Consider the following 56,709-nt stretch of genomic DNA (forward strand, 5'->3'; position numbering starts at 1 on the left):
CGATGACGGTTCCGGCGCCCTCGTGCCCGAGGACGACCGGGACGGGCTGCCGCAGCGTCCCGTTGGACAGCGACAGGTCGGAGTGGCAGACGCCCGCGGCGGCGAGGCGGACCCGGACCTGGCCGGGGCCCGGTGCCGGGATCTCGATCTCGGTGACGATCAGGGGCTGGCTGACGGCGGGAAGGACGGCGGCGCGGACCACGGGGTTCCTCTCGGACTCTCTACTCGGACTACGGACCACCACCTCACGGCCGGACGAACCGCCGACCGGCCGTGAGCGCGGAGCCTCAGAACTGGAGTGACTTCGTCTGCAGATACTCCGCCAGCCCGTGCGCACCCAGCTCGCGCCCGACCCCCGACTGCTTGTAGCCGCCGAACGGCGCCAGCGGGTTGAACCGGCCGCCGTTGATGTCGACCTGCCCGGTGTCCATGCGGCGCGCGAAGGCCACGGCCTCCGACTCCTCCCCGGCCCACACCGCCCCCGCGAGACCGTAGACGGTGCCGTTGGCGATGCGCAGCGCGTCGTCCTCGTCCTGGTACTTCAGGATCGCGACGACGGGGCCGAAGATCTCCTCCTGGGCGATGGCCATGTCCGGGGTGACGTCGGCGAAGACGGTCGGCCGGACGTAGTAGCCGTCGCCGAACCCTTCGGGGGCATCCGGTCCGCCCGCGACGACCCGGGCGCCCTCGTCGATTCCGCGCTGGATGTAGCCGCGGACCCGGTCGCGCTGCTTGGCGTTGACGACGGGGCCGAGCCGGTCCCCGGGGACGTACTTGGCGGCGGCGGCCGTGGCGATCTCCACGGCCTCGTCGTACCGGTCGGCGTCGACGAGCATGCGCGTCCAGGCGCTGCAGGTCTGGCCGGAGTTGGCGAAGACGTTGCCGAGCCCCACGTTGACGGCCTTGGCGAGATCGGCGCTCGGCAGGATGACGTTGGCGGACTTGCCGCCGAGTTCGAGGGCCACGCGCTTGACGGCGGCGCCGGCGGTGGCGCCGATCTGCTTGCCGACCGCGGTCGAGCCGGTGAACGAGACGAGGTCCACGTCCTCGTGGGCGGCCAGCGCCTGTCCGGCGACCGGGCCGAGACCGGTGACGAGGTTGAACACCCCGGCCGGGATGCCCGCCTCGTCGACGGCCTCGGCGAAGAGCTGCGCGGTCAGCGGGGTGTCCTCGGCGGGCTTGAGGACGATCGTGCAGCCGGCGGCCAGCGCGGGCGCGACCTTGGCGACGATCTGGTGCAGCGGGTAGTTCCAGGGCGTGATGGCACCGACGACACCCACCGGCTCCTGCAGCACGGTGGAGTTGCCGACCTTCTCCTCGAAGGCGTACGACGCGGCGAGCTGCGCGTACGAACCGGCGACGGCGATCGGCAGGTCGGTGTGGACGGCGGCCGCGAAGCCGAGCGGGGCGCCGAGTTCGGCGCTGATGGTCGCCGCGACCTCCTCACGGCGGGCGGCCAGCCGGTCGCGCACCGCGCCGATGAGGGCGGCACGGTCGGCGGGCGCGGTCGCGGCCCAGCCGGGGAGCGCCGCCCGGGCGGCGCGCACGGCGGCGTCGACGTCCTGCGCGGTGCCGGCCGGCACGGAGGCGATGACCTGCTCGTCCGCCGGGTTGACCACCTCGATCGACTCGTGCCCGGCGGCGGGGCGCCAGGCCCCGTCGATGTACATGCCGTCGTGAGCCTTCACGTCGTCGTCCTCCCGGTAGGGGGCGGGTCTGCCCGATCCGCCCAAACTAGCGCCGTTAGTTTTCGCACGCCAGAGGCTCTCCCGTGCTCTGGCTCACGTCGCGGCCAAGGTCCGCAACCCGCCCGACCGACGCCCGCGCACCGCGCCGGCAGGCGTCCGCGCACCGTACCGGGCGTCGGGTACCGGGCGTCGTGTACCGGGCGTCGGATCACCTGCTGGACGGCAACGCCGAGACCTGCACCGGGAAGCCGTTGAGCACGGCGGTTCCGGAGAGCGGGTCGAGGCGGCTGCCGTCGAGGAGCTGGTTGACGTTGACTCCCGGGCGCAGCCCGGCGGTGGCGAGCCGCGTGCCGTCGCGGTCGTGCCCCCAGCCGTGCGGCAGGCTGACGACGCCGGGGCGTACGGCGTCGGTGACCTCGACCGGCGCCTCGACCTCGCCGCCGTCGCCCTTGATCAGGGCGGTCGCGCCGTCGGCGAGCCCGAACCTGGCCGCGTCCTCCGGGTGGACCTGCAACGTGCACAGGTTGGTGCCGCCGGAGAGCGCCGGCAGGTTGTGCATCCAGCTGTTGTTGGAGCGCAGGTGCCGGCGGCCGATGAGGACGGGTCCCGCGGCCCGCTCGGTCAGCGAGCGCAGCAGTCGCGGCACGTCGGCGGCGATCGGCGCCGGGGCGAGTTCGATCCGGCCCGACGGGGTGCGCAGCACCTCGGGGACGCGGGGGGCGAGCGGGCCGAGGTCGATGCCGTGCGGCTGGGCGAGGACCTTGTCGAGGGTGAGACCGTACGGGCCGAGCCGGAGCATGAGGTCGATCCGCCGCTCGTATCCGGTCTCGCCGTCGAGCCGGGCCGCCAGTTCCGCCGGGTCGCCGCCGTGCAGCGGCGAGTGCGGGTCGGCGGTGGCGCGGGCGAGCAGCCGGGCGATCGCCTGTTCGTCCACGGCGGCGGGGTCCGCGTCCGGCGCCCCGCCCGACAGGATCTGGACGAGCCGGGCGTAGATCTCGGGCTCGCCGGGGCGGCCGTCCTCCAGTTCGACGGCCGGGCGGCTGTAGCGCACGGTGTTGCGGACGGCGAGCGTGGAGAAGGCGAAGTCGTAGTGCGCGCTCTGCGTCGGCCGCGGCGGCGGCAGGACGACGTGGGCGTGCCGGGAGGTCTCGTTGAGATACGGGTCGACGCTGACCATGAAGTCAAGACCGGCCAGGGCCCGGTCCAGGCGGTGGCCGTCGGGCGCGGAGAGCACCGGGTTGGCGGCCAGCGCGATGACGGCGCGGACACGGCCCTCGCCGGGGGTGTCGATCTCCTCGGCGAGCGCGGCCGTGGGCAGTTCGCTCTTCACCTCGGGGTGACCGGAGACCCTGCTGTGCCAGCGGCCGACGGTGAACCCCTTGCCGGGCGCGGCGGGCCGCGGTGCCCGCGCGGTCGGGGCGAGCGGGAACATGGCACCGCCGGGCCGGTCGAGGTTGCCGGTCAGCACGTTGAGCACGTCCACGAGCCAGCTGCACAGGGTGCCGAACTCGACGGCGGTGCTGCCGAGCCGCCCGTAGACCGCGGCGCTGGACGCGGCCGCCAGTTCGCGGGCGAGGGCGCGGATCTCGGCGGCCGGCACCTCGCACACGCCCTCGACGGCCTCGGGGGTGAAGTCGGCCGCGAGCGCGCGCACCTCCTCCACCCCGGTCACGTGGTCCGCGAGCGCGCCGAGATCGGTGAGGTCCTCGGCGAACAGCACCTGCACGACCGCGAAGAGCAGCGCGGCGTCGGTGCCCGGCCGCAGTGGGACGTGCCGGTCGGCGACCTCGGCGGTGCGGGTGCGCTTGGGGTCGATGACGGTGATCCGTCCGCCGCGCCGCCGCAGCGCCTTGAGCTTGCCGGGGAAGTCCGCGGCGGTGGCCAGGCTTCCGTTGGAGACCAGCGGGTTGGCGCCGATGATGAGCAGGTGGTCGGCGCGGTCCAGGTCGGGGACCGGGATCGCGTTGGGGTCGCCGAAGAGGTAGCCGCAGGCGACGTGCTTGGGCATCTGGTCCAGGGTGCTGGCGGAGAAGATGTTGCGGCTGCCCAGCGCGCCGAGGAGCTGCGCCGGGTAGAGGCCGCCCGCGACGGTGTGGACGTTGGGGTTGCCGAGGACGACTCCGACGGCGTCAGGCCCGTGCGCGGCGGTGACCGCGCCGAGCCCGGCGGCGACGGCGGCGAACGCCTCGGCCCAACCGGTCTCGACCAGCCGGCCATCCTTGCGGACGAGGGGGCGGGTCAGCCGGTCGGGGTCGGCGTCGAGGGCGCCGAAGGTCGCCCCTTTGGGGCAGATGAAGCCGGCGCTGAACACGTCGTCACGGTCGCCGCGGGCGCTCGTGACCGTGTCGCCGTCGAGGGTGAGCGTCAGACCGCAGGTGGCCTCGCACAACGGGCAGATTCGCAGGGCGGTACGGGTCATCGGGCTCTCCTGGGACGACGGCGACACGCGTACAGCCGAGCATACCGACCAGTATGCATGTGTGAACCCCCATGACGGTTGTCATCAGCCGACCGCGTGTCGCGCATCGTCAGCAGCGGCCCGCCCCCGCGCCTCCCGCGCTTACCGCGCAAGATAGGCCCGCAGCAGCCGTTTGGTCTCCGCGATCACGGCCGGATCCCCCGCCGGATCGGTACGGAAGGCCAGCTGGAGCAGCGCGTCGGCGGCTTCCACGCTGATCACGAAGGTGAGCCGGGCGTACGCGTCCGCCGGGTCGAGGCCGAGGCGCCCGGCGAGCAGCTCCAGCAGCCGGTCGGCGACGTGGAGGTTGGGCTCGGATTCCCCGGGGACGCCGAAATCGACGAGCTCGAACCCGGGGGTGGCGCCCTTCATCGCGATGTACTCGTCGACGACCACCTCGACGACCACGTCGAGGGGTAGCGGCCCCACGCCCGATCCCGTCCCGGCACCACCCGCCGGCTCCGCCAGCCGGGCCGTGACGCGCTCCAGGTACCGGTCGAGATTGCGCTGCGCCAAGGCGTCGGCCATCGCCCGCTTGTTGGAGAAGAACCGGTAGACGGAGCCGATCGGGACACCGGCCCGGACGGCGACCGCGCGGGTGCTGAGGCTTTCGTAGCCGGCATCATCCAGCAGCGCGGCGCAGGCATCCAGGATGCGGCCGAGGCGTTCGGTGCTGCGCTGCTGCACCGGCGCCCTGCGGAGCCCTTGGCCGGTCACGGCGCCCCCCTTCGGGGCCAGCCTAGCGGCGGACCGCCCCAAGGTCATTGACGGTTTGCCGCACTCATTCCTATGGTCAACCATAGGAATCGGACAACGGCACCGGGAGCGCGCGATGGGCAGCACACACGGCACGGACCTCACGTACTCCCCCGGTTTCGGGAACGAGCACGTCAGCGAGGCGGTGCCCGGAGCGCTGCCGATCGGCCGGAACTCTCCACAGCGCGCCCCACTGGGCCTGTACGCGGAGCAGCTCAGCGGCACCGCCTTCACCGAGCCCCGGCACCAGAACCGCCGCAGCTGGCTGTACCGGATCCGCCCCTCGGCCGCGCATCCACCGTTCCGCCGGGTCGGCAACGGCGCGCTGCGCAGCGCGCCGTTCCTCGACGTGGAGCCGGACCCCAACCGGCTGCGCTGGAGCGCGCCCGCGCTGCCGGACGTCCCCACGGACTTCGTCCAGGGCCTGGTCTCCGTCGGCGGCAACGGCGACGTGCTGCGCCGCGAGGGCATCGGCATCCACTGGTACGCGGCCGACACCTCGATGACGGACCGGGTCTTCTCGTCCTCCGACGGTGAGTTCCTGATCGTGCCGGAGCACGGCACCCTGCTGCTCCGCACCGAGCTGGGCCTGCTCCAGGCCGGCCCCGGTGAGGTGGCGCTGATCCCGCGCGGGCTCCGGTTCCGCGTCGAGCTGCTGGACCCCACGGCGCGCGGCTACGTCTGCGAGAACTACGGGCAGGCCTTCCGGCTCCCCGACCTCGGCCCGATCGGTGCGAACGGGCTGGCCAACGCGCGGGACTTCCTGGCACCGGTGGCGGCCTTCGAGGACCGCGAGGAACCGGTCGAGGTGATCAACAAGTTCGGCGGCAACCTCTGGGCCGCGACCTACGACCACTCGCCGCTCGACGTCGTCGGCTGGCACGGCAACTTCGTCCCGTACGTGTACGACCTGCGGCGGTTCAACGTCCTGGGCTCGCTGAGCTACGACCACCCGGACCCGTCGATCTTCACCGTGCTGACCTCCCCCTCCGACACCCCCGGGCTGGCCAACGCCGACTTCGTGGTCTTCGCGCCGCGCTGGCTGGTCGGCGAGGACACCTTCCGCCCGCCGTACTTCCACCGCAACGTCATGAGCGAGTTCATGGGCCTGATCGAGGGCGCGTACGACGCGAAGGCCGAGGGGTTCGTCCCCGGCGGTGCCTCGCTGCACAACATGATGTCGGCGCACGGCCCGGACCGCGCCACCTTCGACAAGGCCAGCGCCGCCGAGCTGAAGCCGCAGAAGGTCGACGACGGGCTGGCCTTCATGTTCGAGACCCGCTGGCCCGTCGTGCCGACCGCCGACGCGCTCGCCGCCGACCACCGGCAGGAGGGTTACGACGAGGTGTGGAAGGGCCTCGAGCGGCACTTCGGGACGTCATGACCGCCTTCGCCCCGGACTCGATCGTCCTCAACCGCAAACTGCCGCTGTGGTACCAGGTCTCGCAGTCGCTGCGCGCCTCGATACTCGGCCGCCGCCCGGACGCCCCGCTGCGGCTCCCGACCGAGGACGATCTGGCCGGCCACTACGGCGTGAGTGTGCTGACCATGCGCCAGGCGCTCAAGGAGCTGGAGACCGAGGGGCTGATCAGCCGGCACCGGCGGCGCGGCACGTTCATCGAACCGGCCGCGCTGCGCGGCGCGCCGGTCCGGCTGCTGGGCTCGGTCGACGCGATCGTGGCCCAGCAGTCCGGTGAGCGGACCGAGGTGCTCGGGCACGGGACGGCGCCCGTGCCGCCCTGGGCCGCCGAGCACTTCCCCGGCCTGGCGGAGGCGGCCTTCTTCCGGCGGCTGCGCCGCGAGGAGAGCGGCGAGCCGACCAACTGGGCGGAGAACTTCGTCCGTCCGGACCTCGGCCGCCGCATCGATCTGGCTGATCTCGAACGGTGGCCGATGACGAAGGTCCTGCGGGACGTGCTCGGCGTGCGGATCAGCCGGATCACCGACACGGTGGAGGCGCGGCTGGCGGACCCGGAGACCGCCCGGCTGCTCGACGTCCCGCTGCTCAGCCCGATCCTGCACTACACCGGGGTGACGTACGACGAGTCGGGCCGCGCGGTGGACGTGGTGCGGATCCACTACCGCGGGGACCGGTTCTCGTTCACCGTGACGATGGAGGCGCGCTGACGCCGCCGGAGGCGCGCCCCCCGGCAGACCGGCGGTGCGGCCGTCACCTCGGCTCAGTACGATGCCCTCGGTGGGAAGCGCATCCGCGAATCCAGGCGCTGGGGAGGCCCGTGACGTGACACCGCCACGAGCCGCCGGCTCCAACTCCGGGGCGGCCCACGTCGCTCCCGTGCTCGCCGATCTGATGCCGTGGTCCGTGCCGCCGCTGGTCTACGGCCGGTCCTGGGCGGTGGCACCCGACGCGAAGGCGCTGCGGGCCCGCTGGGACGCGCTGCTGGCGGCGGCCGACGACGCGGAACGCGAGCGGCTGCTGCGGCCGAGCCGGGCCCGCGGGCTGCACACCCCCGCGCCGCAGCTGGCGGTTCCGGGACGGGAGGGGCGGCCCGCCGCCACGACCCGGCTGGCCCGCGAGAGCGGCCGGTGCCCCGAACCGGTCCGCGTCCTGCACGGCGCCTTCGACCTGCAGTGGCTGATTCCCGACCACCGGCTCATCGACGCCGCCCGCCCCGAGCTGTGGCGGGTCGCCGACGAGCGCCAGATCTTCGCGGTGGAGCAGGCCAGGCTCCCCAACGTCCCCGGTCCCGCGCTGTCGTTCGGCGCCGTCCTGCCCGACGGCCGCTCGCCCGCCGGCAAACCGGGCAGGATCCGGCCGCTGTACCGGCGGCCCGGCGGGCAGGACCCCAACCTCGCGCCCGGCCTGACCGAGCTGCTCGGCGAGCTCCTCGGGCTGCCGGTGGGCGCCGAGGACGTGCTGGCCTGGATCACCGTCGCGGGCCTGCCGGCCCGGGACCCGCGGGAGGGTGTCGCGGTGCCGCTCACCCGCGACCCGGAACTGTGGCTCGCCGCCGTCGAACTGGGCCGGACGTCGATCTGGCTGCACACCCGCGGCGAGCGCTGCGCGGATCCCGCCGCCGGCCGGCCCGCCGGCCAGCCCCGGCTGCCCGGCGGCCGACGCCCGTACGTCCGCGCCCCGCTGCCCGCGGTGCCGCGGCCCGGGGAGCTGGCGTACGACCCGGAGGAGGAGGCGCTGCGGATCGGCGAGGGGCTGATCTCACCGGTACCGGCCGCCGCGTGGGAGTTCCACGCGGGCGGGGTGCGGGTGCTGGAGGCCTGGTATGAGCGGCGGGCGGCCGTCGCGGCTCCGGCGACGCTGGAGGCGCTGCGGCCCGCTCGCTGGACCCGGGAGACGACCACGGAGCTGCTCGAACTCGTTTCCGTACTCACCCTGCTGGCCGCGCTCCGACCGGAGCGGCGGAAGCTCGCGGAGCGGCTGGCGGCGGAGCCGGGGTCGCGGCGGGCGCGCGCGGCGGGAATCTCCGCCGAAGCACTGCGCCTGGCGGGGGTCCTGCCCGCGCCCGTGGGGGCGCGGCGGCCCGCATCGGTGCTGGACCATCACGAGGAAGGTCCGGACGGGCAGTTCGCGCTGCTGTGAGGCGTCGACAGGACGCCACGGGTGTTACGGGTGGTGGAAAGCGTCCGAACGCAGGTGGACGCGCGTAGAGCCCTTGCCGTTCACGGCGAGCACACCGCAACGCCGCTGGCCGCAGCGTTGTGCCGGGACGGTGTGACCGCCGGAAGGTGGGATCAGCCGCGGCTGCCGAACAGGGAGCGCCGCAGGCGCCGCAGCGGCGCGAACAGGGACACCCGTGCACTGCGGCTCGCTTTGGTGCGCGCCGAATCCCGCGAGGTCAGCTCGCGCATCAGCAACGTCGCCTCCGCACTCTCACGGTGCGGGACGACAGGGCCGCCCAGTATCGCGAGATGACGATCCAGACGCGTGCTGGTCGTGCTGCTTCCGCAGTTGATGGCAGGCACTCTCGGCCTGCTACGCATAACTATCTGTTCCATGACACTCCCCACCCGTACGAGGGCACCCGGCCCGGGCAGGGTAACCCTATCGCCCCGACGCGTCACCTGCGCATCCCAGGCCCCGGATTGACCCTCCGGCTCTGGGTGTTGACGACTGAACAGCGAATTACCGCCGCGCGCAAGGAAGTTGGCGAACGGCGGACAGTGAGAGCCTACCCCCCTCCCGGCCGTTCCATCATCGCCGCGACCGGCCGCCGTCGGCGTCGACCACGACACCGGCGGCGGCCGGGACGAGCGGTACGGATCAGGCGGCGGAGCTGAACGCGGGCAGGTAGCCGCCGGACTGGCCGGCCGCCTTGGGGTGGTAGGACTCGTCGATCGGGAAGGTCAGGCTGTTCAGCCAGGGCGATCCCGAGCAGAGTTCGTGTCCGGTGAAGGTGCCGCGCACATCGGCGAAGCCGAAGCCGTGGTCGGCGGCGCGCTTGGCCGTCACGGTGTCGAGTTCGTCGGCCGCGCCGTTGATGGCGGCGCGCGAGGTGTCGCTGAGACCGGCCCAGCAACTGCCCCCGATCTTGTAGAAGTGCGGGTAGCCGACCACGACCACATGGGCGTTGGGGGCCTTGGCGTGGATGGCGTTGTACACGTTGTCGAGGAGGCCGGGGAGGGTGTTGTCCGCGTAGGCGCGGGCCGTCGCGATGCGGGCCAGACAGGTGCTCTCGGAGTTGAGCACGCAGGTGGTCATGACGTCGGCGAAGCCCGCGTCGTTGCCGCCGATGCTGATACTCACCAGGCCGGTGGACGCGTTGAGCGGCCCGAGCTGGTTGTTGAGCACATCACCCGTTTTGGCGCCCGAGCAGGCGGTGAAGGCGAACGCTGACGGGGCGTGAGCCGCCGCCCACAGCGCCGGATACGCCTTGGTGCTGCGCTTGCAGGCACCGCTGGAGCTGTCGTAGCTGCCGGCGCCGACGCCCGCGGAGTACGAGTCTCCGAGGGCTGCGTACGAGGGCGCCGCGGCGTGCGCGGGGGCCGCGCCGATGAGCGCGAGGCCAGTGGTGAGGATCAGCGCGGATACGGCTGATGCCAACCGGGACAGTCTCATGGAACCTCCCTGGGCAGGATCTCTGCGAGACCTGTTGTACCGGCCGGTAACCCCCGGGGGAAGTATCCCGACCACGAATTTTTGTCGTGTCCATTGCATTCATATGAAAAGTCCGCGACAGCTCGACTCCGCGCCGACCGAACCGCGTTCAAACCTCGTCCGCGCCTCGTTCCGGCCGCGTCCGCGCCTCGTGTCCGCCTCTTCGGCCGGGGCACGTTTCCGCCCCGGAAAAGCACTGGGCGGAAGCGGCTCCCGTGCCGGATCATGGGCCGCATGTCCGCGAAGCCCCATGACCCGAGGAGGCCAGTGCCACAGAGCCTGCCCGACCCCGCGCCCGCCCGGCACGCGCCACGCCCACCGCACCGCGCGGTCCCCGTCCATGTGCGCCTGGACGACAGCGACTCACCCTCCGACGTGGTCGACGCGCTCTTCCTCGGGCGCTTCACCTCCGGCGAACAGCCGTACTCGCGCGGCGCGTCCCTGGAGAAGGTCAAGTCCGGCCTGACGCTGATCCCGTCGGACGCCACGGTGCTGCGCCAGGCCCGCGACAAGGACCGCAGCGCCACGCTGGCCGAGGGCGAGGGCTGGACGATCCTGATCTCCCGCTGGAACCGCGGCGCGGACGTCACGGTCGCCGCGGTCAGCGACGAGCTGGCCGAGCAGGTGCTCTCGCGCGCCGTCGAGAACGCCGAGGACGAGCCGGAACCCCAGCCCGAGACGGTCACCATGGGGTTCTGGTACGTCTCGACGCGCCGCGGCCCGCACCGCACCACCCGGCAGATCTCCGCCGCCACCTGGGACGAGCTGCGGGGCAACTACACGGCCCCGGTGGCCGAGGCCATGGACGGCCTCATGAAGCTGTCCAAGGACGACATCACCGGCCGGCTGCTGCTCCTGCACGGGCCGCCCGGCACCGGTAAGACCTCGGCGCTGCGCACCCTGGCCCGCTCCTGGCGCGACTGGTGCCAGGTCGACTGCGTGCTGGACCCCGAGCGGCTCTTCAACGACGTCGGCTACCTGATGGACATCGCCATCGGCGAGGACGACGGGACAGCCGGCGGCCGCTGGCGGCTGCTGCTCCTGGAGGACTGCGACGAACTGATCCGCGGTCAGGCCAAGCACCAGACCGGCCAGGCGCTCTCCCGGCTGCTCAACCTGACCGACGGCCTGCTCGGCCAGGGCCGCAATGTGCTCGTCGGCATCACCACCAACGAGGACCTCGAGCGGCTGCACCCCGCCGTCGTCCGGCCGGGCCGCTGCCTGTCCCGTATCGAGGTCGGCCCGCTGACCCGCGACGAGTCCGCCGCCTGGCTCGGCACCACCGAGGGCATCGGGCGCGAGGGCGCCACCCTCGCCGAGCTGTACGCGCTGCGGCGCGGCGCCGGCTCCACCATCCCGGCCCAGGCCCCGACGTCGGACGGCCTGTACCTCTGATCGGTACCGGGTTCGGGTGGGGGTTCGTCCGGGTGTCGCGGACGTCGCAGGTGCGGCGCGCGCTCCGGAGCGAAGGCCTGCCGGTCGTGGACGGGCTACCCGTCGTAGGCGGCGCGCAGCGCTTCCTGGACGGCGGCGAGGGCGGCCGCGCGGTCCAGTCCGAGGCGGTGCGCGCGCTGCGCGAAGTCCGCGGCGGCGGCAGCGGCCTGCCGCTCGGCGGCATCGCCCGCGGCGGCGACGAAGGTGCCGTGCCGGCCCCGCGTCTCGATGACGCCGTCGGCCTCGAGGGCGCGGTAGGCCTTGGCGACCGTGTTGGCCGCGAGTCCCAGCTCCTCGGCGAGCCCCCGTACGGTCGGGAGCTTGTGGCCGACGGGGAGCCGCCCGCTGCGCGCCTGATCGGCGATCTGCTCACGCACTTGCTCGAAGGGGGCGGCGGCCGCGTCGGCGACGACGGTGATCCTCAGGCTCATGACGGCGATCCTGGCACAACGGACGCGGTGGACGAGCCCGCGGGATCGGACCGGGCCACGTCGGGCCGGGTCGTCCGTCAGCTGCGGTCCGGATCGGGATCCAGGTCCGCGCCGGTGCGGGTGCGCTGATAGTGCCGGGCGACCCGGGCCCGGTTGCCGCACGCCGGCTTGCACCATTCCTGCCGGCCGTGCCCCTTGACGAAGTAGCGGACGCAGCGCGGTGCCGTACAGGCCCGCAGCCGGACCCGTTCCGGACCCGCCAGGAAGTCGATGGCCGCACGGGCCAGACCGGCGGTGATCCGCACCCGCGGATCGTCTTCCGTGGACAGCGGCCGGACGGCCGGGGCCTCACCCGGGGGCCACAGCAGCTGCGGGGCGACCGGCTCGTTCGCCGCCGCGGAGTTGAGGCGGTCGAGGGCCAGGTCGGCGGGGATGAGCCGGTCGGCGTCGGCGCGGCTCGGGGGTGCGGGGCTGACGGCCAGCGCGAACAGCGCCCGGACCGCCTGCCGGAGGGCGACGACCAGGTCGCGCAGTTCCTCGTCCGCGCTGAACCCTTCGGCGGCGGGCCCGGGGAGCAGGTCCGCCCGCTCCCGGATCCAGCGGGTCATCCCCTCGACGGTGGCGAGATCGTCCGCGACGCCGCCGTCCCCGTCGTGCCGGACCGTACTCACCAGCTCCAGCGCCAGCTGCCGCTCCATGGATCCCCCTTCACCGTCACTTCACCCCAGCCTACGGTCCCTAATGAGAAGAGAGGACTCTCTCATTAGCCCGCTGCCTACAGTCCGAGGTTGCGGTACCGGGCCCGCCGGGCGGCCAGCCGTTCGCCGCGGTCGCGGGCCCGCAGGGCGGCCAGTTCGGCACCGAGCAGATCGCCGAGCCGGCCGAGGAACGCGTCGGGCGCGTCCGCCGCGTCGGGGCTCTCCTCGACGATGGTGTCGACGATCCGGTTGATGAGCAGATCGGCGGAGCTCACGCCCTGCCGCTCCGCGACCTCGAACGCCCGGTCCGTCGTCCGGTAGAGGATCGCGGACGCGCCCTCCGGCGGCAGCGGCGAGAGCCAGGCGTGCCGGGCGGCGATGACGCGGTCGGCGGGCAGCAGGGCCAGCGCGCCACCGCCCGCGCCCTGGCCGAGCAACAGGCAGAGGGTCGGGGCCCGGAGGGTGACGAGGTCGGCGAGGCAGCGGGCGATCTCGCCCGCGAGGCCGCCCTCCTCCGCCTCCCGGCTGAGCGCCGCCCCCGCCGTGTCGATGACGGTGAGCAGCGGCAGATCGAGTTCGGCCGCGATCCGCATGCCGCGCCGCGCCTCCCGCAGCCCGGCCGGCCCGAGCGGTGCGGGACCGGCCTCGTGCGGGCGCCGGTCGTGGCCGAGCACGACGCACGGCGTCGGCCCGAACCTGGCCAGCGCGAGCAGCAGTCCGGGGTCGCGCTCCCCCGCGCCGGTGCCGCTCAGCGGCGTGACCTCCCGTCCGGCTCCTGCCAACAGCGCTCGCAGTCCCGGCCGGTCCGGCCGGCGCGAGCGGCGGATCGAGTCGGCGGTGGAGACCGCGACGGCCACCTCCGGCGAGCCGCCCGAACCACCGCCCGCGGAGACGTCGTCACCCGCCTCGCCGCACAGCACGTCCAGCGCCCGCGCCGCGACCTCGGCCAGCTGACCCGCCGGGAACACCGCGTCGACCAGGCCGTTGGCCAGCAGGTTCTCGGCGACCTGAACGCCGGTCGGGAACGGCTCGCCGTACAGCGCCTCATGGACCCGCGGCCCGAGGAACCCGATCAGCGCCCCCGGCTCCGCCGCGGTGACGTGGCCCAGCGAACCCCACGACGCGAGCACCCCGCCGGTGGTCGGGTGCCGCAGGTACACGAGGTAGGGCAGCCCCTCCGCCTTGTGGTCGGCGATGGCGGCCGCGACCTTGACCATCTGCAGGAACGCGATGGTGCCCTCCTGCATCCGGGTACCGCCGGAGGCGGGGGACGCCAGCAGCGGCAGCCGCTCCCGCGTCGCCCGCTCCACCGCGGTCACCAGCCGGGTCCCGGCCGCCACCCCGATCGACCCGCCGAGGAACCCGAACTCCCCCGCGACCAGTGCCACCCGCCGCCCCCGGATCCGTCCCTCCCCCGTGACGACGGACTCGTCGAGCCCGGTGCGCAGCCGCGCCCTCTCCACATCGGCGCGGTACTCCGCCGCCTCGGGCAGCACGGTGACGGGCTCGTCCCACCGCCGCCAAACTCCCCGCGTCGACAGCGGCCTCGATCAGTTGCAGCGCGGCAAGCCGTCGGCTCGTATCGGTCATCCCGCCACCCTGCCACGACTGATCACCCGGCCGCGTTCTTAATCGACTCTCAGGGGTCCCTTAAAGCGCCCATAAAGATCGGGTTTCCGCAGCCGGCGGGGGGATTTCGGCGGTGGGGCGGGGCTAGCGTGCCGGGTGTTGGGCAGGTGTCACCGTCGAAGGAGATCCCCGGGATGACCGTACGTCGCAGGGCCGCCGCAGTCGCCGTCGTGGGCTTGGTGCCGCTGGTGCTGACCGGGCTGGCCTCCGCCCCCGCGAGCGCGCACGGCTCGATGTCGAATCCGGTCAGCCGGGTGTCCGCCTGTTACGCGGAGGGTCCGGAGAGCCCGAAGTCGGCCGCGTGCAAGGCCGCCGTCGCGGCGGGTGGGACGCAGGCGCTCTACGACTGGAACGGGGTGCGCGACGGCGAGGCGGCCGGGCGGAGCCGGTCGAAGGTGCCGGACGGGCAGCTGTGCAGCGCCGGCAACGCGGAGTACAAGGGGCTCGACCTGGCGCGGGCGGACTGGCCGGCGACGGCGATGAGTAGTGGTTCGTTCACCTTCAAGTACCGGGCGACCGCTCCGCACAAGGGCGCGTTCGACCTGTACATCACCAAGGACGGTTACGACCCGTCGAAGCCGCTGAAGTGGTCCGACCTGGAGGCGAAGCCGTTCGCGTCGGTCACCAACCCGACTCTCACGAACGGCAGTTACGTGTTCCCGGGCAAGGTGCCGCAGCGCACCGGCCGCCATCTGATCTACAGCGTCTGGCAGCGTTCGGACAGCCCCGAGGCCTTCTACACCTGCTCGGACGTGGTCTTCGGCAAGGACGGCGGCGGCTCCGCCCCGACCCCGGCCACTCCCTCGCACAGCGCTTCGCACAGTGCGCCGGCTACCACGGGAGCGGCGCCGGCCACGTCCGCGCCGTCCGCGCCGTCCGAGGCCCAGATCGCCGCGGGCGCCTCGAAGTCCACCGTCCACCACGACCACCCGGCGGCGACCACCGCCGCCGCGGCCGGTGACGCGCCGAAGGCCGACGGCTCCGCCGCGCCGGTGGCGCCCGCCGAGGACACGAAGCTCGCCGAGACCGGGGGTTCCACCGGCACGGGCCCGCTCGCCGTCGGCGGTGCCGCGGTGATCGCGGTCGGGACGTCGGTGCTGCTCGCCACCGTCCGCCGCAGGGCCGCCGCGGCGGGACGCCACCGTTCCTGACGGGACGTCCACCCCCTGATCCGGTGCCGCTGTCACCCCACGGGCAGCGGCACCTTCGCGTCCCGGTGTGGGTCCCCGCGTGCGTCCCGGTGTGGGTCCCGGTATGTGTTCCGGCGTGCGTCCCGGTGTGGGTCCCCGCGTGCGTCCCGGCCGGCGTCGGGGGCTACCAGTTGGGCCGGATCGGGCCGTTCGGTGCCAGCCGGGACAGATCGTCCCGCAGGGCCCGCAGCCGGCGCTCGCCGAGGAGGTCGGCCCAGGGGCGTACCGCGTCGGCGGCCGCCTCCTCGGCGGCTCGCGTGCAGGCCCAGCCGCGGTCGGTGAGGACGACGAGCCGGGCCCGGGCGTCGTCCGGGTGCGGGCGGCGCTCCACGTATCCCTTGCGGACGAGTTCCTCGACCATCTGGCTGGCCGCCTGGCGGGTGACCCCCAGGTGTTCCGCCAGGTCGGCGGCGGTCGCGCCGGCCGGGGCGAGGCGGGCGAAGGCGAAGCCGTGCGCGGGCCGGAGGTCGCCGAAGCCGCGCGCGACGACGCCGTCGTGGATCACGGCAGTGAGACCGCCGGCGGCGGCCAGCAGGGTCGCGGTCAGGCTCATGGCGTCAGCGTTGTTCACGGGAGCAGCTTGACACACTGCGCAAGCTACTTGACTATATAGACAAGTAGCTTGCGCAAGCAGCTTGACCATTTGGAGATCCCGTATGCCGTTTGTCCCCGCAGCCGAAGCCGTCGTCCACGAGATGCACGGTGTCCGTTTCGTCTCGTACATCCTGCCCGCGCACGGCAGCAAGGAGCTGTGCGCCTGGCGCGGTGAGATACCCGGCGGCACCGCCGGGCCCGCTCACACCATCACCCGCGAGGAGGTCTTCCTCGTCCTGACCGGCACGGTGCGGTTCAGCATCGACGGCGAGGTGTCCACCCTGCGGCCGGGCGACGCCGCCGTCGCGCCCGCCGGCTCCTCCCTGGGCGTCGGCAATCCCACGGAGGAACCGGCCACGATGTGGGTCACCACCAGCGTCGGCCTGCAGGCCGTACTCGCCGACGGCACCGCCATCTCGCCGCCCTGGGTCAACTGAGCACGGAGAGACAGTTCGTCCGGGTCGCGTGGGCGGGGTCGAGGGCGTTGGCCGCCTCATGGAAGGCGATCCGGTCGAGGAGACCGATCGCGACGTGCTCGGAGAGGTCCACCGAGCACAGGTCCTGCAGCAGGACGTTGCGGACGTCCGGTCCGGAGAGGAACTGCGACGTATACGGCGTGACGACCTCGTCGTACCGGGTCGCGATGACGGTGTAGCGCACGCCGGGGACGGTGTCGCCACCGTCGTTCAGGGCCTGCATGAAGGCGGATCCGGCGACCTGGTCGGCGAGGCCCGGAACGACGGAGTGGATGGCGTCGGCGGCGCCGGGGAAGTACGGGAGCAGGTTGGCGAGGCCGTCGAGGCTGGTCCCGTGGTTGTCGGGGGCCAGGCCGACCAGCGCGTTCACCTTCGACGCGCCGCCGAGAAACTTCAGGTAGTAGCGCGGCATCATGCCGCCCTGGGAGTGCCCGACCAGGTCCGCCTTCGGCGCGTCGGTGGCCGTCAGCACCCGGTCGGTGAAGTCCGCCAGTTGCTGCGCGGAGTCCGCGATCGGGCCGAGCCCGTCGAAGAACGGGACGCCCGGCAGCCCGCCATAGTCGAAGGAGAAGACGCAGTAGCCCCGGTCCACCAGGTAGGGGGCGAACGCGAGCCAGTTGTCGGTGCCGTTGCCGAACGTTCCGTGCACGAGCACGACCGGCCGGGGGTGCGCGGCGGAGGGCCGACAGGAGAAGTCGTTCCATCCGCTGGACGGGGCCGGGTGTGCGGACGCGGCGGTGGCCGCGATCGGCGTGACCGCCACCGCGCAGGCCAGGGCCAGAGCGGTGAGCGTCCGCTTCCAGGGCAGCCTCATGTGATCTCCTCGCAGGTCAGGGGAGTTGCGTCACTCCACCCACGCTGTGATCCGGATCACAAGTTGTTACGTTCACGTCAACTTACGCGCCAGTAGCAAGACCTGCTAGTTACGCGTCGGTAAAGAATTGCCCACCTCGGGACGCCAGGGCCGCCGACCCGTCCGCCCCGACGGCCGGGACCCCCCGCAGGCAGTACGCGGCGGTCAGCACGCCCGCCGCGCCGAAGGCGGCGAGCAGCAGGCGGTGGTCGACGACCGCGACGAGGCCGGCGCCCACCAGTCCGCCCACCGCGGTGGGCGCGAAGACCAGCGTGCTCGCGGTCGCCGCGACCCGGCCGATCAGTTCCGCGGGCGTCTCCCGCTGAACGGCGGTCAGTGCGGTGATCAGCACCCACGGCAGCCCGACCCCGATCGCCGCGCCGCCCACGAGGGCGGCGGAGACCCACGGCGTGGCGCGTGCGGCGATCCCGAGCGCGAACAGCAGCATGCCGGTGGCCGCGAAGACCCGTTCCGGCATCCGCCGCAGCAACGCGCCCGCGACCACTCCCCCGACGACGGAGCCCGCGCCCTGCACCGCGTACAGCACGCCCACGAACGCGGGCGAACGGTGCAGGCCCGCGTCGACCACCGCGTAGATCGCCGAACTGCCGAGTGCGGACAGCAGCATGGCGATCGAGCCGACGGCCACCAGCCGGCGCAGCAGGGGGTGTCGTCGTAGCCAACGGATGCCCTCGGCGGTCTGTTCACGCCAGCCCGACGCGGCCGGCGCGGGCGCTTCCTCCCGCACCCGGACCATCGCGAACACGGCGGCGGCGAGCGCGAAGGTGACGGCGTCGAGCACGGCGACGGAGCCGCCTCCGTAACGGACGTACAGGCCGGCGCCGGCGAGGGGTGCGAGCAGCTTCATCGCCTCGTTGGCGGTCATGCGCAGTCCGTTGAAGTCGCCGCGCAGCTCCTCGGGAACGGCGGCGGTGATGACGGCGGCCTCGGCCGCGTCGCACAGCACCGACGCGGTCCCGTACAGGACGAGTACGGCGAAGAGGATCCAGACCAGGTCCGCCGTACGGACCGCGAGCAGCAGCGGCAGCAGGGCCGCCATCGCGGCGTTGACCAGGATGAGCAGCGGACGACGGCGGACCCGGTCGGCCAGGGTGCCGAGCAGCGGACCGGCCAGTGTCGGGGCCCAGAGGCAGACGCCGACCAGCGCCGCGAGGCTGCTGGAGCCGGTCAGCGACTTCACCCAGATGCCGGCGGCCAGCATCATCGCCGAGCTCCCGAAGCCGGAGACCAGCACCCCGCCCAAGTACGTCCCCGCGTCACGGTCGCGCAGGACCCCCCATGCCGTCATGACTCCCAATCTATTGCTTGGGAGTCGCGCTGGGCTACCGGCAGGACGGAACGGCGCGAGCGCGCGTGCGGGTCGGGGCGGTCGTCACTCGCCGTTCCGGGCCGGCGGGTTGCCCTCGATCGGGACCGGCGTGGACACCGGCGGAGAGACGGGCGCGGGATCAGGGGCGGGCGGTACGGCCGCGGTCTCGGCGGCGGGAGCGGCCGGCGCGGGAGCGGCCGGCGCGGCGGGCGTCGGCGCCGCCCGCTCCAGGAAGCGCAGCAGCTCGACCGGGAAGGGCAGCACCAGCGTCGAGTTCTTCTCGGCCGCGACCGCCACCACCGTCTGCAGCAACCGCAGTTGCAGGGCCGACGGATTGTCCTCCATCTGCAGGGCGGCCTGGGCCAGCACCTTCGACGCCTGCAGTTCGGCGTCCGCGTTGATGATGCGGGCGCGCCGTTCGCGCTCCGCCTCGGCCTGCCGGGACATGGACCGCTTCATCGCCTCCGGCAGCGACACGTCCTTGATCTCGACCCGGTCGATCTGCACGCCCCAGCCCAGCGCCGGGCTGTCGATCATCACTTCCAGGCCCTCGTTCAGCTTCTCCCGGTTCGACAGCAGCTCGTCCAGATCGCTCTTGCCGATGATCGAGCGCAGCGAGGTCTGGGCGACCTGGGACACCGCGAAGCGGTAGTCCTCGACTTGGATGACGGCGTCCACGGCATTGATCACCTTGAAGTACACGACCGCGTCCACCTTGACGGAGACGTTGTCGCGGGTGATGCCGTCCTGCCCCGGCACGGGCATCGTGACGATCTGCAGATTGACCTTCCGCAGCCGGTCGACGAACGGAATGATCATGGTGTAACCGGGGGCCTTGGGCTCCGATTTGAGCCGGCCCAGCCGCAGCACCACACCGCGCTCGTACTGTCGCACCACCCGGGACGCGGCCGCCACGTAGACGGCCCCGGCCGCGAGGCCTGCGAACACCAGCTCCACGATCATTTCGGCCCCCTGCCGTATGCACGTGCAGTGCCTCCAGCGTACTGCCGGAACCCCTGCCGGGCTCCGGTCGTACGGGGGCGGTGGCGCACGGAGGGGGCGCGGGAGCCGCGCGGGGCGACGGCGCCCCGCCGGTCAGGCCGGCGGCGTCCGGTCCACGGCGCGCAGCATCCGCGATGCCACCGCTCTCAGCCGGTCGGCGAGCTCGGGCGGCTCGCGCACCTCGAACTCGGCGCCGAGCATGGCGATGAAGACGGTGAGGGCGTCGAGGGACTCGGCGCCCGTCCGCAACTCGCAGGTGCTGTCGTCGATCGCCTCGATCGTGCCGAAGCCCGTCCAGCCGAAGTCGGCGACCTCCTCGGCCGACATGTGCAGGACGACCCGCGCCTGGTGGCGGTAGCCCCGGGTGGTGACGCCCTTGGCGACGTACGTGGCCGCGTCCTCCGGCGGCTCGCGCGGGGTGAAGCGCGGCCCTCCGGGGGTCTTGGGGGCGATCCGGTCGACGCGGAAGATCCGCCAGTCCTCGCGGTCGGTGTCCCAGGCGAGCAGGTACCAGCGGCGCCCGTGGTTGACCAGGCGGTGCGGCTCGACCGTGCGGCGGCTGGAGGCGCCGCTGTGGTCGCTGTAGTCGAAGCGCAGCCGCTCGCGGTCACGGCAGGCCGCGCCGATGACGGTCAGCACGTCCTGGCCGACGGTCGTCCGGCCGCGCGCCGGCGCGTGGACGGTGATCGCCTGCATGGCCTGGACGCGGTGCCGCAGCCGCGACGGGAGCACCTGTTCCAGCTTGGACAGCGCCCGGACGGAGACCTCCTCGATCCCGGCGACTGTGCCGCCCACGCCGGTGCGCAGGCACAGCGCGACGGCGACGGCCTCCTCGTCGTCCAGGAGCAGCGGCGGCAGCGCGGCACCCGCGCCGAGCCGGTAGCCGCCGGCCGTGCCGGGTGCGGCGTGCACCGGGTAGCCGAGGGTCCGCAGCCGGTCGACGTCACGGCGCACCGTTCGGGCGGTGACGTCCAGGCGTTCCGCGAGGTCGGGTCCTGACCAGTCCCGCCGGGACTGCAGGAGCGAGAGCAGACGCAGCAGACGCGCCGAGGTCTCCAACATGCGGTCAGTCTGCCAGCCGTCGCGGACAGCCACTGACCGCATGCGCCGGCGGTCCGCGCGCACGGCGGAGCCCCCGCCGGCAGGTCGGCGGGGGCTCCGTTCCGTCCGCTGCGGGCCGTCGCAGCTGTCGGTGGTGCCGGCGTCAGTAGACGCTGACCCCGTAGGCGCTGAGCGCTTCGGTGACCGGCTGGAAGTACGTCGTCCCGCCGGAGGAGCAGTTTCCGCTGCCGCCCGAGGTGAGGCCGACGGCGATGGAGCCGTTGTAGAGCGAGCCGCCGCTGTCGCCGGGCTCGGCGCAGACGTTGGTCTTGATCATGCCGTAGACAACGTCGCCGCCGCCGTAGTTGACGGTGGCGTTGAGCCCGGTCACCGAGCCGCTGTGGATGCCGGTGGTGGAGCCGCGGCGCTTGACGGACTCACCGACGTAGGCGTTGCCGGCGCTGGCGATGTCCTGGCTGCCGACCGCCCCCGCGTGCGCGACCGAGCTGTTGTCGTAGCGGACGATCCCGTAGTCGTTGTTCGGGAAGCTGTTGCCGGTGGTCGGGCCGATGGAGGTGCCGCCCGATGTGGTCCAGGCCGGGTAGCCCTCGGTGCAGTGGCCCGCCGTGAGGAAGTAGTACGTGCTGCCGCTGCGGACGTTGAAGCCGATGGAGCAGCGCCACTGGCTGGTGTAGATGGCGTCGCCGCCGGAGAGCAGCTTGCTGAACTTCCCGGCCACTCGGTGGATGGTCACGGCGTCGCCGTAGCCCGCGGTGGCCTTCGTGAGCCGGGCCAGCTGGGCGGCGGTCACCCGGCTGTCGACGCTCACGTCGAGCTTGTCGGTCAGCGGGTCGACGGACCACGCCGTGCCCGCGATGTCGGTGGACCTGGCGGCCTCGCCGGCCTTGTCGAGAACGGCCGAGCTGAACCGGACCGTCCTGGGCGTCGCTCCGGCGGCGCGTACGGCGTCGGCCGCACTGGCCGAGGTGACGTTGACGACGGTGGTCTTCGTCGCCGCGTCGTAGTAGCTGCCCGCGGTGGTGGTGGCGCCGAGCGACGTGGCGACCGCTGCCGCGGCCTCCGGGGATGCCGTCGCCGTGGGGGCGGCGTTGGCGGCGGGCAGCGTGAGCGCGGTGACGGCCACCAGGCCGGACGTCACAGCGAGCAGGCCGGCGCGTCGGGTGATCTTCATTTGTTCCTCCTGTGGGGGGTGGAGGTCAGCTCGGCCTGCCCGTGTCGCACCGATTAACGAACTCGACGTGACCCTGACAAGCACTGGACGGGAGTATTCAGAGCCCGCGCGGAAGGCACAAGGGCGCCTTTCGGCCGCGCCGGACCGACACGAAGGCGCCCCGCGCACCCGACGGGGCACCGGAGCGCACCCGGGCCGGCAACGGCTCGGCCGCCGTGGCTCAGGTGCTGAGAACGCGGCTCTCGCCCGCTTCCAGGGCGAACGGCAGCGTGTTGCCGGGCGGCGGGAAGGGGCACACGAACGCGTCGGCGAAGGCGCACGGCGGGAGCAGCGTCCGGTTGAAGTCCAGCACCACGCGGCCGTCCGCGGCGGGCGCGGGCGTCCGCAGGAAACGGAAGCGGTAGCTGCTCCTTCCGCTGGTCGCGTCGGCGATGACGCCCCAGAGCGTGCCGTCCTCCTCGACCGCCACCGCGAGCGCGTGCTCGGCGCCGTCCACGGTGAACGTCAGTTCGCCACTGACGCCGAGTCCGCGCTCCCGGCCGTCGGCGTGCGGCACCAGCACGGCGCGGCCCTCGGGGTACGGCCGGAAGACCGCGGGCAGCACCCACCGGTCGTCGTGGTCGAACACGTCGATCCCCGCGAAATCACGCCGGGCCTGCGCGGCCGGGTCCCAGATCCGGATGGCCAGCAGCCCCTCGCGGTCAATCGCCACGATCCGCTTCTCGCCGAACAGGACCGGCTCGCCCTCGGGTTCCAGCCGTCCGAGGACCCCGTCGTTGTGGTGTACCACCGAGCCGTCCTGCTCCCGCCACTCCCCCGGCAGCCCGGGGATCCTCCCGTCCTCGGTATCGGCGAGCCAGTACGTGCCGGTCAGGGCCAGTGGCCCGTACGGTGCGGCGACCGACTCGGCGCGCCGCTCGCGCCAGTTCTTCCAGTCCTGCTCAGTCTCATAACTCATGGTCATCAACCTTCCATAGCGGCTGCCGCAGGCCGAGATGCCCGCGCGGCGTCGTGCGCCCCGTCCTCCGGTCGGCGGCTGCCCTCCGGCGACGGGATCGGAAGTGGCCGGAATTGGTCCGTCCGGATCATCGGCGGCGTTATCCGACCGAACGGTCCTCCGCACTGCTGACCGGTCGGTTCACCGGCCGGTTCACCACACGGCGCACCGGCCGGTCGAGACCGAGGTGTTCGCGCAGGGTCGTCCCCGGTTGGAAGCGGCGGAACAGCCCACGCTGCTGGAGCACGGGCACCGTCGCGTTCACCAGTCGGTCCAGATCCCGCCGCGGATCGGCGGGCCGTACGTGGAAACCGTCGGTGATGCCGTCGCGGTGCCAGTCGCCGAACAGGTCGGCGAGGACCACGGCGTCGGCCGGATCGAACAGCTCGACGGCGAGCGACGCCAGGACCGTGAGCCGGTCCGGGTCCCGGCCGTACGCGGCCGCCCGGCGGCGCAGGTCGGTGCGGGGCCTCGTACGCCAGCCGCTCGGAGTGCGGGCCGCCGACCCGTACGTACGCCACGTCCGCGTGCCGCGCGGCCGTCTCGCGCGGTGCCTCCAGCGTCGCGTCGACCGCGACCACCGGCCACCCCTCCGCCGGCTCCGCTCCGGCTGACGCCACGTCATGGAGCCCGGTGACGTCCACCGGACCGTCCCGCGGCGGGGCGGGCGCGTCCGCCGTCCCGGCGTCCGGGACCAGCGGCGTCCAGCCGGCCCGGCCCCGGCTGATCCGGTCGAGGAGCACGATCCCCGCCGGAGCGGGGACCGGCCCGGGGTGCGCGGCGGTGACGGCCGCCACCAGGCCGATCCGGTCGGTGGCGGGCGCTGCCTGCGTGAGGACGGCGAGCGCGTCGAGTCCTCCCGCACTGCCGTCGGCCGGAGCCGGCGCGTCGTCGAGCGTGACGAAGTCCAGTGCGCCGGACTCGGCGAGCCGGGCGAGTTCGACGTAGTGCGCGACCTCGTACCGTTCCCGGTGCTGCTCCCATCCGTCGATCGCGAAGGCCAGGTGCAGCGGGCGGATGGGCCGATGGCTCGGAGGGGTTGGTGACATGCGGAGACTCCGTGGACACACAGAAGGAGCACGGGAGTTGCCTTCACGCACGCCGCGTCCCTCAACGCGGCCGGGCCGTCACGACCTTGCCCGAGGCTAATCCCCCGGCGTCACCCACTGTCAAGCATGTCCACCTGGTGGGCATCGCGTCTCAGCGTGGTTGACGGATGGGGACGGCGGCTGTTCCACTGGCCGCATGCGCAGCTGTCAGTTGGTGACCCGCGACCACATCGACTTCGGTCGGGTGTGGTCGTCCTCTTGTTGTCGCTGACCTCTTAGGGCCTGCCCGGCCGGCCCTGGCTCCGCCCCCGCCCCGCGCGCACCGCGCCGCCGCGGCCGCTCCACCTCGGGCCCTCCCCGGCTCTTCCGCAGCTCTCCCGCCAGCCCGGTCTTCCTTCACGTACGCGCACCGCCTTCTCTCCCTCCCTCGTACGCACCTTTCGAGTTCGAGAAGGACCCCGCTCCGCTCTGCGGAATCGTTCAGGCACTGGCGTTGAGGAACACTCAACAGCCGCAGTCACAACCGCAATCGCAGCAGTCGCACCCATCACAGCAATCGCACGCATCGCAGCAGTCGCAGTCGCAGTTCGAGCACCAGCCCTCGCGGCGCCTGCCGTTCCACGGATCGTCGTAGTGGTCGCGGCAGCACAGCTGGCAGGTGCAGCACAGGGCGCTCCACATCGCGCACCCGACGATCAGCCCCCGCCGGCGCGGCGGCTCGGGCGGCGGGAAGTTGTTCGGCGGGAAGCCCGGCCCGCCGGGCGCGTAAGGGCTCTGGCCCGGACTGTACGGATTCCCGCTCAGCTGCGGAGACCCGGCCGGTCGCGACCCGTCCGGACCCCGGGCGTCGAGCGCGTCGGGGTGGGCGTGCGCGCAGGAGCCGCCGAAGGCGCGGTCCACCGAGCGCCGCAGTTCGTGGGCGAGCAGGACGTGCACGAGGCCGCCGTCGGTGAACTCGGCGTCCTTCAGCGCCAGCCGCACCCCGCGGACCGCGTCGTCGCAGAGCCGCCGCGCCTCGTCGCGACCGGTGCCCGTCGCCGTCAGCGGGTTCCACGCGCCCGAAGCGGCGTCGGCCGGCTGGTCCTCGACCGCGTCCAGCAGGTGCGCCAGCCGTCCGAAGAGCCGGCCGGCCTCCTCCAAGGGCGCGCGGTTCCCGGGCCGTCCGGCGAGGACCGCCGTGTAGCCGAAGGCGGCCGCGGTCGCCGTCTCGGTCGGCTCGGTGACGGTCAGCAGCGGGGTACCCGTCCTGGCCAGCGCCTCGATCCCGCTCTGCCGGTCCACCGCGTCCACCAGCACGGCCGTGTCGAAGCCGAGCCCGCCGCCGGTCCGCGCCCCGGCCCGGTCCCAGCGCCGGGCGACGGTCCGCGCCGCGGCCGCGACCGGCCGCCGCGCCATGGCGCCGTCCCGGTCGTCGATGTGGTCGCGCATCTTCGCCGACGCCAGCACGAGCGAGACGGCGGCGGCCAGTCGCGCGCCCTCACCCGTCGCCACCGGCGCGGTGCGCATCCCGCGCAACGGGCAGGGCCCGGCGGTCCGCCGCCACTTCGCGGACGCCTCCGCGCCCGGGACCTGGGCCTCGACCAGCGCCGAGATGATCAGGCCGTCGTAGTTGGTGGCGATCCGGGCCAGTTGCCCGTGGTCGTCGCGCAACGCGAGGCACAGCCCGCACAGGTGCGCCATCCAGGAAGTGGCGAGTCCCTCCGACATCCGGTGGCGACACGGCCTGATAATTCCGAACAACGCTCCCCCAGCGACTTCATCATACGATCGGCCCGACATGCTACCGATGGAACGATCTCATGACCGGCGTACCGCCGTCCGGCCGCGCCGCGTCACCCGGAAGGGGGGAGCGCTCCCATCACTTCGTCACCTTCCGTACGCCTATGGCTACCTGACTCCCCGACACCTATTTTGTGCACCAGTACCGTCACAAGTCCCCTGGGTGGCGGCTATCCGCTTGGCGCATCATCGGCATCATGGACGACCATAGGGGTACGGGCGATAAGACCGTGTGTGAAAGGAGGCGTCCATGGGTTCGGTTCGACGAGCGAGTGCCTGGCTGGGCCTCGTCGACGACAACGGCGACGAAAGCTACTACGACGAGGAGTACGCCGACTACGGCGAGGGGTCCGAGCGCGGTGACACCTGGGTGACCGACCCCAGGGTCCAGGTGGCGAGCGAGACGGCCGAGGAACAGGGCCGCCAGATCGCCACGGTGACCCCGGACGGATTCCGGGACGCCCGCGGCATCGGCGAACTCTTCCGCAAGGGTGTCCCGGTGATCGTCAATCTCACGGGTATGGAGTCGACCGACGCCAAGCGCGTCGTCGACTTCGCGGCCGGCCTCACCTTCGGGCTTCGCGGCTCGATCGAGCGCATCGCCACCCGTGTCTTCCTGCTGACCCCCGCCGACTACATGGTCCTCAACGCCGAGTCCAAGCGCGGCGCGGACGGCTTCTTCAACCAGAACTGATCAACCACGCTCAGCACCACGGAAGCACGGTATGGACAACGCTGTGAGCAGCCTGGGAGCCGTCGTCAACGGTCGTGGGTAGTCCTTGGTCACCCTCGGACGACCCCCAGGCGGCCCGGCGGTGAAACCGTGTGTCCGACCGGCCGCGGACGCCGCTGACCACACCGGCGCGTCCATCACCGAGCCGGGCCGTCGCCCCGCACAAGATGTTTCCATGCCACAGACTCCCTGTTCGCTGCCCCGCCGCCGCTTCCTGGCCGTGAGCGCCGCGGCACTGCTCGGCCTCGGGGCCGCGGCGCCGGCGGCCGCGCGGGCCCGGCAGGTCCCCGTACCTGAAAGCGTCCTCGACGCCGGTCCCCAGGCCATGGCCCTCACCTTCGACGACGGCCCCAGTCCGCAGTACACGCCGCAGGTGCTGGACGTCCTGCGCGACCACGGCGTCCGTGCGACGTTCTTCGTGTGCGGCGACAACGTCGGTCGGTACCCGGACGTCGTCCGCCGCATCGCCGCGGAGGGGCACGTGCTGGGCAACCACACCTGGTCCCACCCCCATCTCGGCGAGCTGTCCGCCGCGGACGTGCGCGACCAGATCCAGCGCACCCAGGACGCCGTCACGGAAATCGGCGGACGGACGCCGGTGCTGTTCCGTGCCCCCTACGGCGAATTCGCGGACGCCTCCCTGGCCGTCTGCGGCGACCTCGGGCTGCGCCCGATCTCCTGGTCGGTGGACCCGACGGACTGGGCCAACCCCGGCTCCGACACCATCGCCGACCGGGTCCTCGCCGGTGCGACCACCGGCGCCATCGTGCTGAACCACGACGGCACCGAGGGCGGCGACGACGATCCCGCGCCCGGCAGCGGCGGCGACCGCTCGCAGACGGTGGCCGCGCTGAAGAGCTACCTGCCACGGCTGATCGAGGCCGGCTACACGTTCACCACCCCTGACGCCCATCCACCGCGCCGGAACCCGTCCCGGATGTTCCGCCGGTCCGACCGGCTCGGATCGGCCTGAACCGGCCGAGCGGGCTCACCGGAAGGCGTCGAGTCCGGTGAGTGCCTTGCCCAGGACCAGCTGGTGCATCTCCACGGTGCCCTCGTAGGTGAGCACGGACTCGAGGTTGGTCGCGTGCCGCATCACCGGGTACTCCAGCGAGATGCCGTTGGCGCCCAGGATGGTGCGTGACGTGCGGCAGATCTCGATCGCCTCGCGCACATTGTTGAGCTTGCCGAAGCTGACCTGCTCCGGACGCAGCCGCCCGGCGTCCATCCGCGTGCCGAGGTGATGGGCGAGGAGGATGCCCTTGTGCAGTTCGACCGCCATGTCGGCGAGTTTGGCCTGGGTGAGCTGGAAGCCGCCGATGGGCCGGCCGAACTGCTCGCGGGTCTTCGCGTACTCCCGCGCCGACTCGAAGCTGCTGCGGGCCGCGCCCATCGCGCCCCAGACGATGCCGTAGCGCGCGTGGTTCAGACAGCTGAGCGGGCCCTTGAGGCCGGCGCCGTCCGGGAGTACGGCGTCGGCCGGCAACCGCACGTCGTCCAGGACGAGTTCGCTGGTGACGGAGGCGCGCAGGCTCCACTTGTGCTTGATCTCCGGCGCGGAGAAGCCAGGGGTGTCGGTGGGGACGACGAAGCCGCGGATGCCGTCCTCCGTGTGGGCCCAGACCACCGCGACGCCGGCCACCGAGCCGTTGGTGATCCACATCTTGCGGCCGTTGAGCACCCAGTCTCCCCCGGACTCCGTCCGGGAGGTGCCCCCACCGTCGCGCTTGGCGTAGGTGCGCATCCCGGCCGGGTCCGAGCCGTGGTCGGGCTCGGTGAGACCGAAGCAGCCGATGACCTCGCCGGAGGCCATCCGCGGCAGCCACTCCTGACGCTGCTCCTCGGAGCCGAAGCGGTGGATGGCGTACATCGCCAGTGATCCCTGCACGGAGACGAGCGAGCGGATCCCGGAGTCGGCCGCCTCCAACTCCAGGCAGGCCAGGCCGTACTGGACGGCGCTGGCGCCCGCGCAGCCGTAGCCGGTGAGGGACATGCCCAGCGCGCCGATCGAGCCGAGTTCGCGGGCGAGTTCCCGGATGGCGGGCAGCTCGCCGGCCTCGTACCAGTCGGCCACGTACGGCAGGACGCGGTCCGCGGCCCAGTCCCTGACGGTCGCGCGCACCGCGCGGTCCTCGTCACTGAGCAGATCGTCGATCCCGAGCGGGTCGTACGGGTCGAACGGCGGCAGCGCGCTCCCGGACATGGCGGTCTCCTGGGTGAGCTACGAGGGGATCTACGAAGGTCGGGGACGACGCTACGTGCGTGCACCCGCCACGTAAAGACCCGTCTGCTGTTCGCCCGTGGACACCAGTCGTTCGGCGTCGGGCGCGTGGTGCTGTGCGGGCAGCGGGTGGCGTTCGTGGTGCTCCGGATGGTCCGGGTGTTCCGCCGTGAGGGATGGCCCGAGCTCGCCGGCGGGCACCCCGGCTCCCTCCGCTTTCGCCAGGAGGGCGCCGCAGTCCATCACCCGCGGCAGCCGGAGCGCGGCGAGCGCGCCCAGCAGGAGCAGCCCCGCACTGACGACGAGCGTGACGTGCAGCCCGTTCACGAAGGAGTGCCGGGCGGCCTGCCGCAGCGCGGCTCCCGCCGGACCGCCGAGCCGGCCGGAGACGTCGTACGCCTCGCCGAGCGAGTTCCCGGCGGCGGCGCCGTCGGCGGCCGACACCCCGGGGACGTGCGCCACGCCCGGACCGTACGCGGCGTTCATCACGCTGCCGAGCAGCGCGATGCCCATGCCCGCGCCGAGTTGGTAGGAGGTCTCGCCGATGGCCGCGGCGCCGCCCGCCTGGGCGGCGGGGGCTTCGCTCAGCATGGACTCGTACGCCCCGAAGATCGTGGTCTCCAGACCGAAGCCGAGCAGGACGAAAGCGCCGGTGAGCAGCATCGGCCGGTCGGTCTGACCCATGAGGATCAGGGACAGGACGGCGACGGCGGTGAGCACGAAGCCGGTGCCGACCATCGTGCGCGGACCGAACCGGTGCAGCAGGCGCGAGCCGCACAGTCCGGCCGCCATCGCGGCGAACGTCAGCGGCAGCAGCCGGAGCCCGGTCGCGAAGGGGCTGAGGCCGAGTACCAGTTGCAGGTACTGCACGGCTATCAGTTCGAGGCCGACGAGCGCGAGCATGGCCAGGACGATGCAGCCGACGGAGGTGCTGAAGGTCGGGCGCGCGAACATGCCGATGTCTATGAGGGGGTGTTCGCGGCGCTTCTGCCGGCGTACGAACAGCACCAGCAGCACCGCGCCGACCACGACGGGGCCGATCGCCCCGAGTTCAAGCGGGCTCGCGCCGCCGCCGAGGCGCTTGACCCCGAGGACCACGCCGAGGACGCCGAACGCCGCCATGAGGGCGCCGAGCACGTCCCACGGGCCGCAGCCCTCGCCCTTGGACTCGGGCAGCAGCCAGCGTGCGAGGGGCAGGATCACGGCCATCAGCGGGATGTTGATGAGGAAGACCGACCCCCACCAGAAGTGCTCGACGAGGAAGCCGCCGAGCACGGGTCCTATCGCGGCGCCCACCGCGGCGACCGCGCTCCACACCCCGATGGCGACCGCGCGCTCGCGGCGGTCGGGGAAGACCTGGCGCAGGATCGACAGCGTCGCTGGCATGATCATGGCGCCGCCGACCCCGAGCAGCGCCCGGGCCGCGATGAGCAGGTGCGCGCCGGTGGCGAACGCGGCGAGGGCCGAGGCGACGCCGAAGAGCCCGTAGCCGATCAGCAGGATCCGGCGGCGGCCGACGCGGTCGCCGAGGGTGCCGAAGAGGATCAGCAGCGAGGCGGCGACGAGCGGATAGGCGTCCACGATCCACAGCAGCTGTATCGCGCCGGGGTGCAGGTCCTCGGTGAGCGCGGGGACCGCGACGTGCAGCACGGTCGCGTCGAGCGCGACGAGCAGCAGGCTCACGCAGAGCACCACGAGGACGGTCCACCGCCCGGCCGGACGCTGATGCGGTGGGACGGCCGTCGGCCTCACCGAGCCGACCGTTGTCGTCCCAGTCATCTACGTACCTCCCAGCGGGGTGCTCTCACTACCTCGGAACTGGACGTCGCTACACCATTCCGGTTGACCGGCGGTGAAGGCGAGTGAGACGTCAGAGTACGCCAGGTGGAGGACTGGTCATGTGGCCCACCTCACCTTGACGGAATGCCCCGCTCCGGAGGCGGTGGGGAGGGGCCTTGGGATGCCTGGGCCGGGAGCGGGTCGGGCAGGGCTCAGTGCGAAGCTCAGCGCGGTTCCGGTGCGGGTCTCAGCGCAGCGTGATGACGGTGGCGGTGCCCAGCGAACCGGTGGTGCGGATGGTGCGGGTGGTGGTGGAGTGGCCGCCGATGAGTTCGCGCAGCGCGGCGGCGCCGGGCTGCAGCCGGCCGTGCCGGAAGAGGACGAGGCTCACCTCGGTCCCCGCCGGGAAGCCGGCTTCCGCGGCCTGGGCGTAGGTGATCGCGTCGCACCCCGAGTACCAGCCCATCTCCGGTTCGTACCCGGTGACCAGCAGGCACGGACGGTCCGAGGCGAGACGTTCCGCCACCGGGACCGTCGACTCCCGTTCAGCGTTCGGCGCGGGCATCGCCCCGTGCGCCACCGACATGGCGGTCGCCGGGACGGTGACGGCGGCGAGCAGCGCCACGGCGGTCAGGACGTGCGCGGACCAGCGGCCGGCCAGCTCGGCGACGGCCTGCACGCCGAGGATGGTGAGCAGCACCACCGACAGGTAGATGAAGCGCGGCTCCCCGTCGGTCGCCAGCCCGAGCAGGACGATGACGAGCACGGCCGTCGACCCGAGGAAGACCGTCCGCCGGGCCGTCCGGCCCTCGGTCCCGGTGCTCCGGCGCCGCCGCAGGGCGGCGCCCGCCGCGTAGAGCCCGGCCGCCATCACCACCGCGCCGAGGTCGCCGGCCAGCCGGTACGGGAAGATGCCGAGGTAGTAGACGAGGCCGTCGCCCACGTAGGCGCGGTTCGCGTGCGAGGTCGCGGAGAAGACCAGCCCCAGCGGCCAACCGGCGACCTTCGTGGCGTAGACGAAGTGCGGCACCAGGCCGGCGAGGAAGACGGCCGCCGCCACGACCAGCCGGCGGCGCTGCGCCAGCCAGGCGCGCGGCCCGTACGCGGCGACGGCGGCGATCGCGATCGCGACGAGGTTGCCGGCGACGCCGTAGCGCAGGTAGAACGCGGCCAGGGCGAAGGGCGGCACCCACAGCAGGGCGCGCGAGGAGGGTTTCTCCTGCGCCCTCGTCAGCAGGTACACCACGATCAGCAACAGGCCGGTGGAGCCGATGTCGTTGAGGAACTCGGGGAGCCGGCGCAGGAATCCCAGCCCACCCAGGACCAGCAGCGCGGCAACGGCCGCCCGGCGCGGGGTCGTCCAGCGGGCGGCGACGACGTAGGTGGCGGTGAGGGTGAAGAGTGCCAGGACGAGCGCCACCGCCCTGACCGCACCGACCGTGTCACCCAGCGCCAGCGCGATCCGGCCCAGCACGGGCAGTCCGATCGGCCGGTAGGTGCCCCACCCGGCGTCCGGGGTGCCGTCCGCCCAGGACCGCGCCTTGTCGGCGTAGACCGCCTCCTCGTGCCCGAGGTACGGCTCCTGGTCCTGCAGCGCGGCCCAGACCAGGGCGGCCGTTGCGAGCACGGCGGCCGGCGGCGCCCAGGACGGGAGTCGGCGCAGTTGGACCGCCGGCCGGGACAGCACGTAGGGCGGCTTGCGCCCGGCCGTCGCCCAGGGGCGGGCCAGCAACCACGCGGGAGCGGCCACCAGAAGGAACGGCAGGGGCTGCCACCCGGGCAGCGGGCCGCCGACGCCGACGGCCAGCAGGACCTGTTGGACGACCGCCGCCGCGGTGAACACGACGGCGACGACGAGTGCCGGCTGCCTCCCGGGGCGGACCACGGCGTTGCTCCTCTGGTTCGTCGGGCGGTTCGACAAGCGGTCGTCAGCCGGTGCGGGCCGAAGGCCCAGGTCACGCGTCTGCCGCCGGGGCGGCCCAAACGCTATCGCACGTCCCCCACCCCATGATCACCGTGACGCCCCGTCATTCGGCCGGGAAACGCGGTGCGACCCTGAGGGTAATAGCCGATAAAAAGGCGGTTGTGATGTGAGTATCGACACCCGAACATAAAATCCAGAGTTCACTGATTTTCGCGGATTGTGTGAGTGGCAATGGAACGGGTGAGACGCACTCCACATCACATCGTCATTACAAAGCAGTCCGTTCGGCCGAGCACTGCTGTCACACGCTGTAACGTCGATTCGGTGCGAACCGATGAGAAGCTCCACCGACCGGCGGAGTACCCGACCACACGCGACCTTCCGCGTATGAGCCGAACACGCCTCTGGCTGTTCGGCTCGACGCTTGCGGTCTACGTGGCCATCGTCGCGGGCGTCGTCACTTCCTCGAAACTGGTGACGCTGGACTGGCAGGTCATGCTGTGGCGCCCCTACAAGCAGTGGCCCCAGATCCACGCGGCCCTGGACTACTTCGTGGTCCTGGGGCAGCGCGGTCCGACAGCGGTGATGGTCGCGGCCTGGCTGGGCTGGCGCGCCTGGCGGCAGCGCAGCCTGCACCCGATGCTGGCGCTCGGTGCCTCCCTCCTGCTGCTGAACATCACCGTCGGCGCCGTGAAGTACGGGCTCGGCAGGCTCGGCCCGCACTACGCCACCACCGTGGGATCGCCTGAACTCTTCGCCGGCGGCGATATATTTCCTTCGGGACACACCGCCAACGCGGTCGTGACCTGGGGCGTTCTGGCCTATCTGGCCACCACGCCACGGGTGCGCCGGTGGGCCTCCGTCGTCGCCGCACTGCTGGCCCTCGGGGTCGGCATGACGACCATCTACCTCGGCACCCACTGGGTCAGCGACGTCCTGCTGGGCTGGGCCGCCGGCCTGCTGGTGCTGCTCGCGCTGCCCTGGTTCGAGCCCGCGATCGTGTGGGCCGAGGAGTTCCTGGTGGCCGTCTGGAACCGGCTGTGGAGCGGTTCCGGCCTGGCTCCCGCCCCGGTTCCGGCGCTCGGGCAGCGCCCCGGCCTGGTGACGCAGCGCACCTCCAAGGAGGGCGTCCAGCCCGCCCTGGAACCCGTCGGCGCCGCCACGGGCGCCCATCCGGTCACCACGCCGCACGCCCCGGGACGGCCGCCGGCCGCCCGCCACGAGCGCACCCCGGTCACCCCGACCGGCAGCCGCCGGCCGCCCGTCGAACGCCCCGCCCGCCCCGTCCCGCTCGCCCACCAGCAGGCGCGCGGCCGCGGCCCGGCAGGCGGCTAGGCCGGACAACGACGAGGAGGCCTCGCGGACCGTTCCACCGGTCCGCGAGGCCTCCCGTCGATTTCCGGCCGTTCCCGCCCCTTTGGGGCCTGTCCGGCGCCGTGGCTGCGCTCCGGGGCCGGTGTCACCCCTGCCAGCAGCGCGTCACCCGGCCGTCCGCGACGCTGAAGTTCAGCCGCCCCTCGACATACTCCATGGTGATGATCGCCCCTTCGGGGAGCGACCGGACCGCGGTCCAGCCGCGCTCTCGCGCACGCCGCTCGGCCTCGTCCTGGGGCAGTCCCACGTAGGCCTTGCCGGGGTCTTCCGGCGGCCGTGATCCAGGTGTCGGTATCGATGCCATACCCCCACCGTAAGCACGGGACCCACATCGGGGAAGGCGCGATGGGCAGCGCTCATCGTTGATCGTCACGCTTCTGTCACAAATCCGCAGAGGCGTCCGGCCCCTCGCGGAAATGTTCGGAAAACGGTTAATCCACTGTCGGCACATGATGCGCATGGCTCGCACACATCATGTCCGCAATGCCTTCAACTCCTCATCGGTCAACAGTCGGGAGCGGATAAGGAAGCGATTTCCCGTCGGCGCCTCCAGAGAAAAACCGCTCCCCCGCCCCGGCACCACGTCAATCGTCAGATGCGTATGGCTCCAGTACGCGAACTGGTCCCGGGCCATCCACACGGGCACCGGTTCCATGCCCGCCACACCCAGGTCCCCCAGGTGCACGTCCGAGTCGCCGGTCAGGAACTCCCCCGCCGGGTAGCACATCGGTGAGCTGCCGTCGCAGCACCCGCCGGACTGGTGGAACATCAGCGGACCGTGCTCGTCGGCCAGCCGCCGCAACAGTTCCGCCGCCGCCCCGGTCACCTCGACCCGGTTGGTCACATCCATGCTTCACCGTCCCTGTCTCGTACCCGACCCGCGCCCCGGTGGCCCCCGTGACCGGCTAGAAGAAGCCCAGCGCGTTCGGGCTGTAGCTGACCAGCAGGTTCTTGGTCTGCTGGTAGTGGTCGAGCATCACCTTGTGGTTCTCGCGGCCGATGCCGGAGTTCTTGTAGCCGCCGAAGGCCGCGTGGGCCGGGTAGGCGTGGTAGCAGTTGGTCCATACGCGGCCGGCCTGGATGGCGCGGCCGGCGCGGAAAGCGGTGTTCATGTCGCGGGTCCAGACGCCGGCGCCGAGGCCATAGAGCGAGTCGTTGGCGAGGGAGACTGCGTCGTCGAGCTCGTCGAAGCGGGTCACGGAGACGACGGGGCCGAAGATCTCCTCCTGGAAGATCCGCATGCTGTTGTCGCCCTCGAAGATCGTCGGGGCCACGTAGTAGCCGCCGGAGAGGTCGCCGCCGAGGTCCAGGCGTTCGCCGCCGATGAGGAGCTTGGCGCCCTCGGCGGTGCCGATGTCGATGTAGGAGAGGATCTTCTCCAGCTGGTCGTTGCTGGCCTGGGCGCCGATCATCGTGCCGGTGTCGAGGGGGTTGCCCTGCCGGATCGAGCGGGTGCGCTCCAGGGCGTCGCCGAGGAAGCTGTCGTAGATCGGGGCCTGGATGAGGGCGCGGGACGGGCAGGTGCAGACCTCGCCCTGGTTGAGGGCGAACATCGTGAAGCCTTCGAGGGCCTTGTCGTAGAACTCGTCGGGGGCGGCCGCGACGTCGGCGAAGAAGATGTTCGGGCTCTTGCCGCCGAGTTCGAGCGTGACCGGGATGATGTTCTGGCTCGCGTACTGCATGATCAGCCGGCCGGTGGTGGTCTCGCCGGTGAAGGCGACCTTCGCGACGCGGGGGCTGGAGGCGAGGGGCTTGCCGGCCTCGGTGCCGAAGCCGTTGACGATGTTGACGACGCCCGGCGGGATGAGGTCCTGGATCAGATCCATCAGGTACATGATCGAGGCCGGGGTCTGTTCGGCCGGCTTGAGGACCACGCAGTTGCCGGCCGCGAGCGCCGGGGCGAGCTTCCAGATCGCCATCAGGATCGGGAAGTTCCAGGGGATGATCTGCGCGACCACTCCTAACGGCTCCTGGAAGTGGTAGGCGATGGTGTCCTCGTCTATCTGCGAGATCGACCCCTCCTGGGCGCGCAGCACACCCGCGAAGTACCGGAGGTGGTCGATCGCCAGCGGCAGGTCGGCGGCCAGCGCCTCACGGACCGGCTTGCCGTTGTCCCAGACCTCGGCGACGGCCAGTTCCGTGAGGTGCTGCTCCATCCGGTCGGCGACGCGGTTGAGGACCGCCGCCCGCTCGGCGGGTGCGGTGCTCCCCCACGCGGGTGCCGCCGAGTGCGCCGCGTCCAGGGCGAGTTCGACGTCGGCGGCGGTGGAACGGGCTATGTCGACGAACGCCCGGCCGGTGACCGGCGTCGGGTTCTCGAAGTACTTTCCGCCGACCGGAGCGGTCCATTCGCCGCCGATCCAGTTCTCGTAGCGGGAGGGGAAGGAGGCGGGGCTGCCAGAGTTTCCGGGGGGCTGATAAACCGTCATGAGCCTGCTCCTTCGATGATGCCGAGAGCGGATGCCGTTCCGGCCATGGCGTGCCGGCCATGCCGCGACAGCGGTGCCGTAACAGCGCGGAGAGCTGATGCCGCGCACGCTACTGCGGCGGAACCGACTCGGCCAGATCGCCTACGCACTCTCGCGTGTTGGTCATATGGACGAGCATGATGGGCTCCTGCCCGGATGGCTCACAGGTGTCCGACAGAAAGGGAGCGCCCCATGGCGGCACCGGCGAAGGAGGCGGCACCGGAACCGGTGCGGGAACGGCAGCCGGGGCGGTTGGTGGTGGATTGGCTCACCACGACCGATCACAAGAAGATCGGCCATCTCTATCTGATCACGTCATTCGGGTTCTTCCTGGCGGCGGGGGTGATGGCACTCCTGATGCGCGCGGAACTCGCGCGCCCCGGACTGCAATTGATCACCAACGAGGAGTTCAACCAGACGTTCACGATGCACGGCACGATCATGCTGCTGCTCTTCGCGACTCCGACCTTCGCCGGTTTCGCCAACGAGATCATGCCGTTGCAGATCGGTTCGCCGGACGTCGCCTTTCCCCGGCTGAACATGTTCTCCTACTGGCTGTTCCTGTTCGGCGGCCTGATCGTCATGGGGAGCCTGCTGGTCCCCGGCGGTCCCGCGGACTTCGGCTGGTTCGCCTACGCGCCGCTGAACAGCCTGACGCGCTCGCCCGGAATCGGCGCCGACATGTGGATCATGGGGTTGGCGCTCGCCGGTTTCGGCACGATCCTGGGCGCGGTGAACTTCCTGACCACCATCATCGGGATGCGCGCGCCGGGCATGACGATGTTCCGGATGCCGGTCTTCACCTGGAACGTGCTCTTCACGTCGATCCTGGTGCTCATCGCGTTCCCGGTGCTGGCGGCGGCGCTGCTGGTGCTGGAGGCGGACCGGCGGTTCGGCTCGCTGGTGTTCGAACCGGCGAACGGCGGGGCTCTGCTGTGGCAACACCTGTTCTGGTTCTTCGGCCATCCCGAGGTCTACATCATCGCGCTGCCGTTCTTCGGCATCATCTCCGAGATCATCCCGGTCTTCTCCCGGAAGCCGATCTTCGGATACACGGCACTGATCGGCGCGACGATGGCGATCACCGGACTGTCGGTCGTCGTCTGGGCGCACCACATGTTCGTGACCGGCGCCGTGCTGCTGCCGTTCTTCTCGTTCATGTCGTTCCTCATCGCGGTACCGACCGGGGTCAAGTTCTTCAACTGGATCGGCACGATGTGGCGCGGGTCGCTGAGTTTCGAGACGCCGATGCTGTGGGCCGTCGGCTTTCTGGTCAGTTTCCTGTTCGGCGGCCTGACCGGGGTCATCCTCGCCTCGCCGCCACTGGACTTCCACGTCAGCGATACGTACTTCGTCGTGGCGCACTTCCACTACGTCGTCTTCGGGACCGTGGTCTTCGCGATGTTCGCCGGGTTCTACTTCTGGTGGCCGAAGTTCACCGGGAAGATGCTCGACGAGCGGCTGGGGAAGATCCATTTCTGGACGCTCTTCCTCGGATTCCACACGACGTTCCTGGTCCAGCACTGGCTGGGTGTCGAGGGAATGCCGCGCCGGTACGCCGACTACCTGGCGGCGGACGGATTCACGACGCTCAACACGATCTCCTCGATCGGTGCTTTCCTGCTGGGCATGTCGACGCTGCCGTTCCTCTACAACGTCTGGAGGACGGCGAAATACGGCGTGCCGGTGGAGGTGGACGATCCGTGGGGTTTCGGCCGGTCCCTGGAGTGGGCCACCTCCTGCCCGCCGCCGCGGCACAACTTCGTGACGCTGCCGAGGATCCGCTCCGAATCCCCCGCCTTCGATCTGCACCACCCGGAGGTGGCGGCGCGCGAGGAGCAGTGACCGACGGCCGTCACTTCCTGAGCGTGCGCCGCGCCTTGCGTCCCGCCGCCAGCGCCACGTCGCCGAGGGTGTACGCGGCGCCCAGCACCTGACCGCCGGCCGACAGCACGGCGGCGCGCCCGCGGCCGCCGGGCCGGGCCCGGTCGTCGAGCAGCCGCTGGAAGAGCGTCTCGTGCAGTCGGGCGATGCGGTCCGGGTCGTACTGCTCGCCCTTGACCGACGCCGCGCGGCCCATCGCCGCGCGCAGGTCGTCGTCGTTGATCAGCCGCAGCAGCGCGGCGGCCATCGCGTCGGGATCGCGCGGCGGTACCAGCAGGCCGTCCACGCCGTCGGAGATGATCTCCCGCGGGCCCAGCGGGCAGTCGGTGCTGACGGCGGGCAGGCCCGCGCGCATGCCCTCGACGATCGTCATGCCGAACGACTCCATGCTGGAGGAGACGGCCAGGATCGACGCCTTCGCCAGTTCCGGCTCCAACGGCGAGGCGGCCCCCCATCAGGCGGACGGCGTCCTGCGCCTCAAGCTCGATGACGAGGTCGGCCAGCTTCTGCCGTTCGGCGCCCGCGCCGTACAGCCGCAGGGTCCAGTCCGGCCGTTCCGCCGCGACCTTGGCGAAGGCCCGGATCAGGTCGTCGTAGCACTTCGCGGGCGCGAGCCGGCCGGCGGCGACCACGACCGGTTCCGTGCACGGCGAGGGGTCGGCGCCGGCGGCCGGGACGCTGTTGGGCACCGCCGTGACCCGGACGCCCGGGATACGGCGGCGGTAGGCGGCGGCATCGGCCGCGGTGGTGGTGACGACCGCGTCGAGCCGCGGGTAGAGCCGGCGCAGCAGCAGGACGAGTTTGGTGGAGTGGGTGTCGAGGGTGAGGTGCTCCTGGGCGACGCGCACCACGGTGCGCGGGGCCTGCCGCGCGATGTGCACGTTGAGCCCGGGGCGGGTGCCGACGACGACGTCCGCGTCGAGCCGCGCCAGGTGGCGGGCGATGCGTTCGTCGGTGAGGGCGCTGTAGTGGCCGTGGCGGCGGTCGGACGCCGGGAAGACCGTGGCGGGGCTGCCACGCCGGGGGTCGTCGAGGTCGGAGTCCTGGCTGTTCTTGCGCAGGTCGACCAGGTGCCGCAGCCGGACGCGGGGGTCGTAGGCGAACTGCGGCCGGTCCAGGTGCCGGAAGACGGAGACGATCTCCACTTCGTGCCGCTCGGCCAGCTTGCCGGCGAGGTTGCACGTCGTACGGATGGTGCCACCGATTCCGTACGCGTTGTGGATCAGAAATGAGATGCGCATGCGTTCTTGTGTCTCCCCCGGTGCCCGGCGGATTTCCCGCCCGTCGTCGTTCTTGGACGACAGTCGGACGATAGCAAGAACGGACCCCTCTCCCCCGGTGGCGCCCGCCAAGTGGCGGCGGGCCGATACCGGACGGGCGGCCGGCCTTCGGCCCGCTCACGGCCGCCGGGGACGACGATACCGGCGGTGTCACGGGGGCTGCCGGCCCGGGCCCGGCTCTTCCTGCTGGACGAGCCGGGCCCCGGACTGTCGCCGACCACCGTGGTCCACGACGTGCGGCACGGGAGGATGGTGTTTACAGGCGAGCCCGCCGAGCGTCCGGAATGACGAGCGTCGTACCGATGTCGAGCTGGTCCGGGTCGGGGCCCACGGCCTTTCTGTTGACCCGGTACAGCTCCTGCCAGCCGCCGCTCACCGCGTACTTCTCGGCGAGCGCCCCGAGGGTGTCGCCCGCCACGACGACGTGCTCACGCCCGCTGAGGTGCGCCTGCTTGGAGCAGACCGGCCAGGCACCCCAGCCCTGGGCGCGCTGGACCTTCTTCGCGACGGCGATCTGCTGCGCCGGGGTGGCCAGGTCGGCCCGCCGCGCGTACTGCAGGCCGCCGAACTCCTCCCACGTCGGCTGCCAGAACTGCAGGCCGCCGTAGAAGCCGTTGCCGGAGTTGATGTGCCAGTCGCCGCTGCTCTCGCACATCGCGAGACGGTCCCACACCGCGGGGCGGGCCGCCGCCGGGGTGTCCACCGGGGTGCTTGCATGGGCGGCGGGCCGCCGCGGTGGTCGGGTCACCCCCTCGCCCGGGTGGGGCGTCGGCGCGGGCGGCCGTGGCCGAGAGCGGGAGCAGGGCGGCCAGGACGGTGGCGGCGGTCGCCGCGAGAACCATGACCCGGCATCCGGCAGATACGTTCATGCGATGAGATGAGGACAGGTCGTTCATAGCGGGTCACGCTAAGCACGTCCCGCCCGCTCCCGCCCTCCCCCGCCCGCGGCGCGCCGTGCGCCCCACCCGGTCGGAGCAGCCGCCCGGGCTCGGAGTCAGGCCGTACGCCGCCCCTGAGGGGGCGTCACCAGGCGGGCCACCAGGCGGGCGGCCGGATCGCCAGCGGCGCTCCGACGGCCTCGGCCGTGAGCGCGATCGCGGCGCGTTCCCGGCTGCGGCTCGAGCGCTCGTCGGCGCGCTTCGGCTGCGCCTTGGGCCGTTCCGTCTTCGGGGGCTGCGCCTTGGGCCGTTCCGTCTTCGTCTTCGGGGGCGTCGCCTTGGGGGTGCCCGCGGACGGGGCGCTGCCGTAGGCTCCGGCGCGGCGGGCGCAGACCGGCCACGCTCCCCAGCCGCTCGACCGCTGCACCTTCGTCGCGACGGCGATCTGCTGCTCGCGGGAGGCCTTGTCGGCGGTCGCGGCGTACTGCGTGCCGCCGTTGGACCGCCAGGTGCCGGCGGCGAACTGCAGCCCGCCGTAGTAGCCGTTGCCGGTGTTGATGTGCCAGTTGCCGCCGCTCTCGCACTTGGCGATGCGGTCCCACACGCCGCTGTCGGCCGCGGCGGCCTGTCCTCCCGCGGCCAGCACGGCCAGCGGGCTCAGTGCCGCCATGCCGGTGAACACGGCGATTGCTCGGTACTTGGCCAAGACCATGGATTTCCCTCTCCACGGACCCGGGGTTCCCCGTCGTGCCTCAAGAACGTCCACCGGCGCGTCGAACGCCGGTGCCCGTCCGAACCCGGGCGGTGCTCGGTGCACACGAGCCGAGAACCTAGACACCCGCGTGCACCGAATCAACCAAAACCGGTTCGTTGCAGGCCACTTGACGGTTACCCGAAGTAAGGACGTATTTTTGCCGGGCGTTTGACGCGTACTTGTCACCGTAAATCAGTATTACGGCGACGCGGCATGTGACCCACTTCACGCGTGCAGGAACTTCCCTCCGTACGGAAGTTCGACGTGGAGTGAGTACCTCCGGGCACTCGGTCACCCTGCGCACCCGGAGACGGGGACGGATGTGCCGCAAAGCGTGACCCTCACCACAGGTCATCCGTTGTCACTGTGCGCGGGGGAACGCTCTGCGCGCCAACCCGCAGCCGCACAGTCAAGGAGGCCTCCGTGCCGCCCATGCTCGACGTCAGCGCCGAGGTACGCGCCGAGATCGGCGAGGAGGAGGCCACGCGCCTGCTCGCCGGGGACAACGCCCCGGGGACGTACGACTGCACCTCCTGCCGCACCCCCGGCGACACCGGCCACGAGCGCACCAGCACCGTCCTGTTCGTCAGCGACGAGACCGCGGTGCTCGCCTTCGCCCACGCGACCTGTATCCCCTCCCAGGTGGTGCCGGTCTCGGAGGAGCAGCTCCAGGGCGCGGTGCGCAGCTTCGCCGCCGACGAGGCGGCCGGCGGGACGGCGTCCGTCCTGGTGGAGGGCGCGCGCGAGACCGGAACGACGGGCACGCCGCGCCAGGCGGTACTGGGCATCACCTGCGGGCTCGTCCTGGTCGAGGGGGTGCTCCGGCCGGCCCTGGTGGTCGAACCGACCGGCGCCATCAGCCGCCCGGGATCCACCGCCGCCGGGGACGACTTCCTGCCCCTCATGATCGAGCAGGGCTTCATGCCCCAGCTCGACGTGGCGGTGCCGCCGCCCGCCCTGAGCGGCTGGTCGGTGCTGCTGGCCATGGGCCAGCTGCACGCGGTCCTGCAGCCGAGCGCCACCGGCGGCCCCGCCGTCTCCTGGTGGCAGGCGCACCAGCCGCTGCAGGTCAGCGACGGCTGGCGCGGCGCGGTGAGCCGCACCAACGAGGTGTACGTCTACGCCGCCCCGGCCGACTCGATCGGCCGTCAGCCGCGCGAGGACCTCATGCGGGACGCGCTGGAGCGCGCGGCCGCCCGCGGCCTGCTGGTGGGCGCGACGATGCCGCTCTCGGGCACCTGAGGGGCCCGCACGGCCCGAGGCGAGGCCTGTCCTGGCTGAGGCCGGGATGACGAAGGGGCGCGTACGGAAAGCCGTACGCGCCCCTTCGCATGCGTCCAAAGATCCGCATTTGGTCCGCACTGCCCGCATCTTGGGCGCTTAGCAGTCGTTGGCACATACGTGCACACCTTTGACGCCTTCTCCCGAGTCCCGTACCAGAGCCAGATTCCGGCGATGCGCACCGCGCAGGATTCCACCGGGGTCACCTCGGGCACGCCGATCTACGACGCTCTCTACTCGGAGTACCGCAGGCTGTTCCGCGCCCTGCCGGGCGACCGCTCCGGCGAGGAGGGCATGCAGTTCAACGCGTTCTCGGCGTGGCACGAACAGCCGCCGTACGACGCCGCACCCGGCCGGCACCGCGGCAACCGTCCGGCCGCGGCGCTGCCGCCGGGCCGCACCGACAGCAACCGCATGTACGGGCTCTGATGTACGGGCTCTGACCGGTCAGGGGGAGCGGGCCGCTCGGGCCCGCTCCCCCCGCGCCGGGTCTACTTGTTGCGGCCGCGCTTCTCGCGGACGCGCACCGAGACCTGGATCGGCGTGCCGACGAAGCCGAACTCCTCACGCAGCCGGCGCTCGACGAAGCGCCGGTAGCCCGCCTCCAGGAAGCCCGAGGCGAAGAGCACGAAACGCGGCGGCCGGGTGCCGGCCTGCGTCCCGAACAGGATGCGGGGCTGCTTGCCGCCGCGGATCGGGTGCGGGTGGCCGGCGACCAGCTCGCCGAGGAAGGCGTTGAGGCGGCCGGTGGGGATGCGCGTCTCCCAGCCCGCGATGGCGGCCTCGATCGCCGGGACCAGCTTCTCCATGTGGCGGCCGGTGAGCGCCGAGACGTTCACCCGGGGCGCCCACTGGACCTGCACGAGATCCTGCTCGATCTCGCGCTCCAGGTAATAGCGGCGCTCCTCGTCGATCTGGTCCCACTTGTTGTAGGCGATGACGACGGCGCGCCCGGCCTCGACGGCCATGGTGATGATGCGGGTGTCCTGGACGCTGATCGACTCGGTCGTGTCGATCAGGACCACCGCGACCTCCGCCTTGGTCAGCGCGGCGGCGGTACGCAGCGACGCGTAGTAGTCCGCGCCTTCCTGCAGGTGCACGCGGCGGCGGATACCGGCGGTGTCGATGAACTTCCAGGTGATGCCGCCGAGTTCGATCAGCTCGTCGACCGGGTCGCGGGTGGTGCCGGCGACCTTGTCGACGACGACGCGGTTCTCGCCGGCGACCCGGTTGAGCAGGCTCGACTTGCCGACGTTCGGGCGGCCGATCAGCGCGATGCGGCGCGGACCGCCGAGGCCCTCGCCGAAGGTCATCGCGGGCGCGTCGGGCAGCACCGCCATGATCGCGTCGAGCAGGTCGCCGGTGCCGCGGCCGTGCAGCGACGAGACGGCGTGCGGCTCGCCCAGGCCCAGGTTCCACAGCGCGGCCGCGTCCGCCTCGCCGGACTGGCCGTCGACCTTGTTGGCGGCCAGCACGACGGGCTTGCCCGACTTGCGCAGCAACCGGACGACGGCCTCGTCGGTGTCGGTCGCACCGACCGTGGAGTCCACGACGAAGACGACCGCGTCGGACGCCTGGATCGCGAACTCGGCCTGGGCGGCGACGGAGGCGTCGATGCCGAGGACGTCCTGCTCCCAGCCGCCGGTGTCGACGAGCCGGAAACGGCGGCCGTTCCAGTTCGCCTCGTAGTTGACGCGGTCGCGGGTGACGCCCGGCCGGTCCTCGACGACCGCCTCGCGGCGGCCGATGATGCGGTTGACCAACGTCGACTTGCCGACGTTCGGGCGGCCGACGACGGCGAGGACCGGGAGCGGGCCGTGGCCCGCCGCCGCCAGGTCGCCCGCGACCTCGTCGAGGTCGAAGCCCTCCTCGGCCGCGAGTTCCATGAACTCCGCGTACTCGTCGTCGCCGAGCGCGCCGACGTCGCCGTGTTCGTTCTGGTTGTCCATGAAAGCTTCTCCGTCGATCAACAGTGGTGGCTGCCGTACCTGGTGCGGTATCAGCGGCCGGTGGCTTGCTTGGCGTGGGCCAGGTGCGCGGTGAGCCGCTCCTGGATGCGCGACGTGGCGGTGTCCATCGCCGTACGGGTACGTCGGCCGCTTCCGTCGCCCGCCTCGAACGGGTCCCCGAAAACGATGTCGATACGGCTGCGCAGCGGTGGCAGCCCGGCTATCAGCCGCCCCTGGCGGGCACTGCCCAGGACGGCGACGGGGACGACGGGCGCGCCGGAGCGCACCGCGAAGTACGCGAGACCGGAGCGCAGCTCCGCGAAGTCACCCACCCCGCGGGTGCCCTCGGGGAAGATGCCGAGCACTCCGCCGCGCGCCAGTACGCCGAGCGCGGCGGTGACGGCGGTGCGGTCGGCGCTGTGGCGGTCGACGGCGAGCTGGCCGATGCCGCGCAGGAACGGGTCCAGCGGGCCGATGAACGCTTCCTTCTTGACCAGGAAGTGCACGGGCCGCGGGGACGTGCCGATGATCATCGGCCCGTCCACGTTGTGCGCGTGGTTGCCCGCCAGGATGACCGGCCCGTGGGCCGGTATCCGCCAGGCGCCGAGGACGCGGGGCCGCCACAGGCCGTTCATCAGGCCAATGCCGATGCGGCGGCCGACCGCCGCTCCGCGCGGGCCGGGCGCCGTCAGGTGCTGGGACGTCACCGAGCCGCTCGCTTCTCCTCGATCAGGGTGACGATGCACTCGATGACCTGGTCGAGGGAGAGGTCGGTGGTGTCGACCTCTATGGCGTCGTCCGCCTTGGCCAGCGGCGAGGTCTTCCGGCCGGAGTCGGCCGCGTCCCGCTTGACCAGGGCGTCCTGGGTGGCCTGCACGCTCTGCGCGCCCTTGAGCTCACCGCTGCGCCGGAACGCGCGGGCCTCGGCGGAGGCGGTCAGGAAGATCTTGAGGGTGGCGTCGGGCAGCACCGTGGTGCCGATGTCCCGGCCCTCCACGACGATGCCGGCCGGCGCGGAGGAGGCGGCCGCGCGCTGCAGCCCGACCAGCCGGGTGCGCACCTCCGGCACCGCGCTGACGGCGCTGACCGCGGCGGTGACCTCGTGGGTGCGGATCGGCCCGGAGGCGTCCTCGCCGTCCACGGTGATGGTCGGGCCCGCGGGCTCGGTGCCGGAGACGATGACGGGCTTGGCGGAGGCGTTGGCCACGGCGTCGGTGTCGCTCACGTCCACGCCGTTGCTCAGCATCCACCAGGTGATCGCCCGGTACTGGGCGCCGGTGTCGAGGTAGCTGAGGCCGAGCTTGGCCGCGACGGCCTTGGACGTGCTGGACTTACCCGTGCCCGAGGGGCCGTCGATGGCGACGATCACCGGAGATTCCACAGCGCGAGGGCCTTCCTTGGGCACGGTTACGGGGTGAGGACGGCCCGGCTGTCGCCGGAGGCCATCCCCCAAGGTTACCGGCAGGGCACCAGCGCACGTACCACAGCCGTTGTCCCCGGCCGCCGGAACCTGTCCCTCCGCGCGTCCTGAGCGGCCGCGGGACCGCTCCGGGCCGCTCAGCGGGACCTCTCGGGGGCGGCTCGGGGCCGGCTCGGGAACTCCCGGGACGGGCTCGGACCCGGCTCGGACCCGCTCGGACCGGCCCAGGAACGCCCGGGACCTCTCCGGGCCCGCTCAGGACCGGATGGACCAGCCCCGGTCGCGCAGCGCGCTCGTCAGGCCCGGCGCCGCCGCCGGCTCCACCATGAGCTGCACCCGGCCGGCCTGCTGACCCGTCGAGTGCTCGATGCGGACGTCCTCGATGTTCACGCCGGCCGCGCCGGCGTCGGCGAAGATCCGTGCCAGCTCGCCCGGCTGGTCGCCGATGAGCACCGCGACCACCTCGTAGGCCTTGGGAGCCGTCCCGTGCTTGCCGGGCACCCGGTCCCGCCCCGCGTTGCCGCGCAGCAGGATGTCCTCGATCCCGGCGGCGCCCGTACGGCGCTTGTCCTCGTCGGCGGACTGCAGCCCGCGCAGCGCCTCGACGGCGCCGGTCAGGTCGGTGGCGACCTCGGCGAGCACATCGGCCACCGGGCCCGGGTTGGCGGCCAGGATGTCCATCCACATGCCGGGTTCGGAACCGGCGATACGGGTGACGTCGCGGATGCCCTGCCCGCACAGCCGCACCGCGGTGTCCGCGGCGTGCTCCAGGCGGGCGGCGACCATGCTGGAGACCAGCTGCGGGGTGTGCGAGACGAGCGCGACGGCCCGGTCGTGCTCGTCGGCGTCCATCACCACCGGCACGGCGCGGCACAGGGCGACCAGTTCCAGGGCGAGGTTGAGCACCTCGGTCTCGGTCTCCCGGGTGGGCGTCAGCACCCAGGGCCGGCCCTCGAAGAGGTCGGCGGTGCCGGCCAGCGGGCCGGAGAGCTCGCGGCCCGCCATCGGGTGCGTGCCGATGTAGCGGGACAGGTCGCAGCCCAGCGCCTGCAGATCGCGGCGGGGACCGGCCTTCACGCTGGCCACGTCGAGGTAGCCGCGGGCCAGGCCGCGGCGCTGCGCGTCGGCGAGGGTGGCCGCCACGTGCGCCGGTGGCACGGCGACGACGGCGAGGTCGACCCGGCCCTCGGGGGCCAGCGCGCTGCCCGCCCCGAGGGCGGCGGCGGTGCGTGCGACGGACGGGTCGTGGTCCTCCAGGTACACCTCCACGCCGCGGGAGACCAGGGCCAGCGCGGCGGAGGTGCCCATCAGGCCGGTTCCGATGACCAGGGCGGTCCTCACTGGGCGATGTCCTTGCGGAGCGCGGCCGCGGCGCCGAGGTAGACGTGCCCGATCTCGCTCTTCGGCAGTTCGCTCTCGACGTGCGCCAGGATGCGCACCACGCGCGGCATGGCGCCCTCGATGTCCAGCTCCTGGGCGCAGACCAGCGGCACGTCGACGATGCCGAGCCTGCGCGCCGCCACCGCCGGGAAGTCGCTGTGCAGGTCGGGGGTGGCGGTGAAGATCACGCTGATCAGGTCGTCCACCGCGAGGCTGTTGCGCTCCAGCAGGGCGGTCAGCAGCTCGGACACCTGTCCGTGCATGTGCTCCGCCTCGTCCCGCTCCAGCTGGACGGCTCCGCGGACCGCTCGTACCGCCACGTCACTGCTCCCTCGTACCCGCACATCCGAACCCACCCAGCGTAACCAGGTGATCGGCGGGGCGGTCGCCGCGACCGCCCTGCGAGACGGGTGGACGCATCCGTCACCTGGAGGCCACCGGCTTCCGGTACAACACTTCACATGATCCTTCATCTCGTTCCGCTGGACAGCTGGCTCCACGAGCCCGACCGCCCGTACGCGCCCGCCTCCCTCGCCGAGGACGGCTTCGTGCACTGCTCTCCCGACGAGGCCGTCACCCTGGCGGTCGCCGGGGCGTTCTACCGGGACACCCCGGGCCCGCTGATGGTGCTGCTCATCGACGAGGCGGAGCTGGACCACCCGGTGCGCTGGGAGGCCGCGGACCCGGCCCCGCCGCCCGGCGTCGCCGCGGACACCCTCTTCCCCCATGTGTACGGCCGGATCAACCGCACGGCGGTGACCGGGATGCTGGAGGTCGAACGGAACGCGGAAGGCCGTCCGCTGCGGCTCACGCCCTGGTCATAATCGCCGTATGCCCGGACCCGATCACGATCACGATCACGATCACGAGCTCGTACGCCGTCACACCGTCTACTCCTGTGTCATGGGCTCGCGCGCCTTCGGACTGGCCACCGACGGCAGCGACACCGACCGCCGGGGCGTGTACGTGGCGCCCACCCCGCTCTTCTGGGGCTTCACCAAGCCTCCGACGCACGTGGACGGCCCGGCGGAGGAGCAGTTCTCCTGGGAGTTGGAGCGCTTCTGCGACCTGGCGCTGCGCGCCAACCCCAACCTCCTCGAATGCCTGCACTCGCCCCTCGTGGAGCGGTTGGACGACACCGGCCGGGAGCTGCTCGTCCTGCGCGGCGCCTTCCTGTCCCGGCGGGTCGACGCCACCTTCCGCGGCTACGCGGCCCAGCAGCTGCACAAGCTGGAGGGCGACATCCGCAACCACGGGGCGCCGCGCTGGAAGCACGCCATGCACCTGCTGCGGCTGTTGATCAGCTGCCGTGACGTGCTGCGCAGCGGTGAGCTGCGGATCGACGTCGGCGAGCACCGTGAGCGGTTGCTGGCCGTCAAGCGCGGCGAGGTCCCCTGGGACGCGGTGACGGCCTGGATGACGGAGCTGCACGACGCGGCGGACGCGGCGGCCCCCCGCTCACCGCTGCCCTCCGAACCCGACCGGGCGCGCGTCGAGGACTTCCTGATCCGCGTCCGCCGCGCCTCGGTCACCGCTCCGGACCCCGCCTCAGACCCCGTCCCACAGGGCGCCGAACCCCAGTAGCTCCTCCCGGTACTCGATCCGCCCCGCCCACTCGGCCGGCCAGGCCGCCGCACCGAGGTGCGCGCCGGCGAAGGCGCCGGCGAGGCAGGCGATCGAGTCCGAGTCCCCCGAGGTGCAGGCCGCCCGGCGCAGGGCGGTCACCGGGTCGTCGGGGAAGAGCAGGAAGCACAGCAGCCCGGTGGCGAGCGCCTCCTCGGCGATCCAGCCCTCCCCGGTGGCCAGGCAGGGGTCCCGCTCCGGGTCCGGGTCGCGCAGCGCCGCCTCGAGCCGCGCCAGCACCGCCAGGCACTCGTCCCAGCCGCGTTCGATGAAACTCGTCGGCAGCGGGTCCTGCGCGTACGTCCACAAGTCGTCCAGCCAACGGTGGTGGTAGACGGACCGGTTGGCGGTCGCGTAGCCGCGCAGCAGGCCGACCAGCTCGTCCGGCCGGGTGCCCTGGGCGAGCAGCAGCACCGCGTGCGCGGTGAGGTCGCTCGCCGCGAGCGCGGTGGGATGCCCGTGGGTCAGCGCCGACTGGAGCTGCGCGGCGCCCGCGCGGGTCTCCTCGTCGAGCCCCGGCACCAGCCCGATCGGCGCCACCCGCATATTGGCCCCGCAGCCCTTGGAGCCGGTCTGGCTCGCGTCCTGCCAGCGGCGCCCCTCATGGCTGAGCCGCTCGCAGGCCACCAGGCAGGTCCGGCCGGGCGCCCGGTTGTTCTCCGGCGACCGCCACCACTCGACGTACTCGTCCCGCACCGGCCGCGTCATCCGCAGCGGTGCCAGCGGCCCGCGCTCCATGGCGGTGCGCAGACCGCGCGCGAGCGCGAGCGTCATCTGGGTGTCGTCGGTGACGATCGCGGGCCGGAGCAGCTCCATCTCGCGCCAGGGGCCCATCTTCCGCAGGATCGCGGGCACGTCGTTGAACTCGGTCGGGAAACCGAGCGCGTCCCCGAGCGCCAGTCCGATCAGCGCGCCGGTCGCCGGGCGCCGGGCGTCGGTGGTCACGCCGCCACCCGCGTGCGGACCGCGAGGTCGTGCAGGGCGTCGTGGGCGGTGCTCTCGTCCGGGAGGCGGGAGGCGGCCTGTGCCTCGTCGAGCACGGCGTGCAGCGTCTCGACGTCGCGGGCGACGTGGGCTATGCCCATGCCCGTCGCCGGGCCGTGTTCGGCCACCGCCTTGGCCTCGATGAGCTCGGGGAGGTAGGCGGGGGCGGTGATCTGGCTGATCAGCGTCGGCAGGTGGGCCTCGACACCACCGCCGCGCATCAGCCGGATACCGGTCAGCAGCGCGCGGAAGGTGTAGAGCAGCGGCTTGAGCTCGCCGTTCCTCTCGTACAGGCGCCACTGCGTGGCCGCGAACCCGCGGTAGTGGTGGCCGTGCTGGCGGGTGATCACACCCGGTGCCAGGGACGCGAGCTCGCGGTGCACGGCGCTGGTGTGCACGACCAGCGGGGAGAGCAGCTGTTCCAGCACGTAGCCGTTGCGGCGCAGCATCAGCCGGCAGAACTTCAGCAGGTCGTGCGTGACCAGGTCCAGCTCCAGGCCCTCCCGGTTCCACATCCGGGTCCTGGTCTCCTCGCCCTCCCGCAGCCCGATGAGATCGGCCAGCGGCAGGAGGTGGACTCCGCGCAGGTCGACGTCCGAGTCCCGGGACGGGAATCCGTACAGGTGCGCGCCGGAGACGGTGGCGAAGAGCAGCGGCTGTTCCCGGGCGGTCAGCTCGGCGAGGACCGGGCTCAGATCGGGCAGTCCGGCGTGGAGAGGGTCGGCGTGGATGGTCATGGTGACCATCCTCGCCGTACCGCGGGCCGCCGGGCCACTGTTTTCGTCCGCCGGTCCCTACGGCGACGGCCGGTCGCAACGGCCCGGAGGACCGTTGCGACCGGCCGGAAGGCGGTGCGGTGACGCTTTAGAGCTCGACCTCGCCCATCAGCATGCCGACCTCCGTGTTGGTGAGGCGGCGCAGCCAGCCGGACTTCTGGTCGCCCAGCGGGATCGGACCGAAGTGGGTGCGCACCAGCCGGTCGACCGGGAAGCCGGCCTCGGACAGCATCCGGCGCACGATGTGCTTGCGGCCCTCGTGCAGGGTCACCTCGACCAGGTAGTTCTTGCCGAGGTTCTCCACGACGCGGAAGTGGTCGGCGCGCGCCAGACCGTCCTCCAGCTCGATGCCGTCCTTGAGCTGCTTGCCGAGGTCACGCGGCAGCGGGCCCTGGATCGCGGCCAGGTAGGTCTTCTTGACGCCGTACCGCGGGTGGGTGAGGCGGTGCGCCAGCTCCCCGTGGTTGGTCAGGAGGATCAGGCCCTCCGTCTCGGTGTCCAGTCGGCCGACGTGGAAGAGCCGGGTCTCACGGTTGGTGACGTAGTCGCCGAGGCACTGGCGCCCGTCGGGGTCCTCCATGGTGGAGACGACGCCGGCCGGCTTGTTCAGCGCGAAGAACAGGTACGACTGGGTGGCGACCGTCAGGCCGTCCACCTTGATCTCGTCCTTCTCCGGGTCGACGCGCATGCCCTGCTCGACGACGATCTTGCCGTTGACCTCGACGCGGTGCTGGTGGATCAGGTCCTCGCACGCACGGCGCGATCCCATCCCGGCACGGGCGAGGATCTTCTGCAGCCGCTCGCCCTCCTGGTCGTTGCCGAAGGTCTTCGGAGTCTTGATCTCCGGGCGGTTCTCGTACCGGGAGCGGTTGCGCTCCTCGATCTTGGCTTCGAGCTCGCGCGACTTCGCGGGGATCGGCTTGCGGCCGAGGTTGCCGGTGGCGCGGTAGCGCGGCTTCTCGGGCGGCACGCCGCCGGGCCGGTTCGCGCCCGACTGGCCGGTGTTCCCGACGTCGTAGCGGCGCTCCTCGGGACGCGGGTTCTGCGTGCGCCTCTCCTCGTCGCGCTGCTGGCCGCTGCCAGACGTGCGGGGCGTGCTGCCGCCGCCGCGGGGGTAGCCGCCGCCACCGCGGGAGCCGGCGCCGCCGGCGCCGCTGCCGCCGCGGGGGGCGCCACCGCTGCTGCCGCCGCGGGATCCGCCACCGCCGCCCGCACCGCTGCCGCCACGGGAGCCGCCGCTACCGGAGCCCCCGCCCGCGCCGCGGGGGGTGCCGCCCCGGGGGTTCGGGTTCCGGTTGCCGCCGCTGTTCCTGTCGCTGCTTCGCATCAAAGTTCCGTCGTCGAGTGAGTCGTCGTATCTGCATCGTCCGGTGCATCCGGGTCGAACGACGGAACCCCTTCCAAGGAGTCCGCCTCGACGGCGTCCGCCTCCGGCAGGAAGGGGGCGAGCTCGGGTAGCTCGTCCAGGCCCCGAAGGCCCATCCGCTCCAGAAAGTAGTTCGTCGTCCTGTACAGGATCGCACCTGTTTCGGGTTCCGTCCCACCCTCCTCCACCAGACCGCGCTGCAGAAGGGTGCGCATCACGCCGTCGCAGTTGACTCCGCGGACCGCGGAAACCCGTGATCGGCTGACCGGCTGGCGGTACGCGACGACCGCCAGCGTCTCCAGCGCGGCCTGCGTCAGCCGGGCCTGCTGACCGTCCAGCACGAACTTCTGCACGGCCGGCGCGAAGGCCGGCCGGGTGTAGAACCGCCAGCCGCCGGCGACCAGCCGCAGGTCGAAGCCCCTGCCCTGAGCCGTGTACTCGTCGGACAGCGTGCGCAGGGCGGCGGCGACCGCGCGCTTCGGACGCTGCAGCACCGTCGCCAGCTGCTCCACGGTGGCCGGCTCGTCCACGACCATCAGCACGGCCTCCAGCGCGGGCCCGAGGTCGAGGGCGGCCACCTCGGCGGAGAGCGGTCCGGCGGGCGCCGCTGCGTCTTCCGTCATTTTTTGCTGCCCTCCGGGTCGAATTCGTCGGTGACGAGCCGCCGCGCGGCCTCCTGGGGGCCACCGGTCCAGCGCACCAGCAGGGCGCCGAGCGCCTCCTCCTGGTCCAGCGCGACCACTTTCTCCCGGTAGAGCTCCAGGAGGGCCAGGAAACGCGCGACGACGGTGAGGGTGTCGGGAGCGTCCGCCGCGAGGTCGGCGAAGCTGCTCTCCCCCAGCTCGATCAGCCGGGCCACCACCAGCTCGCCCTGCTCCCTGACGCTGACCAGGGGCGCGTGGATGTGGTCGGTGTAGATCTGCGGCACCGGCTTGGGCTGCATCGCCTTGACGGCCAGCTTCGCGAACCGCTGCGGGCCGACGCTGAGGACGACCTCCGGCAGCAGGTCCGCGTGCTGCGGCTCCAGGCCCACCGTGCGGGGGTGGTGCAGCGCCTCCGCCTCCAGCCGCTCGGCGAAGATCGCCGCGATCCGCTTGTAGGCGCGGTACTGCAGCAGCCGGGCGAAGAGCAGGTCGCGCGCCTCCAGCAGCGCCAGGTCCCCCTCGTCCTCGACCTCGGCGGTCGGCAGCAGCCGGGCCGCCTTCAGGTCGAGCAGTGTCGCCGCGACGACGAGGAACTCGGTGGCCTGGTCGAGGTCCCAGTCGGCGCCCATCGCGCGGATGTGCGCCATGAACTCGTTGGTGACCGTGGACAGCGCGACCTCGGTCACGTCCATCCGGTGCTTCGAGATCAGCTGGAGCAGCAGGTCGAACGGCCCCTCGAAGTTCTCCAGCCGCACGGTGAACCGGCCGTCGGGCGGGACGGCGGGGACGTCGGGCGCGTCAGGGGTCTCCTCGGGAGCCGCTTCGGGGGCGGGAGCCGCTTCGGGGGCGGAAGCCGCCCTTTCGGGGGCGGAAGCCCGCTCCCCCAGCGCCGCCGGTTCGACGGGCGCCGGTGCCGGGACGGGCTCGGGTCCCGCGACGGGCTCCGGAACGACGACGCGCTCCGCCGCCGCGCCCGCGCGGCCCGGACCCCGGCCGAGGGCTCGGCGGGGCGGCTGGGGGGCGTCGTCGTCGGGAATCGGCATCGCTGTCCATCGTGCGGGGTCGGCGGGGGCGGCCCCCCGGCAGGGAGCCTACTGAGCCGCCCCGTCCGACGTCGCCGAGGCCACGCCGACCACCACCCGGTGGCTCAGCGGCCCCGCAGTCGGCGCACCAGGATGCTCGCGTCCCCGCGGGACTCCAGGTCCGCCAGCACCACGGCGACCGCCTCGCGGACGATCCGGCCGCGGTCGATCGCCAGCCCGTGTTCACCGCGCAGCACGAGCCGCGCGTGTTCGAGATCCATCAGCTCCTCGGCGGAGACATAGACGGTGATCTTCTCGTCGTGCCGTTCACGGCCGCTCGGGCGCGGCCGCTGCTGTTTGCGGCGCGTCTGCTGGGCCGGCACCGGGGCCGTCGGCGGCTGGCCCGCGGCCTGCGGACGGCGGCTCTGGCTCCCCTCGCGGCCGCTGTGCTCGGCCGCGCTCCCGTCCTGGCCGCCGCCGTCGGGCGCCGTGCCCGTCTGCGGCTCGTTCCCGTCCGCCGGGGCGTCGGGAACCGGCCGCAGCCGTCCGTCGGCCCCAGCGGCCTTCTGAGCGTCCCCGTTGGCGTGCTTACGGGGCTGGGAGGCCTGCAGCCCCATGCCCCCGGTGGTGCGGAACAGTTCGTCCGCACCCGGGAGACTCACTCGGCGTGACACCGGGCGAGCACCTCCCTGGCGAGCTGACGGTAGGCGGCGGCGCCCACGGAGTTGGACGCGTACGTGGTGATCGGCTCACCGGCGACGGTGGTCTCCGGGAAGCGCACCGTACGGCCGATGACCGTGTGGAACACGTGCTCGTCGAAGGCCTCGACCACGCGGGCCAGCACCTCACGGCTGTGCACCGTGCGCGAGTCGTACATGGTGGCGAGGATGCCGTCGAGTTCGAGTTCGGGGTTGAGCCGTTCCCGGACCTTCTCGATGGTCTCGGTGAGCAGCGCGACACCGCGCAGTGCGAAGAACTCGCACTCCAGCGGAACGATCACCGAGTGCGCCGCGGTGAGCGCGTTGACGGTCAGCAGGCCGAGCGAGGGCTGGCAGTCGATGACGATGTAGTCGTAGTCGGCCATCAGCGGCTTGAGGGCGCGCTGGAGGGTCGACTCGCGCGCCACCTCGCTGACCAGTTGGACCTCGGCCGCCGACAAGTCGATATTGCTCGGCAGCAGGTCCATACCGGGCACCGCGGTCTTCAGCAGCACCTCGTCCGCCGCCAACCCGCGTTCCATCAGCAGGTTGTAGACGGTGATGTCGAGTTCCATCGGGTTGACGCCGAGTCCGACCGAGAGCGCGCCCTGCGGGTCGAAGTCGACGAGGAGTACCCGGCGGCCGTACTCGGCGAGCGCGGCACCCAGGTTGATGGTCGAGGTCGTCTTGCCGACCCCGCCCTTCTGGTTGCACATCGCGACGATTTTCGCCGGGCCGTGGTCGGTGAGCGGATTGGGGATCGGGAAGTACGGCAGGGGCCGTCCCGTCGGACCGACCCGCTCGCGGCGCTGACGGGCAGCGTCCGGGGCGAGTGTGGCCGCGTATTCGGGATCCGGCTCGTACTCCGCGTCTGGGTCGTAGAACTGACCGTCCTGCAGATCGTCCTCGTATGGCGCCATGGCGTGTGTGGGGTGCGTCTCCGTGTTCTTGTCGGCCCGGCGCGCCTCGAAGGTGCGGACCGCGACGGAACCGACGGTCTCGAGCCTGTTGGGGCTCTCGACCTGAACGGTCATTCCTGGTTGACCACCCCCGGGAGCAAATGTCGACTCATTCACAAGTCGTCTTACCTCCTTGGTGACCAGGAAACTTCTCGATAGGTCAGCGCGACAGCATGCCGACGGTTGGCGACTCTATGGCGTGTCAGTGGTTCACAGCAACACAATCCGCCGGACACGGCACGATGTGTCGGCAACCGAACACCCCGCTGTCAAGGGTGTAACCGCCTCGACGACGATGTTTCGGCGGGGTACGAAACGGTGAAACTGGTACGTTCGACGCACTCGGCCGGGCCTTGGATCTCCCAAGGCCCGGCCGTTGTCGCCGTGTTGACGTGTAGACGTTTCGCGGCGCGTCACCCGCCCGTCACACGCCCGCTGATCAGCCCAGCAGGGTGTGCAGGTCCGTGCTGTGCAGGTCGTGCGCCTCGGCGACCGGGCCGTAAACGACCTGTCCCTCATGGGTGTTGAGGCCGAGCGCCAAGGCGGCGTCGCGGCGCAGCGCCTCGCGCCAGCCCCGGTTGGCCAGCTCCACGATGTACGGCAGCGTGGCGTTGGTCAGCGCGTAGGTCGAGGTGTTGGGCACCGCGCCGGGCATGTTGGCGACGCAGTAGAAGACCGAGTTGTGGACCTCGAAGGTCGGGTCGGCGTGCGTGGTCGGACGCGAGTCCTCGAAGCAGCCGCCCTGGTCGATCGCGATGTCGACAAGAACCGATCCCGGCTTCATGCGGGAGACCAGCTCGTTGGTGACGAGCTTCGGCGCCTTCGCGCCCGGGATCAGCACCGCGCCGATGACCAGATCCGCGTCCAGGACGGCCTTCTCCAGCTCGAAGGCGTTGGAGGTGATGGTCTGGACCCGGGTGCCGAAGATCTTGTCGGCCTCGCGGAGCTTGTTGATGTCCTTGTCGAGCAGGGTGACATGGAAGCCCATGCCCAGCGCGATCGTGGTCGCGTGCCAGCCGGAGACACCGGCGCCGATGACGACGGCCTTGCCGGCCTGGACACCGGGGACGCCGCCGGGCAGCACGCCGCGGCCGCCGACCGAGCGCATCAGGTGGTACGCGCCGACCTGCGGGGCGAGTCGGCCGGCCACCTCGGACATCGGGGCGAGCAGCGGGAGGGCGCGGTTCGCGGTCTCCACCGTCTCGTACGCGATGGCGGTGGTGCCGGACTCGAGCAGCGCGTCCGTGCAGGCGCGGGACGCGGCCAGGTGCAGGTACGTGAAGAGCGTCTGGTCCTTGCGGAGGCGGTGGTACTCCTCGGCGATCGGCTCCTTGACCTTCAGCAGCAGGTCGGCCGTGGCCCACACCTCGTCGGCGGTGGACAGGATGTTCGCGCCGGCGCCGGTGTACTCGGCGTCGGGGATGGAGGAGCCGAGACCGGCGCCCTGCTCCACGTAGACCTCATGTCCGTGGCGCACGAGCTCATTCACGCCGGCGGGGGTGATGGCCACGCGGAACTCGTTGTTCTTGACCTCGCGGGGGATGCCGACCTTCACGTCGATCACGGTCCTTGCACTCATGGGAAGACAGGAATGGCTGCAGGTGTCCGTCTATAACGCGAGAAAGCGTCACACGTCGGACC

52 protein-coding genes and 2 pseudogenes (1 of these 54 only partly in view) are annotated in these 56,709 nt (G+C 72.2%); 14 read left to right on the top strand and 40 right to left on the bottom strand.

Annotated features, from left to right (window positions below):
- From M2266_RS07860 to M2266_RS07875, 4 genes are all read right to left on the bottom strand, one after another.
- Window positions 1-202: the 5' portion of a Zn-dependent alcohol dehydrogenase gene (locus M2266_RS07860; RefSeq protein ID WP_277437510.1), read on the bottom strand. The gene continues 881 nt to the left of window position 1, outside the view; the window shows 202 of its 1,083 coding nt (coding positions 1-202); the start codon lies at window positions 200-202; its stop codon lies off the left edge, out of view.
- A gap of 85 nt (window positions 203-287) precedes the next feature.
- Window positions 288-1,688 (bottom strand): aldehyde dehydrogenase family protein, encoded by a 1,401-nt coding sequence (locus tag M2266_RS07865; protein ID WP_277437511.1) that lies wholly within the window; start codon window positions 1,686-1,688, stop codon window positions 288-290.
- 208 nt (window positions 1,689-1,896) lie between these two features.
- Entirely contained in the window at window positions 1,897-4,107 is a 2,211-nt protein-coding gene (locus M2266_RS07870; RefSeq protein WP_277437512.1) for a molybdopterin-dependent oxidoreductase, read from the bottom strand.
- Between the two features lie 141 nt (window positions 4,108-4,248).
- The gene (locus M2266_RS07875; protein ID WP_277437513.1) at window positions 4,249-4,863 is read right to left on the bottom strand and encodes a TetR/AcrR family transcriptional regulator; all 615 of its coding nucleotides are present in this window, start codon (window positions 4,861-4,863) and stop codon (window positions 4,249-4,251) included.
- Window positions 4,864-4,978: 115 nt separating this feature from the next.
- Here M2266_RS07875 and hmgA point away from each other — a divergent pair, with 115 nt between their 5' ends.
- The 3 genes from hmgA (at window position 4,979) to M2266_RS07890 (ending at window position 8,461) form a co-directional block, all read left to right on the top strand.
- Window positions 4,979-6,286 (top strand): homogentisate 1,2-dioxygenase, encoded by a 1,308-nt coding sequence (hmgA, locus tag M2266_RS07880; protein ID WP_277437514.1) that lies wholly within the window; start codon window positions 4,979-4,981, stop codon window positions 6,284-6,286.
- Window positions 6,283-7,029 (top strand): GntR family transcriptional regulator, encoded by a 747-nt coding sequence (locus tag M2266_RS07885; protein WP_277437515.1) that lies wholly within the window; start codon window positions 6,283-6,285, stop codon window positions 7,027-7,029. Before hmgA ends, M2266_RS07885 begins: the two co-directional genes overlap by 4 nt.
- Window positions 7,030-7,213: 184 nt before the next feature.
- Window positions 7,214-8,461, top strand: coding sequence for a type ISP restriction/modification enzyme (locus tag M2266_RS07890; RefSeq protein WP_277441102.1), 1,248 nt, complete (start codon window positions 7,214-7,216; stop codon window positions 8,459-8,461).
- 152 nt (window positions 8,462-8,613) lie between these two features.
- On the opposite strand, the gene M2266_RS07895 is transcribed toward M2266_RS07890, so the two are convergent.
- Window positions 8,614-8,877: a hypothetical protein gene (locus tag M2266_RS07895; protein ID WP_277437516.1), complete on the bottom strand. Its 264-nt coding sequence runs from the start codon at window positions 8,875-8,877 to the stop codon at window positions 8,614-8,616.
- Between the two features lie 265 nt (window positions 8,878-9,142).
- Entirely contained in the window at window positions 9,143-9,937 is a 795-nt protein-coding gene (locus M2266_RS07900; RefSeq protein ID WP_277437517.1) for an SGNH/GDSL hydrolase family protein, read from the bottom strand.
- A 273-nt stretch (window positions 9,938-10,210) separates the two neighbouring features.
- Between M2266_RS07900 and M2266_RS07905 the strand changes: the two genes are divergently transcribed.
- Window positions 10,211-11,371, top strand: coding sequence for a DUF5925 domain-containing protein (locus tag M2266_RS07905; RefSeq protein WP_277437518.1), 1,161 nt, complete (start codon window positions 10,211-10,213; stop codon window positions 11,369-11,371).
- 95 nt (window positions 11,372-11,466) lie between these two features.
- Here the strand turns inward: M2266_RS07905 and M2266_RS07910 are convergent, their stop codons facing one another.
- From M2266_RS07910 to M2266_RS07920, 3 genes are all read right to left on the bottom strand, one after another.
- A complete protein-coding gene (locus M2266_RS07910) occupies window positions 11,467-11,841 on the bottom strand; it encodes a GntR family transcriptional regulator (RefSeq protein WP_277437519.1) in 375 nt (124 codons plus the stop codon).
- A 77-nt stretch (window positions 11,842-11,918) separates the two neighbouring features.
- A complete protein-coding gene (locus tag M2266_RS07915) occupies window positions 11,919-12,539 on the bottom strand; it encodes an ABATE domain-containing protein (RefSeq protein WP_277437520.1) in 621 nt (206 codons plus the stop codon).
- A gap of 77 nt (window positions 12,540-12,616) precedes the next feature.
- On the bottom strand, window positions 12,617-14,035 hold the full coding sequence (locus tag M2266_RS07920; protein WP_277437521.1) for a carboxyl transferase domain-containing protein: 1,419 nt from the start codon (window positions 14,033-14,035) through the stop codon (window positions 12,617-12,619).
- A 267-nt stretch (window positions 14,036-14,302) separates the two neighbouring features.
- On the opposite strand from M2266_RS07920, the gene M2266_RS07925 reads away from it, so the two are divergent.
- Window positions 14,303-15,319: a lytic polysaccharide monooxygenase gene (locus M2266_RS07925; protein ID WP_277437522.1), complete on the top strand. Its 1,017-nt coding sequence runs from the start codon at window positions 14,303-14,305 to the stop codon at window positions 15,317-15,319.
- A 163-nt stretch (window positions 15,320-15,482) separates the two neighbouring features.
- Here M2266_RS07925 and M2266_RS07930 read toward each other — a convergent pair whose 3' ends face one another.
- Complete coding sequence (locus M2266_RS07930) at window positions 15,483-15,929, bottom strand: MarR family transcriptional regulator (protein WP_277437523.1); 447 nt, start codon at window positions 15,927-15,929, stop codon at window positions 15,483-15,485.
- Between the two features lie 85 nt (window positions 15,930-16,014).
- On the opposite strand from M2266_RS07930, the gene M2266_RS07935 reads away from it, so the two are divergent.
- A complete protein-coding gene (locus M2266_RS07935; protein WP_277437524.1) occupies window positions 16,015-16,389 on the top strand; it encodes a cupin domain-containing protein in 375 nt (124 codons plus the stop codon).
- Here M2266_RS07935 and M2266_RS07940 read toward each other — a convergent pair.
- The 8 genes and pseudogenes from M2266_RS07940 to M2266_RS07975 form a co-directional block, all read right to left on the bottom strand.
- Window positions 16,382-17,242: an alpha/beta fold hydrolase gene (locus tag M2266_RS07940; RefSeq protein WP_277437525.1), complete on the bottom strand. Its 861-nt coding sequence runs from the start codon at window positions 17,240-17,242 to the stop codon at window positions 16,382-16,384. The two genes, M2266_RS07935 and M2266_RS07940, sit on opposite strands and share 8 nt — an antisense overlap.
- 109 nt (window positions 17,243-17,351) lie before the next feature.
- The gene (locus M2266_RS07945) at window positions 17,352-18,590 is read right to left on the bottom strand and encodes an MFS transporter (RefSeq protein WP_277437526.1); all 1,239 of its coding nucleotides are present in this window, start codon (window positions 18,588-18,590) and stop codon (window positions 17,352-17,354) included.
- A gap of 84 nt (window positions 18,591-18,674) precedes the next feature.
- Window positions 18,675-19,574: a slipin family protein gene (locus M2266_RS07950; protein WP_277437527.1), complete on the bottom strand. Its 900-nt coding sequence runs from the start codon at window positions 19,572-19,574 to the stop codon at window positions 18,675-18,677.
- Between the two features lie 132 nt (window positions 19,575-19,706).
- Window positions 19,707-20,675 (bottom strand): YafY family protein, encoded by a 969-nt coding sequence (locus M2266_RS07955; protein ID WP_277437528.1) that lies wholly within the window; start codon window positions 20,673-20,675, stop codon window positions 19,707-19,709.
- A 142-nt stretch (window positions 20,676-20,817) separates the two neighbouring features.
- Entirely contained in the window at window positions 20,818-21,846 is a 1,029-nt protein-coding gene (locus tag M2266_RS07960; RefSeq protein ID WP_277437529.1) for a S1 family peptidase, read from the bottom strand.
- Between the two features lie 220 nt (window positions 21,847-22,066).
- Complete coding sequence (locus M2266_RS07965; RefSeq protein WP_277437530.1) at window positions 22,067-22,810, bottom strand: DUF1684 domain-containing protein; 744 nt, start codon at window positions 22,808-22,810, stop codon at window positions 22,067-22,069.
- A gap of 133 nt (window positions 22,811-22,943) precedes the next feature.
- Window positions 22,944-23,835 (bottom strand): annotated as a pseudogene (locus tag M2266_RS07970) (LLM class flavin-dependent oxidoreductase).
- Between the two features lie 561 nt (window positions 23,836-24,396).
- Window positions 24,397-25,632 carry a DUF5685 family protein gene (locus tag M2266_RS07975; protein ID WP_277437531.1) on the bottom strand — a complete coding sequence of 412 codons (1,236 nt, stop codon included), beginning with the start codon at window positions 25,630-25,632 and terminating at the stop codon, window positions 24,397-24,399.
- Between the two features lie 289 nt (window positions 25,633-25,921).
- Between M2266_RS07975 and M2266_RS07980 the strand changes: the two genes are divergently transcribed.
- Window positions 25,922-26,365, top strand: a complete 444-nt coding sequence (locus M2266_RS07980) for a cell division protein SepF (protein WP_269269243.1) — start codon at window positions 25,922-25,924, stop codon at window positions 26,363-26,365.
- Between the two features lie 214 nt (window positions 26,366-26,579).
- Window positions 26,580-27,377 (top strand): polysaccharide deacetylase family protein, encoded by a 798-nt coding sequence (locus tag M2266_RS07985; RefSeq protein ID WP_277437532.1) that lies wholly within the window; start codon window positions 26,580-26,582, stop codon window positions 27,375-27,377.
- A gap of 15 nt (window positions 27,378-27,392) precedes the next feature.
- Here M2266_RS07985 and M2266_RS07990 read toward each other — a convergent pair whose 3' ends face one another.
- From M2266_RS07990 to M2266_RS08000, 3 genes are all read right to left on the bottom strand, one after another.
- On the bottom strand, window positions 27,393-28,607 hold the full coding sequence (locus M2266_RS07990) for an acyl-CoA dehydrogenase family protein (protein WP_277437533.1): 1,215 nt from the start codon (window positions 28,605-28,607) through the stop codon (window positions 27,393-27,395).
- Window positions 28,608-28,658: 51 nt separating this feature from the next.
- Window positions 28,659-30,404, bottom strand: a complete 1,746-nt coding sequence (locus M2266_RS07995; protein WP_277437534.1) for an MFS transporter — start codon at window positions 30,402-30,404, stop codon at window positions 28,659-28,661.
- A gap of 247 nt (window positions 30,405-30,651) precedes the next feature.
- Window positions 30,652-32,289: a glycosyltransferase family 39 protein gene (locus tag M2266_RS08000; protein WP_277437535.1), complete on the bottom strand. Its 1,638-nt coding sequence runs from the start codon at window positions 32,287-32,289 to the stop codon at window positions 30,652-30,654.
- A 426-nt stretch (window positions 32,290-32,715) separates the two neighbouring features.
- Between M2266_RS08000 and M2266_RS08005 the strand changes: the two genes are divergently transcribed.
- On the top strand, window positions 32,716-33,663 hold the full coding sequence (locus M2266_RS08005) for a phosphatase PAP2 family protein (RefSeq protein ID WP_277437536.1): 948 nt from the start codon (window positions 32,716-32,718) through the stop codon (window positions 33,661-33,663).
- Between the two features lie 124 nt (window positions 33,664-33,787).
- Here the strand turns inward: M2266_RS08005 and M2266_RS08010 are convergent, their stop codons facing one another.
- From M2266_RS08010 to M2266_RS08020, 3 genes are all read right to left on the bottom strand, one after another.
- Window positions 33,788-34,006, bottom strand: a complete 219-nt coding sequence (locus M2266_RS08010; protein WP_277437537.1) for a proteinase inhibitor I78 — start codon at window positions 34,004-34,006, stop codon at window positions 33,788-33,790.
- A gap of 168 nt (window positions 34,007-34,174) precedes the next feature.
- Window positions 34,175-34,546: a DUF779 domain-containing protein gene (locus M2266_RS08015; RefSeq protein WP_277437538.1), complete on the bottom strand. Its 372-nt coding sequence runs from the start codon at window positions 34,544-34,546 to the stop codon at window positions 34,175-34,177.
- A 61-nt stretch (window positions 34,547-34,607) separates the two neighbouring features.
- A complete protein-coding gene (locus M2266_RS08020) occupies window positions 34,608-36,131 on the bottom strand; it encodes an aldehyde dehydrogenase family protein (RefSeq protein ID WP_277437539.1) in 1,524 nt (507 codons plus the stop codon).
- Between the two features lie 231 nt (window positions 36,132-36,362).
- On the opposite strand from M2266_RS08020, the gene ctaD reads away from it, so the two are divergent.
- Window positions 36,363-38,015 carry a cytochrome c oxidase subunit I gene (gene ctaD / locus M2266_RS08025; RefSeq protein WP_277437540.1) on the top strand — a complete coding sequence of 551 codons (1,653 nt, stop codon included), beginning with the start codon at window positions 36,363-36,365 and terminating at the stop codon, window positions 38,013-38,015.
- 10 nt (window positions 38,016-38,025) lie between these two features.
- On the opposite strand, the pseudogene M2266_RS08030 reads toward ctaD, so the two are convergent.
- The 3 genes and pseudogenes from M2266_RS08030 to M2266_RS08040 all read right to left on the bottom strand — a co-directional run bounded on the left by M2266_RS08030 (window position 38,026) and on the right by M2266_RS08040 (window position 40,924).
- A pseudogene (locus tag M2266_RS08030) lies at window positions 38,026-39,295 on the bottom strand (glycosyltransferase).
- A gap of 295 nt (window positions 39,296-39,590) precedes the next feature.
- The gene (locus M2266_RS08035; protein WP_277441103.1) at window positions 39,591-40,037 is read right to left on the bottom strand and encodes a transglycosylase family protein; all 447 of its coding nucleotides are present in this window, start codon (window positions 40,035-40,037) and stop codon (window positions 39,591-39,593) included.
- A 320-nt stretch (window positions 40,038-40,357) separates the two neighbouring features.
- Window positions 40,358-40,924: a transglycosylase family protein gene (locus tag M2266_RS08040; protein WP_277437541.1), complete on the bottom strand. Its 567-nt coding sequence runs from the start codon at window positions 40,922-40,924 to the stop codon at window positions 40,358-40,360.
- Between the two features lie 465 nt (window positions 40,925-41,389).
- On the opposite strand from M2266_RS08040, the gene M2266_RS08045 reads away from it, so the two are divergent.
- Window positions 41,390-42,208, top strand: a complete 819-nt coding sequence (locus tag M2266_RS08045; protein WP_277437542.1) for a hypothetical protein — start codon at window positions 41,390-41,392, stop codon at window positions 42,206-42,208.
- 213 nt (window positions 42,209-42,421) lie between these two features.
- Entirely contained in the window at window positions 42,422-42,676 is a 255-nt protein-coding gene (locus M2266_RS08050; protein WP_277437543.1) for a hypothetical protein, read from the top strand.
- 62 nt (window positions 42,677-42,738) lie between these two features.
- Here M2266_RS08050 and der read toward each other — a convergent pair whose 3' ends face one another.
- The 5 genes from der to aroH form a co-directional block, all read right to left on the bottom strand.
- Window positions 42,739-44,196, bottom strand: coding sequence for a ribosome biogenesis GTPase Der (der, locus tag M2266_RS08055; protein WP_277437544.1), 1,458 nt, complete (start codon window positions 44,194-44,196; stop codon window positions 42,739-42,741).
- A gap of 50 nt (window positions 44,197-44,246) precedes the next feature.
- A complete protein-coding gene (locus tag M2266_RS08060; protein WP_277441104.1) occupies window positions 44,247-44,831 on the bottom strand; it encodes a lysophospholipid acyltransferase family protein in 585 nt (194 codons plus the stop codon).
- Between the two features lie 68 nt (window positions 44,832-44,899).
- A complete protein-coding gene (gene cmk, locus M2266_RS08065; RefSeq protein ID WP_346780876.1) occupies window positions 44,900-45,577 on the bottom strand; it encodes a (d)CMP kinase in 678 nt (225 codons plus the stop codon).
- Window positions 45,578-45,871: 294 nt separating this feature from the next.
- The gene (locus tag M2266_RS08070) at window positions 45,872-46,957 is read right to left on the bottom strand and encodes a prephenate dehydrogenase (protein WP_277437546.1); all 1,086 of its coding nucleotides are present in this window, start codon (window positions 46,955-46,957) and stop codon (window positions 45,872-45,874) included.
- A complete protein-coding gene (aroH, locus tag M2266_RS08075) occupies window positions 46,954-47,316 on the bottom strand; it encodes a chorismate mutase (protein WP_277437547.1) in 363 nt (120 codons plus the stop codon). Before aroH ends, M2266_RS08070 begins: the two co-directional genes overlap by 4 nt.
- 141 nt (window positions 47,317-47,457) lie before the next feature.
- On the opposite strand from aroH, the gene M2266_RS08080 reads away from it, so the two are divergent.
- Both M2266_RS08080 and M2266_RS08085 read left to right on the top strand, forming a co-directional pair.
- Window positions 47,458-47,820: a DUF952 domain-containing protein gene (locus M2266_RS08080; RefSeq protein ID WP_277437548.1), complete on the top strand. Its 363-nt coding sequence runs from the start codon at window positions 47,458-47,460 to the stop codon at window positions 47,818-47,820.
- A 7-nt stretch (window positions 47,821-47,827) separates the two neighbouring features.
- Window positions 47,828-48,580 carry a nucleotidyltransferase domain-containing protein gene (locus M2266_RS08085; protein ID WP_277437549.1) on the top strand — a complete coding sequence of 251 codons (753 nt, stop codon included), beginning with the start codon at window positions 47,828-47,830 and terminating at the stop codon, window positions 48,578-48,580.
- On the opposite strand, the gene M2266_RS08090 is transcribed toward M2266_RS08085, so the two are convergent.
- The 8 genes from M2266_RS08090 to ald form a co-directional block, all read right to left on the bottom strand.
- Window positions 48,545-49,564 carry an ADP-ribosylglycohydrolase family protein gene (locus M2266_RS08090; RefSeq protein ID WP_277437550.1) on the bottom strand — a complete coding sequence of 340 codons (1,020 nt, stop codon included), beginning with the start codon at window positions 49,562-49,564 and terminating at the stop codon, window positions 48,545-48,547. The genes M2266_RS08085 and M2266_RS08090 overlap by 36 nt on opposite strands.
- Complete coding sequence (locus M2266_RS08095) at window positions 49,561-50,340, bottom strand: nucleotidyltransferase domain-containing protein (RefSeq protein ID WP_277437551.1); 780 nt, start codon at window positions 50,338-50,340, stop codon at window positions 49,561-49,563. The genes M2266_RS08090 and M2266_RS08095 overlap by 4 nt, the downstream gene beginning before the upstream one ends.
- A 127-nt stretch (window positions 50,341-50,467) precedes the next feature.
- The gene (locus tag M2266_RS08100) at window positions 50,468-51,706 is read right to left on the bottom strand and encodes a pseudouridine synthase (protein ID WP_277437552.1); all 1,239 of its coding nucleotides are present in this window, start codon (window positions 51,704-51,706) and stop codon (window positions 50,468-50,470) included.
- The gene (gene scpB / locus M2266_RS08105) at window positions 51,706-52,368 is read right to left on the bottom strand and encodes an SMC-Scp complex subunit ScpB (RefSeq protein WP_277437553.1); all 663 of its coding nucleotides are present in this window, start codon (window positions 52,366-52,368) and stop codon (window positions 51,706-51,708) included. The genes M2266_RS08100 and scpB overlap by 1 nt, the downstream gene beginning before the upstream one ends.
- On the bottom strand, window positions 52,365-53,432 hold the full coding sequence (locus M2266_RS08110) for a segregation/condensation protein A (RefSeq protein WP_277437554.1): 1,068 nt from the start codon (window positions 53,430-53,432) through the stop codon (window positions 52,365-52,367). Before M2266_RS08110 ends, scpB begins: the two co-directional genes overlap by 4 nt.
- 104 nt (window positions 53,433-53,536) lie before the next feature.
- A complete protein-coding gene (locus M2266_RS08115) occupies window positions 53,537-54,073 on the bottom strand; it encodes a hypothetical protein (RefSeq protein ID WP_277437555.1) in 537 nt (178 codons plus the stop codon).
- The gene (locus tag M2266_RS08120; RefSeq protein WP_138353360.1) at window positions 54,070-55,143 is read right to left on the bottom strand and encodes a ParA family protein; all 1,074 of its coding nucleotides are present in this window, start codon (window positions 55,141-55,143) and stop codon (window positions 54,070-54,072) included. The genes M2266_RS08115 and M2266_RS08120 overlap by 4 nt, the downstream gene beginning before the upstream one ends.
- A 364-nt stretch (window positions 55,144-55,507) precedes the next feature.
- Window positions 55,508-56,623 carry an alanine dehydrogenase gene (gene ald, locus M2266_RS08125; protein WP_277441105.1) on the bottom strand — a complete coding sequence of 372 codons (1,116 nt, stop codon included), beginning with the start codon at window positions 56,621-56,623 and terminating at the stop codon, window positions 55,508-55,510.
- Window positions 56,624-56,709 lie beyond the last annotated feature (86 nt).

It is taken from the genome of Streptomyces sp. SPB162 (assembly GCF_029504575.1).
Taxonomy (GTDB): Bacteria; Actinomycetota; Actinomycetes; order Streptomycetales; family Streptomycetaceae; genus Actinacidiphila.

Coding starts and splice junctions, on each gene's coding strand:
- M2266_RS07925 (WP_277437522.1), top strand. CDS start 14,303: ATGACCGTACGTCGCAGGGCCGCCGCAGTCGCCGTCGTGGGCTTGGTG.
- M2266_RS07935 (WP_277437524.1), top strand. CDS start 16,015: ATGCCGTTTGTCCCCGCAGCCGAAGCCGTCGTCCACGAGATGCACGGT.
- scpB (WP_277437553.1), bottom strand. CDS start 52,368: ATGACGGAAGACGCAGCGGCGCCCGCCGGACCGCTCTCCGCCGAGGTG.
- M2266_RS08040 (WP_277437541.1), bottom strand. CDS start 40,924: ATGGTCTTGGCCAAGTACCGAGCAATCGCCGTGTTCACCGGCATGGCG.
- M2266_RS08080 (WP_277437548.1), top strand. CDS start 47,458: ATGATCCTTCATCTCGTTCCGCTGGACAGCTGGCTCCACGAGCCCGAC.
- M2266_RS07890 (WP_277441102.1), top strand. CDS start 7,214: ATGCCGTGGTCCGTGCCGCCGCTGGTCTACGGCCGGTCCTGGGCGGTG.
- M2266_RS08095 (WP_277437551.1), bottom strand. CDS start 50,340: ATGACCATCCACGCCGACCCTCTCCACGCCGGACTGCCCGATCTGAGC.
- M2266_RS07940 (WP_277437525.1), bottom strand. CDS start 17,242: ATGAGGCTGCCCTGGAAGCGGACGCTCACCGCTCTGGCCCTGGCCTGC.
- M2266_RS07965 (WP_277437530.1), bottom strand. CDS start 22,810: ATGACCATGAGTTATGAGACTGAGCAGGACTGGAAGAACTGGCGCGAG.
- M2266_RS07900 (WP_277437517.1), bottom strand. CDS start 9,937: ATGAGACTGTCCCGGTTGGCATCAGCCGTATCCGCGCTGATCCTCACC.
- M2266_RS07915 (WP_277437520.1), bottom strand. CDS start 12,539: ATGGAGCGGCAGCTGGCGCTGGAGCTGGTGAGTACGGTCCGGCACGAC.
- M2266_RS08020 (WP_277437539.1), bottom strand. CDS start 36,131: ATGACGGTTTATCAGCCCCCCGGAAACTCTGGCAGCCCCGCCTCCTTC.
- M2266_RS07980 (WP_269269243.1), top strand. CDS start 25,922: ATGGGTTCGGTTCGACGAGCGAGTGCCTGGCTGGGCCTCGTCGACGAC.
- M2266_RS07985 (WP_277437532.1), top strand. CDS start 26,580: ATGCCACAGACTCCCTGTTCGCTGCCCCGCCGCCGCTTCCTGGCCGTG.
- M2266_RS08120 (WP_138353360.1), bottom strand. CDS start 55,143: ATGACCGTTCAGGTCGAGAGCCCCAACAGGCTCGAGACCGTCGGTTCC.
- der (WP_277437544.1), bottom strand. CDS start 44,196: ATGGACAACCAGAACGAACACGGCGACGTCGGCGCGCTCGGCGACGAC.
- ctaD (WP_277437540.1), top strand. CDS start 36,363: ATGGCGGCACCGGCGAAGGAGGCGGCACCGGAACCGGTGCGGGAACGG.
- M2266_RS08005 (WP_277437536.1), top strand. CDS start 32,716: ATGAGCCGAACACGCCTCTGGCTGTTCGGCTCGACGCTTGCGGTCTAC.
- M2266_RS07910 (WP_277437519.1), bottom strand. CDS start 11,841: ATGAGCCTGAGGATCACCGTCGTCGCCGACGCGGCCGCCGCCCCCTTC.
- M2266_RS08085 (WP_277437549.1), top strand. CDS start 47,828: ATGCCCGGACCCGATCACGATCACGATCACGATCACGAGCTCGTACGC.
- M2266_RS07905 (WP_277437518.1), top strand. CDS start 10,211: ATGTCCGCGAAGCCCCATGACCCGAGGAGGCCAGTGCCACAGAGCCTG.
- M2266_RS08060 (WP_277441104.1), bottom strand. CDS start 44,831: ATGAACGGCCTGTGGCGGCCCCGCGTCCTCGGCGCCTGGCGGATACCG.
- M2266_RS08110 (WP_277437554.1), bottom strand. CDS start 53,432: ATGCCGATTCCCGACGACGACGCCCCCCAGCCGCCCCGCCGAGCCCTC.
- M2266_RS08050 (WP_277437543.1), top strand. CDS start 42,422: ATGCGCACCGCGCAGGATTCCACCGGGGTCACCTCGGGCACGCCGATC.
- M2266_RS07885 (WP_277437515.1), top strand. CDS start 6,283: ATGACCGCCTTCGCCCCGGACTCGATCGTCCTCAACCGCAAACTGCCG.
- hmgA (WP_277437514.1), top strand. CDS start 4,979: ATGGGCAGCACACACGGCACGGACCTCACGTACTCCCCCGGTTTCGGG.
- M2266_RS07960 (WP_277437529.1), bottom strand. CDS start 21,846: ATGAAGATCACCCGACGCGCCGGCCTGCTCGCTGTGACGTCCGGCCTG.
- M2266_RS07870 (WP_277437512.1), bottom strand. CDS start 4,107: ATGACCCGTACCGCCCTGCGAATCTGCCCGTTGTGCGAGGCCACCTGC.
- M2266_RS07995 (WP_277437534.1), bottom strand. CDS start 30,404: ATGACTGGGACGACAACGGTCGGCTCGGTGAGGCCGACGGCCGTCCCA.
- M2266_RS08100 (WP_277437552.1), bottom strand. CDS start 51,706: ATGCGAAGCAGCGACAGGAACAGCGGCGGCAACCGGAACCCGAACCCC.
- M2266_RS07955 (WP_277437528.1), bottom strand. CDS start 20,675: ATGTTGGAGACCTCGGCGCGTCTGCTGCGTCTGCTCTCGCTCCTGCAG.
- M2266_RS08010 (WP_277437537.1), bottom strand. CDS start 34,006: ATGGCATCGATACCGACACCTGGATCACGGCCGCCGGAAGACCCCGGC.
- M2266_RS07950 (WP_277437527.1), bottom strand. CDS start 19,574: ATGATCGTGGAGCTGGTGTTCGCAGGCCTCGCGGCCGGGGCCGTCTAC.
- M2266_RS07945 (WP_277437526.1), bottom strand. CDS start 18,590: ATGACGGCATGGGGGGTCCTGCGCGACCGTGACGCGGGGACGTACTTG.
- M2266_RS07990 (WP_277437533.1), bottom strand. CDS start 28,607: ATGTCCGGGAGCGCGCTGCCGCCGTTCGACCCGTACGACCCGCTCGGG.
- M2266_RS07895 (WP_277437516.1), bottom strand. CDS start 8,877: ATGGAACAGATAGTTATGCGTAGCAGGCCGAGAGTGCCTGCCATCAAC.